Annotated in this window: 47 protein-coding genes and 1 tRNA gene (2 of these 48 only partly in view); 28 read left to right on the top strand and 20 right to left on the bottom strand. The window is 56.2% G+C overall.

The genetic code is table 11. The features are described from left to right. Positions 1–91, bottom strand: partial view of a DUF3592 domain-containing protein gene (locus H6F59_RS15345; protein ID WP_190701660.1) — the 5' end (the start) only. It extends 599 nt beyond the left edge of the window; the window shows 91 of its 690 coding nt (coding positions 1–91); the start codon lies at positions 89–91; its stop codon lies beyond the left edge, outside the window. 276 nt (positions 92–367) lie between these two features. Here H6F59_RS15345 and H6F59_RS27665 point away from each other — a divergent pair, with 276 nt between their 5' ends. The 3 genes from H6F59_RS27665 (at position 368) to H6F59_RS15330 (ending at position 3,563) form a co-directional block, all read left to right on the top strand. Further along, positions 368–514 (top strand): DUF2283 domain-containing protein, encoded by a 147-nt coding sequence (locus H6F59_RS27665; RefSeq protein WP_190702157.1) that lies wholly within the window; start codon positions 368–370, stop codon positions 512–514. A 282-nt stretch (positions 515–796) separates the two neighbouring features. Beyond that, complete coding sequence (locus H6F59_RS15335; RefSeq protein ID WP_190701656.1) at positions 797–2,005, top strand: 4-hydroxy-3-methylbut-2-enyl diphosphate reductase; 1,209 nt, start codon at positions 797–799, stop codon at positions 2,003–2,005. Positions 2,006–2,258: 253 nt separating this feature from the next. Beyond that, positions 2,259–3,563, top strand: coding sequence for an ATP-dependent RecD-like DNA helicase (locus tag H6F59_RS15330; RefSeq protein ID WP_190701653.1), 1,305 nt, complete (start codon positions 2,259–2,261; stop codon positions 3,561–3,563). A 91-nt stretch (positions 3,564–3,654) separates the two neighbouring features. On the opposite strand, the gene H6F59_RS15325 is transcribed toward H6F59_RS15330, so the two are convergent. Beyond that, positions 3,655–4,242: a DUF192 domain-containing protein gene (locus tag H6F59_RS15325; protein ID WP_242021488.1), complete on the bottom strand. Its 588-nt coding sequence runs from the start codon at positions 4,240–4,242 to the stop codon at positions 3,655–3,657. Between the two features lie 127 nt (positions 4,243–4,369). Continuing rightward, complete coding sequence (nblR, locus tag H6F59_RS15320) at positions 4,370–5,065, bottom strand: response regulator transcription factor NblR (protein ID WP_190701650.1); 696 nt, start codon at positions 5,063–5,065, stop codon at positions 4,370–4,372. A gap of 321 nt (positions 5,066–5,386) precedes the next feature. Between nblR and ctpC the strand changes: the two genes are divergently transcribed. Further along, complete coding sequence (gene ctpC, locus H6F59_RS15315; protein ID WP_190701647.1) at positions 5,387–6,685, top strand: carboxyl-terminal processing protease CtpC; 1,299 nt, start codon at positions 5,387–5,389, stop codon at positions 6,683–6,685. Positions 6,686–6,726: 41 nt separating this feature from the next. Here the strand turns inward: ctpC and H6F59_RS15310 are convergent, their stop codons facing one another. Next, positions 6,727–6,969: a lipopolysaccharide assembly protein LapA domain-containing protein gene (locus tag H6F59_RS15310; RefSeq protein WP_190514644.1), complete on the bottom strand. Its 243-nt coding sequence runs from the start codon at positions 6,967–6,969 to the stop codon at positions 6,727–6,729. A 91-nt stretch (positions 6,970–7,060) separates the two neighbouring features. Between H6F59_RS15310 and rplI the strand changes: the two genes are divergently transcribed. From rplI to H6F59_RS15295, 3 genes are all read left to right on the top strand, one after another. After that, positions 7,061–7,519: a 50S ribosomal protein L9 gene (gene rplI, locus H6F59_RS15305; protein WP_190514645.1), complete on the top strand. Its 459-nt coding sequence runs from the start codon at positions 7,061–7,063 to the stop codon at positions 7,517–7,519. A 258-nt stretch (positions 7,520–7,777) separates the two neighbouring features. Continuing rightward, positions 7,778–9,721: a DNA primase gene (gene dnaG, locus H6F59_RS15300; RefSeq protein WP_190701644.1), complete on the top strand. Its 1,944-nt coding sequence runs from the start codon at positions 7,778–7,780 to the stop codon at positions 9,719–9,721. Between the two features lie 413 nt (positions 9,722–10,134). Beyond that, complete coding sequence (locus tag H6F59_RS15295; RefSeq protein ID WP_190701633.1) at positions 10,135–11,364, top strand: FAD-dependent oxidoreductase; 1,230 nt, start codon at positions 10,135–10,137, stop codon at positions 11,362–11,364. A gap of 120 nt (positions 11,365–11,484) precedes the next feature. On the opposite strand, the gene H6F59_RS15290 is transcribed toward H6F59_RS15295, so the two are convergent. From H6F59_RS15290 to H6F59_RS15280, 3 genes are all read right to left on the bottom strand, one after another. Then, the gene (locus H6F59_RS15290) at positions 11,485–12,309 is read right to left on the bottom strand and encodes a hypothetical protein (protein WP_190701630.1); all 825 of its coding nucleotides are present in this window, start codon (positions 12,307–12,309) and stop codon (positions 11,485–11,487) included. A 392-nt stretch (positions 12,310–12,701) separates the two neighbouring features. Beyond that, positions 12,702–12,848 carry a hypothetical protein gene (locus tag H6F59_RS15285; RefSeq protein WP_190701627.1) on the bottom strand — a complete coding sequence of 49 codons (147 nt, stop codon included), beginning with the start codon at positions 12,846–12,848 and terminating at the stop codon, positions 12,702–12,704. Positions 12,849–12,977: 129 nt separating this feature from the next. Then, positions 12,978–13,964 (bottom strand): GntR family transcriptional regulator, encoded by a 987-nt coding sequence (locus H6F59_RS15280; RefSeq protein ID WP_073610127.1) that lies wholly within the window; start codon positions 13,962–13,964, stop codon positions 12,978–12,980. Positions 13,965–14,223: 259 nt separating this feature from the next. On the opposite strand from H6F59_RS15280, the gene H6F59_RS15275 reads away from it, so the two are divergent. The 5 genes from H6F59_RS15275 (at position 14,224) to H6F59_RS15255 (ending at position 21,172) form a co-directional block, all read left to right on the top strand. Further along, entirely contained in the window at positions 14,224–14,979 is a 756-nt protein-coding gene (locus H6F59_RS15275) for a dienelactone hydrolase family protein (RefSeq protein ID WP_190701624.1), read from the top strand. Positions 14,980–15,697: 718 nt separating this feature from the next. Continuing rightward, a complete protein-coding gene (locus tag H6F59_RS15270; protein ID WP_190514651.1) occupies positions 15,698–16,933 on the top strand; it encodes an S-layer homology domain-containing protein in 1,236 nt (411 codons plus the stop codon). 263 nt (positions 16,934–17,196) lie between these two features. Next, the gene (locus tag H6F59_RS15265; protein ID WP_190701621.1) at positions 17,197–18,564 is read left to right on the top strand and encodes a ribulose bisphosphate carboxylase small subunit; all 1,368 of its coding nucleotides are present in this window, start codon (positions 17,197–17,199) and stop codon (positions 18,562–18,564) included. A 126-nt stretch (positions 18,565–18,690) separates the two neighbouring features. Next, entirely contained in the window at positions 18,691–20,148 is a 1,458-nt protein-coding gene (locus H6F59_RS15260) for an ATPase domain-containing protein (RefSeq protein WP_190701618.1), read from the top strand. Beyond that, positions 20,138–21,172, top strand: a complete 1,035-nt coding sequence (locus tag H6F59_RS15255) for a diguanylate cyclase (RefSeq protein WP_190701615.1) — start codon at positions 20,138–20,140, stop codon at positions 21,170–21,172. The genes H6F59_RS15260 and H6F59_RS15255 overlap by 11 nt, the downstream gene beginning before the upstream one ends. Here the strand turns inward: H6F59_RS15255 and uraH are convergent. After that, a complete protein-coding gene (uraH, locus tag H6F59_RS15250; protein ID WP_190514655.1) occupies positions 21,169–21,528 on the bottom strand; it encodes a hydroxyisourate hydrolase in 360 nt (119 codons plus the stop codon). The two genes, H6F59_RS15255 and uraH, sit on opposite strands and share 4 nt — an antisense overlap. Before the next feature lie 251 nt (positions 21,529–21,779). Between uraH and H6F59_RS15245 the strand changes: the two genes are divergently transcribed. The 3 genes from H6F59_RS15245 (at position 21,780) to H6F59_RS15235 (ending at position 26,917) form a co-directional block, all read left to right on the top strand. Beyond that, on the top strand, positions 21,780–22,331 hold the full coding sequence (locus tag H6F59_RS15245) for a Rieske 2Fe-2S domain-containing protein (protein ID WP_190701612.1): 552 nt from the start codon (positions 21,780–21,782) through the stop codon (positions 22,329–22,331). A 262-nt stretch (positions 22,332–22,593) separates the two neighbouring features. Continuing rightward, positions 22,594–26,370, top strand: coding sequence for a methionine synthase (gene metH, locus H6F59_RS15240; RefSeq protein WP_190701609.1), 3,777 nt, complete (start codon positions 22,594–22,596; stop codon positions 26,368–26,370). Between the two features lie 85 nt (positions 26,371–26,455). Next, complete coding sequence (locus H6F59_RS15235; RefSeq protein WP_190701606.1) at positions 26,456–26,917, top strand: DUF29 domain-containing protein; 462 nt, start codon at positions 26,456–26,458, stop codon at positions 26,915–26,917. A gap of 11 nt (positions 26,918–26,928) precedes the next feature. Here H6F59_RS15235 and H6F59_RS15230 read toward each other — a convergent pair whose 3' ends face one another. Then, entirely contained in the window at positions 26,929–27,072 is a 144-nt protein-coding gene (locus tag H6F59_RS15230; protein ID WP_190701603.1) for a hypothetical protein, read from the bottom strand. A 591-nt stretch (positions 27,073–27,663) separates the two neighbouring features. On the opposite strand from H6F59_RS15230, the gene H6F59_RS15225 reads away from it, so the two are divergent. Then, entirely contained in the window at positions 27,664–29,895 is a 2,232-nt protein-coding gene (locus H6F59_RS15225; protein WP_190701599.1) for a calcium-binding protein, read from the top strand. 135 nt (positions 29,896–30,030) lie between these two features. Here H6F59_RS15225 and ttcA read toward each other — a convergent pair whose 3' ends face one another. Then, the gene (ttcA, locus tag H6F59_RS15220; RefSeq protein ID WP_190701595.1) at positions 30,031–30,957 is read right to left on the bottom strand and encodes a tRNA 2-thiocytidine(32) synthetase TtcA; all 927 of its coding nucleotides are present in this window, start codon (positions 30,955–30,957) and stop codon (positions 30,031–30,033) included. 270 nt (positions 30,958–31,227) lie between these two features. Here ttcA and H6F59_RS15215 point away from each other — a divergent pair, with 270 nt between their 5' ends. Beyond that, complete coding sequence (locus H6F59_RS15215; protein WP_242021487.1) at positions 31,228–31,767, top strand: hypothetical protein; 540 nt, start codon at positions 31,228–31,230, stop codon at positions 31,765–31,767. 526 nt (positions 31,768–32,293) lie between these two features. After that, the gene (locus H6F59_RS15210; RefSeq protein ID WP_190701593.1) at positions 32,294–35,530 is read left to right on the top strand and encodes an endonuclease/exonuclease/phosphatase family protein; all 3,237 of its coding nucleotides are present in this window, start codon (positions 32,294–32,296) and stop codon (positions 35,528–35,530) included. A 56-nt stretch (positions 35,531–35,586) separates the two neighbouring features. On the opposite strand, the gene H6F59_RS15205 is transcribed toward H6F59_RS15210, so the two are convergent. Then, positions 35,587–36,699: a metallophosphoesterase gene (locus H6F59_RS15205; RefSeq protein WP_190701590.1), complete on the bottom strand. Its 1,113-nt coding sequence runs from the start codon at positions 36,697–36,699 to the stop codon at positions 35,587–35,589. A gap of 191 nt (positions 36,700–36,890) precedes the next feature. Between H6F59_RS15205 and trmB the strand changes: the two genes are divergently transcribed. From trmB to H6F59_RS15190, 3 genes are all read left to right on the top strand, one after another. Beyond that, a complete protein-coding gene (gene trmB, locus H6F59_RS15200; RefSeq protein ID WP_313887222.1) occupies positions 36,891–37,526 on the top strand; it encodes a tRNA (guanosine(46)-N7)-methyltransferase TrmB in 636 nt (211 codons plus the stop codon). Between the two features lie 39 nt (positions 37,527–37,565). Further along, positions 37,566–37,639: transfer RNA gene (locus tag H6F59_RS15195), tRNA-Arg, on the top strand. Positions 37,640–38,017: 378 nt separating this feature from the next. Continuing rightward, on the top strand, positions 38,018–39,103 hold the full coding sequence (locus H6F59_RS15190; RefSeq protein WP_190701587.1) for a DUF4034 domain-containing protein: 1,086 nt from the start codon (positions 38,018–38,020) through the stop codon (positions 39,101–39,103). 71 nt (positions 39,104–39,174) lie between these two features. Here the strand turns inward: H6F59_RS15190 and H6F59_RS15185 are convergent, their stop codons facing one another. Next, on the bottom strand, positions 39,175–39,405 hold the full coding sequence (locus H6F59_RS15185; protein WP_190701584.1) for a helix-turn-helix transcriptional regulator: 231 nt from the start codon (positions 39,403–39,405) through the stop codon (positions 39,175–39,177). A gap of 136 nt (positions 39,406–39,541) precedes the next feature. On the opposite strand from H6F59_RS15185, the gene H6F59_RS15180 reads away from it, so the two are divergent. Together H6F59_RS15180 and H6F59_RS15175 are read left to right on the top strand one after the other, a co-directional pair. Continuing rightward, positions 39,542–39,820, top strand: coding sequence for a hypothetical protein (locus tag H6F59_RS15180; RefSeq protein WP_242021486.1), 279 nt, complete (start codon positions 39,542–39,544; stop codon positions 39,818–39,820). A 207-nt stretch (positions 39,821–40,027) separates the two neighbouring features. Then, positions 40,028–40,432, top strand: a complete 405-nt coding sequence (locus H6F59_RS15175) for a hypothetical protein (protein WP_190701581.1) — start codon at positions 40,028–40,030, stop codon at positions 40,430–40,432. 78 nt (positions 40,433–40,510) lie between these two features. On the opposite strand, the gene H6F59_RS15170 is transcribed toward H6F59_RS15175, so the two are convergent. Further along, positions 40,511–41,284 (bottom strand): ABC transporter permease, encoded by a 774-nt coding sequence (locus H6F59_RS15170; RefSeq protein ID WP_190514668.1) that lies wholly within the window; start codon positions 41,282–41,284, stop codon positions 40,511–40,513. Then, complete coding sequence (locus H6F59_RS15165; protein WP_313887221.1) at positions 41,281–42,264, bottom strand: ABC transporter ATP-binding protein; 984 nt, start codon at positions 42,262–42,264, stop codon at positions 41,281–41,283. The genes H6F59_RS15170 and H6F59_RS15165 overlap by 4 nt, the downstream gene beginning before the upstream one ends. A 278-nt stretch (positions 42,265–42,542) precedes the next feature. On the opposite strand from H6F59_RS15165, the gene H6F59_RS15160 reads away from it, so the two are divergent. Continuing rightward, the gene (locus H6F59_RS15160; RefSeq protein WP_190701577.1) at positions 42,543–43,205 is read left to right on the top strand and encodes a hypothetical protein; all 663 of its coding nucleotides are present in this window, start codon (positions 42,543–42,545) and stop codon (positions 43,203–43,205) included. Between the two features lie 18 nt (positions 43,206–43,223). Here the strand turns inward: H6F59_RS15160 and H6F59_RS27660 are convergent, their stop codons facing one another. Further along, complete coding sequence (locus H6F59_RS27660) at positions 43,224–43,313, bottom strand: hypothetical protein (protein WP_348251285.1); 90 nt, start codon at positions 43,311–43,313, stop codon at positions 43,224–43,226. Positions 43,314–43,603: 290 nt separating this feature from the next. On the opposite strand from H6F59_RS27660, the gene H6F59_RS15150 reads away from it, so the two are divergent. Continuing rightward, positions 43,604–44,272 carry a hypothetical protein gene (locus H6F59_RS15150; protein ID WP_190701573.1) on the top strand — a complete coding sequence of 223 codons (669 nt, stop codon included), beginning with the start codon at positions 43,604–43,606 and terminating at the stop codon, positions 44,270–44,272. Continuing rightward, positions 44,269–44,904, top strand: coding sequence for a hypothetical protein (locus H6F59_RS15145; RefSeq protein WP_190701569.1), 636 nt, complete (start codon positions 44,269–44,271; stop codon positions 44,902–44,904). The genes H6F59_RS15150 and H6F59_RS15145 overlap by 4 nt, the downstream gene beginning before the upstream one ends. A 269-nt stretch (positions 44,905–45,173) precedes the next feature. On the opposite strand, the gene recA is transcribed toward H6F59_RS15145, so the two are convergent. After that, the gene (gene recA / locus H6F59_RS15140) at positions 45,174–46,256 is read right to left on the bottom strand and encodes a recombinase RecA (RefSeq protein ID WP_190514672.1); all 1,083 of its coding nucleotides are present in this window, start codon (positions 46,254–46,256) and stop codon (positions 45,174–45,176) included. A gap of 172 nt (positions 46,257–46,428) precedes the next feature. Between recA and H6F59_RS15135 the strand changes: the two genes are divergently transcribed. Further along, positions 46,429–46,659, top strand: coding sequence for a hypothetical protein (locus H6F59_RS15135; protein WP_190514673.1), 231 nt, complete (start codon positions 46,429–46,431; stop codon positions 46,657–46,659). Positions 46,660–46,893: 234 nt separating this feature from the next. Beyond that, positions 46,894–47,274 (top strand): DUF2834 domain-containing protein, encoded by a 381-nt coding sequence (locus H6F59_RS15130; RefSeq protein ID WP_190701565.1) that lies wholly within the window; start codon positions 46,894–46,896, stop codon positions 47,272–47,274. A 6-nt stretch (positions 47,275–47,280) separates the two neighbouring features. On the opposite strand, the gene H6F59_RS15125 is transcribed toward H6F59_RS15130, so the two are convergent. The 4 genes from H6F59_RS15125 to H6F59_RS15110 form a co-directional block, all read right to left on the bottom strand. Further along, positions 47,281–48,057: an SDR family oxidoreductase gene (locus H6F59_RS15125; protein ID WP_190701561.1), complete on the bottom strand. Its 777-nt coding sequence runs from the start codon at positions 48,055–48,057 to the stop codon at positions 47,281–47,283. Between the two features lie 84 nt (positions 48,058–48,141). Then, the gene (locus tag H6F59_RS15120; RefSeq protein WP_190701557.1) at positions 48,142–53,946 is read right to left on the bottom strand and encodes a CHAT domain-containing protein; all 5,805 of its coding nucleotides are present in this window, start codon (positions 53,944–53,946) and stop codon (positions 48,142–48,144) included. A gap of 44 nt (positions 53,947–53,990) precedes the next feature. After that, entirely contained in the window at positions 53,991–55,010 is a 1,020-nt protein-coding gene (locus tag H6F59_RS15115; RefSeq protein ID WP_190701553.1) for a lipopolysaccharide assembly protein LapB, read from the bottom strand. A gap of 95 nt (positions 55,011–55,105) precedes the next feature. Then, on the bottom strand, positions 55,106–57,671 hold the 3' portion of the coding sequence (locus tag H6F59_RS15110) for a CHASE2 domain-containing protein (RefSeq protein ID WP_190701549.1). It continues 644 nt past the right edge of the window; 2,566 of the gene's 3,210 nt are visible here — the last part of the coding sequence; the start codon falls outside the window, past its right edge; the stop codon is at positions 55,106–55,108.

The raw sequence follows: 57,671 nt of genomic DNA, 5'->3' as shown, positions 1-57,671 counted from the left end.
TGAGGAAGGTGTTGGTATTTGTGTATGTGAAGAATGTGGCCGCCAACATGCCAATTCCGGTTAAAAGAAAAGGGTATCCTATTGCTTTCATTGTTTCGGCTCACTGCGGGTGATTTAGTGCTTTGGCTGGCAACCTGTGCTGGTTTTGGGAAGGCTGCTGTACTAAGTAGTAAGTGAATTTAGCATTCCCAAAGGGTGTCATTTATCACTAACGAGAGTGCTCCCTTTTCGGCCAAAAGGTAACAGTTGCCGCGATCGCTCCTCCTACAGAGGCGATCGCCCTATAGCCTTATAGACGTTGGAGAGATTGCTGAGACGATCGCAATACTCGTGTTTACCGTCGGCAACTTAGGGGAGAAGAAACTCACTGCACCTGACCTACTCCCCCGATGCCGACACTCTATATATTCACCTGGTCGATCGCCCCATTGCCGAATCAGAAAGGCTGAACGAGAACATAATTATTGACCTAGACAACGAGGGCCGCCCGGTGGGCATTACAGTCAGACCGTAAGCACCCCTGACGTGAGCCTGCCAAGGGAACTACTCCCAATATCGGCAGCGAACTGGCCAACGTTATGGGTAAAGATTAAAATTCACTGGGGCGATCGCACCCCAAGCCTCCACCCATGACCCTCTATCCCAAACAATAATGCTGCTAACTTGAAGGGTTTATGCGGCGATGCACCTGGTGTGCATCCGGCGATGCACTTGGTTTGCATCCGGCAATACCCCTAGTTTGCATCTCCACACAACCCGCTATCCTAGAGAATGTGCTGCACCCGGTGAAGACTCAATGGATACCAAGGCCTTTAAGCGCTCTCTCAACCACTCCGATAAGTACTTTCGCCAGGGGTTTGGCCACGGGGAAGAAGTCGCCGGGCAAATGCAGACCGAGTACAACAGCGGGCTAATTCAGGAAATTCGCGATCGCCAGTACACCCTCACTCGCGGCAACGTCACCATCAAGCTGGCCCAGTCCTTTGGCTTTTGTTGGGGAGTCGAGCGGGCAGTGGCCATGGCCTACGAAACCCGTCAGCACTTCCCCACCGAGCGCATCTGGATCACCAACGAAATCATCCACAACCCCAGCGTCAACCAGCGCCTCAAAGACATGGCGGTAGAGTTCATTGAAGTAGTAGATGGCGAGAAAGACTTCTCTATTGTGGGCCAAGGCGACGTGGTGATTCTCCCTGCCTTTGGGGCCAGCGTGCAGGAAATGCAGTTGCTCAACGACAAGGGCTGCACCATCGTTGACACCACCTGCCCCTGGGTCTCTAAGGTGTGGAACACGGTCGAAAAGCATAAGAAAAGAGACCACACCTCGATCATCCACGGCAAGTACAACCACGAAGAAACTGTGGCTACCAGCTCCTTTGCGGGCAAGTACCTGGTGGTGCTGAATCTAGATCAGGCCAACTACGTGGCCGACTACATTCTCAACGGTGGCGACAAAGCCGAGTTTATGGCCAAGTTTGGCAATGCCTGCTCCCCTGGGTTTGACCCCGATGCCGACCTCGATCGCATCGGCGTTGCTAACCAAACCACCATGCTCAAAGGCGAAACCGAGCAAATCGGCAAACTCTTCGAGCACACTATATTGAAGAAATTTGGCCCCCAGGCCCTCAACGACCACTTCCTCAGCTTCAACACCATCTGCGATGCGACCCAAGAGCGCCAAGATGCCATGTTTGAGCTGGTAGATGAAAAGCTGGATCTGATGGTGGTGATCGGCGGTTACAACTCGTCAAACACCACCCACCTGCAAGAGATTGCAATCGATCGCAGCATTCCCTCGTACCACATAGACAGCGCCAGCCGCATTGGCCCCGGCAACCGCATCGAGCACAAGCCGCTCCACGGTGACCTAACGGTGACGGAAAATTGGCTGCCCGATGGCCCCATTACTGTGGGTGTCACCTCTGGCGCTTCGACCCCCGATCGCTCGGTTGAAGAAACCATTGCGCATATCTTTGCTATCAAGGCTGACATGGCGGTGGTTTAGGAAAACTTAGTAGATTACAACGTCCCTGCAGCCCTCTCCCCCAGCCCCTCTCCCAGGGAGGAGAGGGGAGCCAGAGCCGAATTTTGAGACAACGCCTACGACTTAGTAATGCAGGTCGCCCAGGGCCAAATCGATAAACCTGCGTTGGCCAGCGTTGTAGCGGCTGTTATCCAAAGCTTGCCCTAGGATGAAGTCTCCCCTGTCTGAGACCGTGAATCAGGCTAACCTGGGATAGAACATCTGTTCCCTGCCCATGGCTATATCCCCATCCAAATCTGCTAAAGCTGACCTGGCGCTCACCGCCGAGCAAGAGGCCGCTCTGGATGCTCTGGACGCCTTTGTGCAGGGCACCGAAAAGCTGTATTTGCTAACTGGCTACGCAGGCACGGGCAAAACAACGCTGCTTCAGGTGTTTGTGAACGGGCTGCGCGATCGCGGCGACGAGCGCCCCATTGTGCTCAGCGCCTTTAGCAACAAAGCCACCAAAGTGCTGGCGGCGATGGCGGCCCAGTGGCGGCTCGATATTGACGCTATGACCTGCTGCAAGCTGCTGGGCTTGCGCCCGGTAATCGACGAAGAGAACGGCAAGCAGGTGTTTGCGATCGATCGCCAGCAGGCCAGCCAGATCGATCGCTACCGCCTAGTGATCATCGACGAATGCTCGATGATCAACCAGGAGCTATGGGATCTGTTGGTGAATGCCGTGTCGAACCTGTACCGGGGCACTCAGATTTTATTCGTGGGCGATTCGGCTCAGCTGCCGCCGGTCAACGAGCCTGAGTCGGCCTGCTTTCGCCAGATCATTCACAAGTCACAGCTTACCGAGGTGGTGCGCTATGGCGGCGCGATCGGCGTGATCGCTGAAGACATTCGCCGCAACTTGGAGCGCGATGCCCTGCCCCACTTCGCCAACGACACCAACGCCGACAACACCGAAGGCTGCTTTGTGCTGCCTCGCCAAGCCTGGCACGACCTGCTGATTCGCGCCTTTACCAGCCCCGCCTACCAGAAAAATCCCGACCAAGTGCGCGCCCTGGCCTACACTAACCGTCGGGTGGCCCAGCTCAACCACACCATTCGCGCCGCCATCTACGGCCCCAACGCTAAGCGATTTGTGCCCGGCGATCGCCTAATCGCCGTTAATCCCTGTTTAGAAAAAGAGGCGGTCGTGCTGCCCACCTCCGCCGAGTGCGAGGTGCTCAACATTGCCCGAGGTCGCGAGGGCGAGTGGCCCCTGTGGATGCTCGAAGTCGAGACCGAAACCGGCGACTACAAGACCCTGCAGGTATTGCACGAGTCGGGCCAGGCCGAGTTCAAAACCAGGCTCGACTTTCTCGCCAAAGAAAAGCGCTGGATGGAATTTTGGGATTTGCAGCAGCGCTTCCACGCCGTTGACTACGCCTATAGCCTCACCATTCACAAAAGCCAGGGCTCAACCTTTCAGGATGTGTTTGTGGATGTGCCATCAATGACCGCTAACCGCAATGCGATCGAGCGCAACCAGCTCTGCTATGTCGCCTTCACTCGCGCTGCCAAACGGCTGTTTTTGTATCAATAATCTTCCTGCCGTAGAGATGCTTCAGCAGTGCGTTATGGCCAAGCACAGGTGATGTGTGGTCACCCAATCCGGCCTGCGGCCTAACAGCACCCTACTCCCCCACTTCTTTGATCACAACCTCATCCCCTGCTGCCAGGCCCAGCTCAGCGGCGCGCCCGGCCCGCAGCTCAATCACGTGATCCACTAGCTGATTGCCGGGGCCATAGGTGGGGCAAGGATCAGCGGTGCAGGGAGGTGCCTCCGCCAGACCTACGATCTGCCCCTGGTAGACAAACACCATGTCCAGCGCCACTGGCACATTCTTCATCCAAAAACTCACTGGGCGAGGCCGACCCATGGGAAACAGCATGCCGCGATCGCTGGGCAGCGCATCGCGATACATCAGCCCCAGGGCCTGCTGCTGTGGTGTGGTCGCCACTTCTAGAAAGATCTCTTCACCGCCCAGGGTCGTAACCGCTGTGACGGCAAGCTGTTGGCCGCGAGGATCAGCCATAGGGGTTTCGGCGGCAGTCGGCGTTGATGGGGTGTTGTCGGTCGTAGACGGTGGCTCAGCTGTGGAGGGGGTTGGCCCGCACCCGGCCCCCAACACCAACGCGCTAAGCACCAGGCTCAAGGCCATGCCCTGCCGCAGCCATAGATAAAGCCGTTGGGAAGCCAAACCAGCAAAACGATAGGACATGGAAAAAACCAGGAAATGCAACTGTGGGCACCCAACCAGGGCGCTAACATTCTAGTCGTTCACCCGGTGAATATTGGCCCCCACCCATCCACCCATCTACCTGTCCACCCATCCACTCACCAACCGACTAACTCTCCCGCAGCACATACCCCACACCCCGCACAGTCTGAATCAGGCGCTTGTCGTCTTCGCCGTCAATTTTAAGCCTCAGGTAGCGTACATAGACCTCAATCACGTTCGACTCACCCACAAAATCGTAGCCCCAAACATTCTCAAGAATTTGCTCGCGGGGCAGCACCTCGCGCGGGTGTTCCATCATATATCTGAGCAGCTCAAATTCTTTCATTGTTAGCTCAATGACGCGATCGCCCCGCAGCGCCTGGCGATTGTCTAAATCCAGCGTCAGATCGCCAAAGCGCAGGTGCTCGACCTCCCCTGGGGCTGACTGCAAATAGAGCTGCACAATTTTTAAGAAGGCGTCGGCGCGGTAGGGTTTGAGAAAGTAGTCGTCAGCGCCGCATTCGAGGCAGGCCACCCGGTCTTCGAGGCTGTCTTTAGCCATCAGCAGCACAATCGGCGACTTGATGCCCTGGCTGCGCAGGGTTTGGCACAGCGCCAGCCCCGACTCGCCCCCCAGCAGGCGATCGACCACAACTAGCGCCGGGTGGCTTTCAGTCGCTAGGGCAAGGCCTGCCTTAGCACTGCTGGCCACTACGGGATGATAGCCGGACTCTTGGAGGTCAAACTCCATCTGGCGGATTTGGCCCTCGTTGGTGCCCACCAGCAAAATGTGGGTGCCCTGATCGGCGACAGATGTGCCCATAGGATTTAAACGTCTCAACGCCTGGGGCTTGGATCAGCGATTCATCGAGTTAGCGTTTCACAGACAACGCCTGCAAAGGATCGCGATCGATTATAGCGCGGCACTCTGGGCGGCACGGTAGTTAGAGAAACGACCGCTGCTGCCGCTAGAGCGATCGCTGCTAGAAAACAGTATTGAACCCCTTTTTTCCTCAGTTGCCCCCTCTAAGTGCCCATTGTTACCGTTAGTAACGGGGGCAAAAACCCTCACCAAATCTTCCCCTTGCTTCTCAATTGTGTGTGTTAGATTGGGCGTAATTTGCTGCTAGAACCTATATCACACATGACATTTGCAAAGCGCGGACTGATCCTAGGTGCCACGGCCGTTGCTGTGGCGGCGGTAACTGTAACCGGCGCTGGGATTCACCTGTCCCAAAGCAAAGCTTTCTTTGAAGAAAGCCCAAAGGAACTAATTGATCAAGTTTGGCAGCTGATTGACCGCAATTTCGTCGATGCCACCTTTAACCAGGTCGATTGGGATGCGGTGCGGACAGACTACCTAGGGCGGAACTACGCCGACCAGGAAGAGGCCTATGGCGCCATCCGCGAGATGCTAGAAAAGCTGGAGGATCCCTACACCCGCTTCATGGATCCTGAAGAGTTTCGCAGCATGCAGATTGACACCTCCGGCGAACTCACCGGGGTCGGTATTCAAATCTCTCAGGATGAAGAAAGCAAAGAAATAGTCGTCGTGGCTCCCATCGAAGACACCCCGGCTTTCGATGCAGGCATTCGCCCCCAAGATGTGATTTTGGCCATTGATGGCGAATCCACTGAGGGCATGGAGCTCAACGATGCAGTGAGCAAAATTCGTGGCACCGTTGGCTCTGAGGTTACCCTCACCCTGCGCCGGGGCGAAGAACAACTGGAATTCTCCATGGTGCGTGCGCGCATCGAAATTCACCCAGTGCGCTACAACGTGCAGGCCGGCCCTGAGGGACAGGTAGGCTACATTCGCCTCAACCAGTTCAGCGCTAATGCCGCCGAAGAAATGGGTGCTGCCATCGAAGATCTCGAAGGCCAGGGGGTGACCGGCTACGTGCTCGACCTGCGCTCGAACCCTGGTGGATTGCTGTATTCCAGCATTGACATTGCCCGTATGTGGATCGACAGCGGCATTATTGTGTCGACGGTGAATCGCCAGGGGGTGGTGGACGAAGAAACCGCCAACAGCCGCGCCTTGACCGATAAGCCCCTCGTAGTGCTGGTTGACGGTGGCTCGGCCAGCGCCAGCGAAATTTTGTCAGGGGCCCTGAGAGATAACGAGCGGGCCGTTTTAGTGGGCACTCGCACCTTCGGCAAGGGTCTGGTGCAGTCGGTGCGCAGCCTGGGCGATGGCTCTGGGGTGGCTATTACGGTGGCCAAATACCTTACCCCCGACGGCACCGATATTAATAAGTCTGGCATTGAGCCCGACATTTCGATCGAGCTAACTGAAGAGCAGCAGGAAGAACTTTCAACCAATCGCGAGGCTATTGGCACTGAGGCCGACCCTCAATATGCGGCGGCATTAGAAGCGTTAAGCACCGAAATTAAGGAAGCCCGCGCTGGCGACAGCGTCACGACGGCACCGGGCAATTAGCCAAACAACGGGTTGACAACTCAACTGAGCGAAGGTCTGGGCTACGGCTCAGACCTTTTTTGACGGCGAGGTGCTCGCAGGGGATTTCCTCCTAGCACCAGCAGCACCAGGGCGGCGGCCACCATACCGGCGGCGACACAAAAGGCTAGCAGCACCCCAAAGGGAATCGCGATCGATTGCAGGGTCAGCAATTGAATGGAGACAGGGGTGGCGTTTTGCACGGCGATGATGGCGATCGCGATCACCCAGACCGCGGGTACCAGGGCAAACACAAGTCTAATCATGGGCCAGGGTAGGTTGTGGGGCGACGGGGAAGGGTTGCCAAGAGACAACGCCTTTGGGTAGTATAGTCAACTGGGCTATACGAGAAAAATCATGGCAAAACGGGTACAGGTAGTTCTCACAGAAGATGTTCGCAAGCTGGGCTACAACGGCGACTTGGTAGATGTGGCCCCTGGCTATGCACGTAATTATCTTATCCCCAACGGGAAAGCGGTGCGCACTACCCCCGGCGTGCTAAAGCAGGTAGAGCGTCGGCGCGAGGCGCAAAAGCAGCGGCTGCTAGAGATCAAGCAGGAGGCCGAAGCCACCAAGACGGCGTTAACCACCATCGGCATGTTCACCATTCAAAAGCCTGTGGGTGAAAACGAAGCCATTTTTGGTACCGTCACCTCTGCCGATGTGGCCGACGTGATCAAGTCGCTAGCGGACAAAGAAGTCGATCGCCGCGATATTTCGCTCCCCGACATCAACAAGTTGGGCGAATACCAGGCTGAAGTGAAGCTACACCCCGAAGTGACTGCTGTTGTCAACCTGCGGGTTGTTGCCGAATAAACTGGGCTGATCTCCTGCTTGGGTAAACCACGGGACATACAGTATTGACATTAAAATTGCCGTTGGGGACGCTTAAACGCCTCCAGCGGCAATTTTTTGTCAGTAGGGTAGCTACCGGCTGGCCTAGTTTCTTGCCATAAATTAGGAGCACTACCAAGCAAAGGGTCGATGGCTGATTTCTGAGCACCATGGGCTACAATCAAGCCACGCCCCAACATGTAGTGGTCTTCCTCCCGGCCACCGCGCAGCCTCAACACTATGGATACCCCTCGCCTCCACCCCGACACTATCGAAGCGGTGCGCGATCGCGCCGATATTGTCGATGTGGTCTCCCAGCATGTGGTGCTGAAAAAGCAGGGTAAAGATTTTGTTGGCCTCTGTCCCTTCCACGAGGACAAGTCGCCCAGCTTTAGCGTCAGCCCCGGCAAGCAGTTTTACTACTGCTTTTCCTGCGGGGCCGGGGGCAACGCCTTTAAGTTTTTAATGGAGCTGAACAAGCGCTCCTTTGCTGACGTGGTGCTCGATCTAGCCCAGCGCTACCAGGTGCCGGTCACTACCCTAGAACCCGCAAAGCGCCAAGAGCTTCAGCGGCAGCTCACCCTACGGGAGCAGCTCTACGAAATTTTGGCCCTGACGGCTAAATTTTATGAGCACGCCCTTCAGCAGATCGACGGGGCAACGGCCCTGGCCTACCTCTACGAGCGGGGCCTCAACGACGCTACCATTCAACAGTTTCAGCTGGGGTTTGCCCCGGGGGGCTGGCAGACCCTCTATGGCTACCTGGTTGAGCAAAAGCACTACCCCGTCGAGCTAGTGGAAAAGGCGGGGCTGATTGTGCCCCGCCAAAAAGGGGATGGCTACTACGATCGCTTCCGCGATCGCCTGATGATTCCCATTCGCGATGGGCAGAGCCGAGTGATTGGCTTTGGCGGCCGCGCCCTGGGCGACGAAAAACCTAAATATCTCAACTCGCCCGACACCGAGCTGTTCGACAAGGGCAAGACTCTGTATGGGCTAGATTTGGCCCGGGCGGCGATCGCCAAAGACGACTGCGCCATCGTGGTCGAAGGCTATTTCGACGTCATTGCTCTCCACGCTGCCGGGTTAGAAAACTCTGTCGCTGCCTTGGGCACGGCCTTGAACGCCGCCCAGGTGCGCCAACTGCTGCGTTACACCGAATCCAAGCAGATTTTGCTCAACTTCGACGCCGATGCTGCTGGAGTCAAGGCAGCCCAGCGGGCGATCGGCGAGGTCGAAGACATGGCCTACCGGGGCGACGTGCAACTGCGGGTGCTCAACATTCCCGACGGCAAAGACCCAGACGAGTTTTTGCGGCACCACAGCGCCGCCGCCTACCGAGATTTGATTGAGGCCGCCCCCCTCTGGATTGACTGGCAGATCAATAACCTGATTGGTGGCAAAGATTTGCGCCAGGCCGACCAGTTTCAGCAGACCAGCCAGGCGGTGGTCAAACTGCTCAGTGATATCGCCAACGCCGATACCCGCACCCACTACGTGCGCTACTGTGCCGAAATCTTTAGCAACGGCGACAGCCGCCTAGTGCCTCTGCTGGCCGAAAACCTCGTTACCCAAGTACGCCGCCAGCGTCGGACGACCTCGTCGGAAGCGCCCACCCGATCTGCCCCTGCCACCACTCCCAGCGCTAGTTCTCTAGAACAGGCCGAGGCCGCCCTGTTGCGTATTTTTCTCCACGATGCTGCTCACCGCGACGAAATTCGTCAGGTGCTCGAAGACCGCGACCTGCAATTTAGCTACTCTCACCACCGGGCCCTGTGGCGGCAGATGCAGCGGCTACTCACCGAATCTGACGATCCCAGAGTTGATTTGGTCAACCTATTGCGTAACCAACTCGCTGATACTGGCCTGGCTACCACGCCCCTGCAAGCCCTACTGCACCTCAGCGAAAAGACCAAACGCGACGTGATCCGCGCCTCCCTAATCGTTCGCGCCGCCGCCGCCTGCATGGAAAAGAACCTTTGCGAAAAGCGCTACCGCCACTTCCTTGCCCTGTGGGAAAAGACTGACTGCACCACCGCCCCCGAGCAGTTCGCCGAGTACCAGCGCCAAATCTACGCCGAAAAACGCCGTATCGAAGCCCTAGAGAAAGATCGCCAGGTCAGCTTCGAAGATCTAGCGACCATGCCTTGGGTCGGCGAACAATACGATTCTCTTGATCGATAGCCCCAAGTTAACAGTTGGCATTGCCCACCCTACAATGTTTCAATCCAAGTGATGTGGAACAACGGGGTTTGTGTTTCCCCCAAGCTCACTGGCAGAACAGAGGTTTAAACCGATGATTGATCAATCCTTTCCGTGAGGTCAAGGACGACGGAACGTCCTTGTCGATGAGGGTCTGGGGCCAGCGAAATGGCCCCGGTGGCAGATTTGGCTTGGATCCCAGTTGTGCGCTGCCACCGTCTGCGCGATCGCTGATAATCAACTCTATGACTACACTCCTAGAATGGTGCACTGCTTTGCGAGTGCACCCTACGATTTTCCTTATGGGTAGCTGATTAAGCACAGGAAGAGGGGCACGAAGCCCCGCAACCGAACGCTATTCTGAACAAAAGCTCACCCAAAATTCTCACCAAACCATGCCTAGAGTTGCGATCGTTGGCGCTGGCCCTACCGGAGCCACCCTGGCTTTAATGCTGGCCCAACGCGGCATCCCCGTTACCCTAATCGAAGCCGCCCGAGACTTTCAGCGCCAGTTTCGCGGCGAGGGGCTAATGCCCAGCGGTCTCGGTGCCCTCACCCAAATGGGGCTAGACTCACTGCTGAAGACAGTTCCCCATCGCCCCCTCAGCGCCTGGGAATTTTGGCTCAACGATCGCCGCCTGTTCCGTGCCGACGAGCCCTTGGGGTCATCCCGCCCCTGCACCCTAGTTTCCCAACCGCCGCTGCTAGAAGCTTTAGTGCAAGCCGCTCAGCGCGAGTCCAACTTTGAGTGGATAGCCGGAACCGCCGTGAAGGATCTGCTCTGGCAGACCGTTGGCGAAGCCTCCCAAAGCGAAAATCGTGTCACTGGCATCCAGCTTGCCGATGGCCGCACCATCGTTGCTGACCTGGTGATTGGAGCCGATGGTCGCGCCTCCGCAATTCGCCAAAGAGCTGGGCTAACTTTAGAAACCCAACCCAAAAGTATTGACGTGCTCTGGTTTAAGCTACCAGCGCCACCGGGCTATGCCGCCGACAATCGCTTTTGCACCGTGGTTAAAAAGGGACGAGTCTTTAGCCTTTTCCACGGAGCGGAGGAGGGCAAAATGCACCTCGCCTGGGCGATCGCCCCCGATGAACCCACCGAGCAAAAAGACTGGGCCAAGACCTTCGCTGCCCTGGTACCACCAGAGTTCGTGGAACACTTCCAATCGGCGGGAGAAAGTATCTCATCCCCCATGCGGCTCTCAGTTCTGGTCGGTCGCTGTTCACGCTGGCACTGCCCCGGCCTGCTGCTGCTGGGCGATGCCGCCCACCCCATGTCGCCCGTGCGCGCCCAAGGTATTAACCTGGCTTTGCGGGATGCGATCGCAGCCGCCAACCACCTGATCCCGGTGCTCAAAACTACCGACGCAGCAGCCCCAGACCTTACCGCTCTCGATCGCGCTTTGGCCTCCATTCAGGCCGAACGCGAGCCTGAGATCATTCAGGCCCAAAAGCTCCAAGCTCACGAAGCCGGTAGGGGAGAACTACTGCGCCGCTTTGGAATTCTACGCCAGGGGCTTAGCACCTTCTCCCCTATCCTTGGCCTCTTGGTTAAACAAGTTTGGACCCAGCAACAGCGGCCGCTGCGCGAGGGGATGACGACAGTACGGCTGCAATCTTAGGTAGGACCTATCGCCCCACCTAGGATTGGAGTGGGAGTCGCTGCGATCGCACCAGCGGCTTGCAAAAGCCCGCTGCTATTTACCAAAGAACAGGTGAACAGCAGCGTCACAATGGCAATGCTATTCGGGAATAGCTGAAGGGTAGATTTGGGTCGCAATCAGAACTGGCTTTTCGCTGTAATCTGCCTCTAGCTGCTGCAACACTTCAGCATCCCAGGTCAGATCATAGTCGCGCTCCAGTTCACTGACGACGAAGGGGCGCAGCACACCAGTAACCGCAACCTGTTCATTGTCAGTGATGGTAGGCGGTACTGCCTCAGATGCCGAACCTGCCTTAGGTTGGGCATAGACAACCAGTAGGCTGTCTGCCCCTAACAGCTGGTCTTCCTGAAGGGTGAATGTGTCTTCACTTTGGATCTCTTCCACGTCACCGGTTACGGCTAAGGTCTCGCCATAATATTGCTCAGGATTTTCCGAGATTTCACCGGGCTCTGGTGCCAGCGCAATTGACTGAGCAATGATGACCGGCTGATCCTCGTACTCTTCGTAGAGGTTTTGGTCAAGGGTTAGATCAAACTCTTGATTGACCTCTGAAATTAAGAAGTTACGAACTTCACCGGTTACCTGTACCTCAACATCGCCCTCTGGCAGTAGCAGGGGTTCGCCCGAAGCATTGATGACTAGAATAGGCTCGCTGCCAAAGAACTGTTCATCGTTGACGGTGAAAGAGTTGTCGCCTACTTTCTCAACCGGTGCGCTCCGAATGGTGACGATTTGGCCGATGTAGCCTTCGGTATTTTCAGCAACTTCCTCAGTTTGCACATTCGTCGAACCATCGGAAGTTTCTTGCTCAGGTGCGGTTTCGGCACAGGCAGCCATCAGTCCGGCAATTAGGCCGAGAGTGAGCGTGCTTTGAAAAAATTTCTGCTTAGTTGACCGAGCCATAATCTTATACTCCAAACTCAACACAACTGTTGCTGAAAAGCTGATTTTTAAAGTGCTTTACTAGTGATTCCAGCCTTGCTGTTCAAGAACAAGGTTTTTTGTAGTGCACTGAATATCCAACTGCTACTTGTTTGTCGCTAATGTCGTTAATCAATTTTCTACTCAACACTTGTTATATGTGTTTGTGTGGTTGTGAGTCATCTGTCTAAATGCTAGTAACTACGTCTGTCTACAGATAGAAAAAGAAATAGCCTAATTGAATGTTTGAATTATTAATTTCTGTAAATATTTTTGTGTTTGTTTAAAAAGGGAAATTTAGCGAGTGGTTTTGGCGGGCGATCGAAGCCGCTGCAAAGCCATTAGGGCTATGCGGTACTGCTTTTCTGTGGTTTCTAGGTCTTATTGGTGATTAAGGTTTTCTGGCACAGTGGCCAGAAGACCTCAAAGTGCTGTTGCGGAATGTAGCACTGCTTTAAGAGGCGGATAAACGAGGCAATGGCGGCGATCGCCCTCAGCACCCACAGCGATATGCTCAGCACGGATGGCTTGGCAGTAAGTATTACCGCCAGGCTAAAAAAGGCTCAGCGAAGTCGCCATTGCAGGCGGGTGCACCACACCAGCACTTTCAAGTTTCAGGTTGGGGATGGCCCGGACTCTGCAGCGATCGCTTAATCGAGCCCCAGCTCGCGCTTGAGCAAGTTGATCGACTTTTCGCCGATGTAGTTGTCACAGACGATTAGCTTGGGCGGGCGAATCAAGTCTTCGCGGGCTTCGGCGATCGCCTCTTTGACCGTGGGCAAACTTGCCTCGTCAAACACCACAATGGTCTGGGCACTGTGGATCACGGCATTGAGCTTGTAGGGGTCATCGGTTTGGGCCGACATCAGCAAAATTTCGTCGCCTCGCAGGCTGTAGCTAATCACCTCTGCCGCCCGCAAAATGCCGGTGCTGACGCTGACCATGCCCAGGCAGGTGCCCTTGGGCAAATCCTTCAGCAGGCCCAGCTCTTTTTTATAGTCGTAGATATCGACGGGGATGACCCGCACCGACTTGGGAGCCGCGATCGCCTCGGCTTCGCTAATGAAGTAGCGGCTGGTCACCACCGTGCCTGAGCGGGTTTGGGCCAAAATCGTGTCGAGTTCTTCGAGGGGCACCAGCTGCACTGGAATGTGCAGCGCGCTCTCTAGCTCGCGCACCATCAGCTGCCCGGCCCCAATGTCTTGACCAGGAGCGGTGACCAGCACCCGCGCGCTACAGCGCAGCCGCCAGTCGATCTCCGCCAAGAACAATTCTCGCGCCTGGTTGAGTGAGCAGCCCTGGCGCAGCAGCTCGTCTAGCCCGGTCTCAACCACATCGCGCGCCTGGGGAAACTCAGCCCACAGCACGGTCTGGGGACGAGCGCTGTCGGTGCTGTTTTGCTCGCGCACGTAGATGCCAGAGCCGGGCATGGCTTCCACCACGCCGGCGTCTTCGAGCTGGCGGTAGACCTTGCTGATGGTGTTGCGGTGCAGGCCCGTCTGCATGGCTAGCTGCCGGGTGCTGGGCAGCCGATAGCCAGGTGGATACTGCCGGGATGCGATCGCAAACCAAATCTGGTCGTAGAGCTGGGTCGACGCCGGAATCTCGCTATCGGGCTGAATGTGAAACTGCACCACCAAACCACCTCCAGGCTTTTGCCAGACAAACCATCATGCCCATTTTGAGATCAAACCAGTAGGTCAGACCAACATGAGGGCCACTGAGAACTAAATACACCGCCCGTACTGACAATTTAGGACGATTCTTAAAAAGTGGCTGGGTTTTGTTAGCTGGCCCCCGCCTGCCGCAATGTTTTTTGACAATTGTAGACCTCCCCACCAACGCTCAGGCCAGCGTTAAAGTAAGAGTAATCAGTATAGACAACGACAACTCGCCATGCCGTCCCTAGTGCGTACCGAGACAATCGCTATCCCCAGCGGCGACACCGAGATTTTGGCTTACTTGGCCGAGCCCTCCGGCCCGGGCCGGTTTGGTGCCGTCGTCGTGATTCAAGAGGTGTATGGAGTCAACAGCCACATTCGTGAGGTGGCCGAACGGCTGGCGAGGGCGGGCTACGTAGCGATCACCCCCCACATCTATCACCGCCAGGCCCCCAGCTTTGAGGTGGGCTACACCCAGGAAGAACTGGAGCTGGGCCGCAGCTACAAGCAAGGCACAACGGCCAAAGAACTGATCATGGATGTGCAGGGGGCGATCGCCTACCTCTACAGCAAAGCCAACGTCATCCCCGAGGGCGTCGGCTGCATCGGCTTTTGTTTTGGCGGTCATGTCGCTTACTTGGCTGCGACTTTACCCGAAGTTAAAGCCACCGCATTCTTCTATGGAGCGGGTATTGCTACCATGACCCCCGGCGGCGGTGACCCCACCCTTAGCCGCACCCCCGAGATCAAGGGCACCCTCTATGGCTTCTTCGGTGAAAAAGACCCCTTGATTGCGGCTGACGAGGTAGACCAAATCGAAGCGGCCTTAAAGGACTACGGCGTGCCCCACCAAATCTTTCGCTACCCCGGGGCCGAGCACGGCTTTTTCTGCGATCAGCGCCATAGCTACCACCCCGAAGCCGCCAGCGATGCCTGGGAGCAGGTGCTCCAGCTATTCAAGGCCACTCTGCCCATAGCACTACAAGTCTAGCTAGGTAAGGGCAGTTGCCTGGCTTCTAAATGGTTCTAGGCTGCGTCCTCGCTCAGAGGGCGTCTACAACGTCCTGTTTTGGTAGCAAGAGGCTGAGAGCTGGCTCGAACGAGGATGTTGAGCCCCAACGCCCTCTAAAGGTCGGGAGCAGTAGGTGACGAGGGCTAAGAAACTGGGATACACCCGTGACGAGGGTCACGACAGACCCTTCTGCAAACAGCCTCTGGCTGAAGCCTCTCCGAACAAAGTTTCAGGCCTAAATATTGTCAATTAAACAGCTGGAACTTTTTGGCAGAGCTATGGGTCAATTACCGATCGCTTGCCCAAAGCCAAGCAATTGTTCAGTACTTCTAAAAAGCTTTCTAATGTGACAGTTGAAATAGCGGAAAGACTATTCGTCACATTGGCAAAAGCAGCTTTAGATTAAGGAAAGCGAGACACAGTTATCTGTTCGCCCTTAAAACAAGAGTCGCCAAGGCTATGCAGTCATCCTATTGCTATGTAGAAACTTACTTTGGCTGACTTCTCTACTTATTAAAAGGCAAAAAGCAGTTCTTAAAACCAGATAGACAGCGTGAAAAAGACAGGCGAATGCTCTGTTTACCACGAAATGGGGTGCGCAAAAGCATCTTGAGTCGAATCTGCTGAGATGAATTTGCCAAGGCGAATTTGATAAGGCCGTGTCCGTCCGTTGTTTGACTTTGGAGTTTTTTCAAAAATGTCTAATTCTTTTCGTCTAAAGTCTGGAACCGCTCTGATGTTAGCCCTAGGGTTGACCGTAGGTGCCTTTACTCCAGTGATCACGGCTGCTCCGGTAGTTGCCCAAACCCAAACTCAAACTCAATTTAGCGATGTGTCCGCCAACCACTGGGCGCGTCAGTTCATTACTAGTTTGGCGGGCAGAGGCGTGATCGCTGGTTTCCCAGACGGTACCTTCCGTCCCGATGAGCCGGTGACCCGCGCTCAGTATGCCGCTATGGTGCGTCAGGCGTTTAGCCAGTCCTCTGTGCGGACTGCGACCACCTTTGTGGACGTGCCGGCCGACTATTGGGCCGCTGCGGCGATTCGTGAGGCCGATATGATGGGCTTTTTGTCGGGCTACCCCGGCAATATCTTCCAGCCCGATCAGAACATCCCCCGGGCCCAGGTGCTAGTCTCTTTGGCTAACGGATTGAACTACACCGCCAGCAGCCAGAATAGCGTTAGCGTCTATCAGGATGCCTCCTCGATTCCTGAGTATGCGGTGGCCAGCCTAGCTGCTGCTACAGAGCGGCGGTTGGTGGTGAACTACCCCAATGTGCAGGTCTTAAGGCCTAACCAAACGGCAACTCGGGCCGATGTGGCGGCCTTTATTTACCAGGCCCTGGCTAGCCAAAATCAGGTGGCCACGGTCAACTCCCCCTACATTGTGGGGCAGCAAGTGGCGGCTCAATCCAGCCTACCGGCAGGCACAGTTCTGACTACGAACTATGCAGAGAGCAACAAAATTGTCGTGCTCCCCGATGAGACCGCTGATCTGACCCTGACGGTGGCCCAGGCGATCACCGACAGCACCGGTCGCGTTCTGGTGCCAGCGGGCAGTCAGGTAGTGGGAGAACTGCGTCCTAGCGGCAACGGCTCACAGTTTGTGGCGCAGGAACTGGTGCTGCCCGGCGGTCAACGATTGGCAATTAACGCCACCTCGCAGACCGTGACCACGACGGAAACTGTTCGCCGAGGAGCTACCCTCGGCGAGACCCTGGCTGGAGCGGTGCTGGGTTCAGGTGCGGCGGCGGCGATCTCTCGCACCACTGGCGACCAAAGTGTCGGTACCCTAGAGGTCTTGGCCGGAACCGCCACTGGAGCCACCCTGGCCCGGCTCTTTGGCCGCGACCGGGTCGAGGTGATTGCCATCAACCCCAGCCAAGATCTCACCCTGACCCTCAACCAACCCCTGGTGCTGTCGGCTCGGTAATTGGCTCGGTCAGGTCACCTAACCCAGTGGCTGCACTGTAGTTAGCAAACCCCTCAGCCTCCCATGGGAGGCTGAGGGGTTTGTCTTGGCAAGCTACTCTATAGCGATCGCTTATTGCAGCCTTCAGCCTTTTGAACCATTCACTGCACCAAGCTACGGGATAATGTAAACACGGATACTGCTGAGTTTTCTGCAAAGTGTAGGGCGATCGCTTTACACCTCTGTCAGATACCTATCCCTGCTACCTCACCGTGTTTAACCTCATGTCCTACTATCTCTCCCCCCGCTTTCTCGAAAAGCTGGCGGTGCATATCACCAAAAACTACCTCAAGCTGCCGCAGGTCAAAATTCCTCTGCTGCTGGGGGTGCACGGCCGCAAGGGCGAGGGCAAAACCTTTCAGTGTGAGCTGGTGTATGAGCGCATGGGCGTCGAAGTGGTACACATCTCTGGCGGTGAGCTAGAGAGCCCCGATGCGGGCGACCCGGCCCGGCTGATTCGCCTGCGCTACCGCGAAGCCGCCGAGCTGGTGCGGGTGCGGGGCAAAATGGCGGTGCTGATGATCAACGACATCGACGCTGGGGCGGGCCGCTTCGACGCCCTCACCCAGTACACCGTCAACACCCAGCTGGTGAACAACACCCTGATGAACATTGCTGACAACCCCACCAATGTTCAGCTGCCGGGCAGCTATGACGAAAATGAGATTCAGCGGGTGCCGATCATTATGACCGGCAACGACCTCTCGACCCTCTACGCGCCGCTGATTCGCGACGGCCGCATGGACAAGTTTTACTGGCAGCCCGATCGAGACGATCGCATCGGCATTGTCGGCGGCATCTTTGAGCCCGACGGCCTCTCCTCCCAAGACATTACCCTGCTGGTTGATACCTTTCCCACCCAGGCGATCGACTTCTTTGGAGCCGTGCGCGCCCAGATCTACAACGAGCAGATCCGCGACTTTATCTATTCAGTGGGGCTTGAAAATGTCTCCCGCAGCGTAGTCAACACCACCACGCCGCCCACCTTCCGCCGGCCCGACTTTAGCATCTCGCATTTGCTCGAGGTGGGCGATCGCCTGGTGCGTGAGCAGCGCCGGGTCGACGACATGCGCCTCGCCAACGAATACAACCGCGTTTTGCAGTCGGGTGGTGCGTCCTCAGCCCCTAACGGCAGCTTTTATCGCGCCTACGACCCCAACGACAACCCTGCCGCTGAGGGCACTACCGGGGGCAATGCCGCCAAAGCATCTGGCAACGGCAACGGTGATGCCCCTCAATGCCCCATGCCCGATGCGTCCCAGTCCACCCACTCCTCCACGCCCCCACCCATCCACCCTCCCACCCATCCACCCTCCCACTCATCCACCCTCCCCCCCGAAGTGCGCGATCAGGTCAACAACATTCTCTCCCAGGGCTATCGCCTGGCCCTAGAGCATGTCGATCAGCGGCGGTTTCAAACCAACGCCTGGCAGAGCGGTCCAACTATCTCTGCTCAGAATGCTGCTACGGCTAGCGCCGAGGTGGAACGCTGCCTGGGCGACTATGCCCAAGACTACGTGCGGCTGATCGGCATCGACCCCAAAACCAAACAGCGGGTCATGGAGCAGATTATTCAGCGGCCCAAACGTTAACGGTTTTTCTCAATGACAACGCCAGAGGCCAGTTTGGTGGCAGGATGAGAGGCCAGGCGACTCTCTAATGGTGCTAGCGGAGAATTGCTGCGCGTTGGCGTTAATTTTGAGAGCAATTTGGCGAAGATGTCAAAATATGAACGACTTTCCTCGGGAATTGAAGGGCTAGATGAAGTTTTAGAGGGGGGCTTTCCGGTAGGACAGGCCTATCTGGCCAGAGGTGGGCCGGGCTGTGGCAAAACTACCCTGGGGTGGCATTTTCTCACCACCAACCTAGATGATGGCACCCCGCGCCTCTTCATCAGCCTCGGGGAATCGATGGAACAACTGCGGCGCAACGGTGCGGCATCAGGCTTTCCGGTAGATGCGGTGCATGTTTTAGATTTGAGCCCCAACGCCGACTTTTTTGTGCAAAACCAGGGCTACGACATTTTTGCGGCCGCCCAGGTCGAACAGGGCCCGCTGACGGAGCGAATTGTCGAGCAAGTCAGCGCGCTCAAGCCCCAGCGGGTATTCATCGACTCGATGACCCAGCTGCGCTACCTGGCGACCGATGCCTATCAATTTCGCCAGCAGGTGGTGGGGTTTTTGCGCTTTTTGCTTCACCAGGGAGCCACGGTGCTGTTTACCTCTGAGGGCAGCCAGGAGGCCCCCGATGAGGATTTGCAGTTCATTAGCGATGGCATTCTCACCCTGCAAATGCAGGAGGAGGGCCGCCATATTCAGGTGTCTAAACTGCGGGGCGGCACGTTTCGCAAGGGGCTGCACTCGATGCGAATCTGCGATCGCGGCCTGGTGGTCTTTCCCCAGCTGGTACCTAATGAAGATCCGGTGGCCACGGCTGCACCGCGCCTCTGCCCAGCCGGCATTCCTGAAATTGATGAGCTGCTCAGCGGCGGCATTGAAACCGGCACGGTAACGATTATTTCTGGCCCCAGCGGCGTGGGCAAAACTACCCTAGGGCTGCAATTTATTAAAGAGGCAGCGGGGCGGGGCGATCGCTCGGTCGTCTACCTGTTTGAGGAGGCGGTTGATACTCTGCTCAACCGCTGTGAAGGCATCAATATTCCGGTGCGGGCGATGGTCAATCGGGGCACCTTGGCGATCTTTAAGGTTGACCCGCTGCTGTATTCTCCCGATGAGTTTGCCCACCAGGTGCGCCTCGAAGTTGAAAAGGCTGGCACCCAGCTGATCATGATCGACAGCGTGCTGGGCTATAAGCTGTCGTTCAAAGAAGACGACCTGATTCGCAATATTCACAGCCTTTGCCAGTATCTCAAAGGGCGCGGGGTGACCACTATCCTCACCAATGAAATTGAGTCAATTACCGGCGACTTTAAAGCGACGGAGCTGGGCGTGTCCTACCTGGCCGACAACATTATTTTTCTGCGCTATCTAGAAATGCGCGGCCAAATGCGGCGGGCGATCGGCGTTTTAAAGAAGCGCCTCAGCGATTTTGAAAAGACTTTACGGGAGTTTGAAATTTCTCGCTACGGCATCAAGGTAGGTCGTCCGCTGACCCAGCTGCGGGGCATCTTGAGCGGAGTTCCTGAATTCATTAAGTCCAACGAAAATGAGCCCTGATGTTCCACCACCCTGCGCTGATCCACTCCCAGATTCCGATCATCAATGGCAGCATCGCGTGCTGCTGGGGGTAGACCATCAGCAAAATCGCCAGCTGTTGTCAGCGTTCTTGAGTCGGTTTTATAGCCTGCAAGAGGTGCCGGCGATGGCGCTCAGGTGGGGCCAAGCCTATGACCTGTGCATTTTTGATACCGCGTTTTTGGGGCGCTATAGCGAGCACATTGCCCAGCAGCGGAAGGAGGCCAGCCCGGTGTTTTTGCCCTTTTTGCTGCTGCTCAAGCGCCAGCACCTGCCCTTGATGACGCCGTCCCAGCGCCAGCAGGTGGACGATGTGATTACGATGCCGGTCGACCAGACTGAGCTGCTGCTGCGGGTGGAGTCGCTGCTGCGCGCCCGGCAGCAGGCGTTAAAGCTTAGTACCCTGTTGACCCAAGAGCGGTTGCTTGAGCAGCAGCTAGCGGCCGACAACCAGATCCTCCAGCAGCTCGCCGTTCAGGATAGTCTGACCGGCATTCCCAACCGGCGCGCCTTTGACGACAAGCTGGCCTACGAGTGGAAGCTCGGCCGCCGCGAGCAAACTCCGCTGGCAGTAGTGCTTTGCGATGTCGATTACTTTAAGCCCTACAACGACACCTACGGCCATATTTCAGGGGATCAGTGTCTGCGGGCGATCGCAGCCGTGCTCGACACCGTAATTCGCCGGCCAGCTGATTTGGCTGCCCGCTACGGCGGCGAAGAGTTTGCTCTGATTTTGCCAAAAACTGATTTAGAGGGAGCGCAGCACCTTTTGAGCCGCCTGCGCAGCACCCTGCGAGCCCGCGCCATTGCCCACCCCAAATCGCCAGTTGGTCCCTATGTCAGTTTGAGTTTTGGCGTAGCGGCAACAGTGCCCGATCACCAGTGGCAGCCTGAAGATGTGCTGCGGGCTGCTGATGCGGCCCTCTACCAGGCCAAAGCCGAAGGCCGCGATCGCATCGTTGTGGCCGCTACCCCCACCGCGACGTCTCCGCTACGGCCGACCTAGCTGCCCCGATAGGTGCTGTAGGACCAGGGCGACACCAGCAGCGGCACGTGAAAGTTGCTGGTGGGGTCGGCGATCGTAAACCGCACTGGGATTTGGTCTAAAAACGGGGGCTCAGAAAGAGCCGCACTCGTTTTGGCAAAATAGGCCGCCACGTCAAAGGTGATTTCGTAGGTGCCTTTATGCAGTTCGTCGCCCTCTAGCAGCGGCTCATCGGTGCGGCCATCGCTGTTAGTCTCAACGGTTTTTAGCGCCGTTTTGATGTCGGCTTCATTGTTAATGGCCCAGACTGTGAGCCGCAGCGAGGCGGCGGGCTTACCCAGGGCTGTGTCAAGAACGTGGGTGGAGAGTCTGCCCATTGTGGTGATGAATCATGCCAGATAACTACAGACAAAGCATATAGTAAGAAACCCTTGGATGGGGGTGCAACCCGAATTATTCGACAGGCTGTGCTCAGACAACATCACTCTGACTTTGCTGGCCGTCTCTTCTGGCCGCGCCCAAGCTTGCCCGTCCTTGGCTGAGAGCAGGATTGTTCGTTAGCCTGACCCTAGTGATATAGATCGGCTCTCAGAATTTTTACAGCTATTCAACAGGCGATTTAGACAATATGGCCCATTCCTCAAATTCCCAGTCCCAGGCTAAGTACCCTAGTCGACGGAGTCTGCTCAGGTACATGGCCGGGGGCAGTCTAGGGGCGATCGCCATGGTTTTCTCACGGCCCCAACCAGCGGCGGGCCAAGATTTAGAAGAACTGTGCTCAACGTTTCCCCAAAATTCTCAATGCCTCGACTATTTGCCGGGGGTGCAGGCGCTTGATGCAGCGGGGAATGCGATCGCCGTCGATTCCTTCTTGCTCACCACTACGCCGGGCATCCCCCAACCGGTGCAAGGATTGCCCAATGTCACCTATCTAGTGATTCAGGAGGGGCCGGCGATCGCCTCCTACGGCCTGCGCCCCATCTGCCCCCACCGAGGCTGCGCCGTCATCTGGCAGGCCGACCAAAACCGCTTTGCCTGCCCCTGCCACGGCTCTAAGTTTGATGCTGAGGGACGGGTGCTGCGGGGGCCGGCCCGTAAACCGCTGCCCCTGGTCACTGTGGTCGAGCGGCAAAACCAAATTCGCTTGGTCGAGCGAGCACCCTCAGTCGATCCGCGCTAGGGAAACCGCGATCAAGATCCCCTACTGAGTTGCACCGGATTTTATTGGGCTACACCCGGTTTGTAGGGGCATTGCACTGCAATGCCCCTACGAGATCTCTGTTTTGAAGCGGGGTTTCTCAAGGCGGATTTCGTATTAGAACCTATCCAAAAACGTGCTTGGCCTTTGAACCTGTCGCCCTGGGAAGCTAATTTTTGGATGCGCTCTTAGGGGGCAATGGTTGATAATAGGTGATCTCTGTCGCAACCCCGTTCTAAGCCCCATGTCTAGCGCCTTTCTCGATCGCCTCCACAGCCCCGATCGCCCCGTCATGGTCTTCGATGGCGCGATGGGTACTAACCTTCAAGTGCAAAACCTGACGGCGGAAGACTTTGGTGGCCCCGAGTACGAAGGCTGCAATGAATATCTGGTATTCACCAATCCCAAAGCTGTAGAAACCGTGCACCGTGGGTTTCTTGAAGCCGGGGCCGACGTGATTGAAACCGACACCTTCGGCGGTACTGCGATCGTGCTGGCCGAATATGACTTGGCCGATCGCGCCTACGAACTCAACAAAACCGCCGCCGCCTTGGCCCGCCGCGTCGCCGACGAATACTCCACTCCTGACAAACCTCGCTTCGTCGCCGGGTCCATGGGGCCAGGGACAAAACTACCCACCCTAGGCCATATCGACTTCGACACCCTCAAAGATTCCTACGTCGATCAGGCGAAGGGGCTGATCGACGGTGGTGTAGACCTGATGCTGGTCGAAACCTGCCAGGACGTACTGCAAATCAAAGCCGCCCTCAACGGCATTGAAGAAGCTTTCACCGCAACAGGAAAGCGCCTGCCCCTAATGGTCTCCGTCACCATGGAGCAGCAGGGTACTATGCTCGTCGGCACCGAGATGGCCGCTGCCCTAACCATTCTCGAACCCTACCCCATCGACATTCTGGGCCTCAACTGCGCCACCGGCCCCGACCTGATGAAAGACCACGTGCGCCACCTGGCCGAGCAGTCGCCCTTTGTGATCTCCTGCATCCCCAACGCCGGTTTGCCCGAAAACGTGGGCGGCAATGCTGTCTACCGCCTCACCCCGATGGAACTGCGCATGTCGCTGATGCACTTCATCGAGGATCTCGGCGTGCAGGTGATCGGCGGCTGCTGCGGCACCCGACCCGAGCACATTGCGCAATTGGCAGAGTTGGCTAAGGATCTGCGGCCGAAGCCGAGACCCGTTAGGGTAGGCGAGTGGGCGAGTGGGCGTGTAGGCGAGTCACCCGATACAGAACACCTACCCATCCACCCATCCACCCATCCACCCTCCCACCCCTCCCCCCGCCCCGCCCTCAACTACATCCCCGCCGCCGCCTCGATCTACAGCCCCCAGCCCTACGAGCAAGACAACTCGTTTTTGATCGTGGGGGAACGGCTCAACGCTAGCGGCTCGAAAAAGTGCCGCGAGATGCTGAATGCGGAGGATTGGGATGGGCTGGTGGCGTTGGCGAGAGAACAGGTCAAAGAGGGCGCCCACGTCCTCGACGTGAACGTAGACTACGTGGGCCGCGACGGCGAACGCGACATGCACGAGTTGGTGTCGCGCCTGGTCACCAACGTCACTCTGCCGCTGATGCTCGACTCCACCGAGTGGCAAAAGATGGAGGCGGGCCTGAAAGTGGCCGGGGGCAAGTGCATTCTTAACTCGACGAACTACGAGGATGGTGACGAGCGCTTCTTCAAAGTGCTGGAGCTGGCAAAGAGATACGGTGCAGGCATTGTCGTCGGCACCATCGACGAAGACGGCATGGCCCGCAGTGCCGAGAAGAAGTTCCAAATTGCCCAGCGTGCCTATCGTGACGCCTTGGAATACGGCCTGCCCGCCCACGAGATTTTCTTCGACACCCTGGCGTTGCCGATTTCGACCGGCATTGAAGAAGACCGGGTGAACGGGCGCGAAACCCTCGAATCGATTCGGCTGATTCGCAAAAACCTGCCCGGCAGCCACATCATGCTGGGGGTGTCGAACGTTTCCTTTGGCCTCAGCCCGGTAGCCCGCGTCACCCTCAACTCGGTGTTTCTCCACGAGGCGATGCAAGTGGGACTGGATGGGGCGATCGTTAGCGCCGCCAAGATTTTGCCTCTGGCTAAAATCGACCCCGACCACCAAAAAGTCTGCCGCGACCTGATCTACGATCGCCGCGAATTTGACGGCGACATTGTCTCCTATGACCCGTTAACCAAGCTCACCACCCTATTTGAGGGCAAGAGCCTGAAGAAAAAGGAGGCGATCGCCAAAGACTTGCCCATCGACGAGCAGCTCAAGCAGCACATCATCGATGGTGAGCGCATTGGCCTTGACGATGCCCTGGCCAAGGCGCTCGAAACCTATCCACCGCTTGAAATCATCAACACCTTTTTGCTCGACGGCATGAAGGTGGTAGGTGAACTGTTTGGCTCCGGCCAAATGCAACTGCCCTTTGTGCTGCAATCGGCTCAGACTATGAAAGCCGCCGTGGCATATCTCGAACCCTACATGGAAAAAGCCGACAGCGACGGCTCCGGCAAGGGCACCTTCATCATCGCCACGGTCAAGGGCGATGTCCACGACATCGGCAAAAACCTGGTCGATATCATTCTGTCGAACAATGGCTACAAGGTGGTCAACCTGGGCATCAAACAGCCCGTGGACGCGATCATCCAGGCCTATCGCGAGCACCACGCCGACTGCATCGCCATGAGCGGTCTGCTGGTCAAATCCACCGCCTTTATGAAAGACAACCTGGAGACCTTCAACCAAGAGGGCATTACCGTCCCCGTCATCCTCGGCGGCGCGGCGCTGACCCCCAAGTTCGTTCACGAAGATTGCCAGAACACTTACAAGGGCAAGGTCGTCTACGGCAAAGATGCCTTCTCTGACCTGCACTTTATGGACAAACTCATGCCCGCGAAGGCGGCGGGAAACTGGGATGACCTGAGTGGGTTTTTGGATGAAGTTGAGGCGGTGGGGAGTGATGGAGTGACGGAGTTGGAGAGTGATGGAGTGACGGAGTTGGAGAGTGATGGAGTGACGGAGTTGGAGAGTGATGGAGTGACGGAGTTGAAGAGTGATGGAGTGACCTCATCACCCGATTACTCCATTACCCCATCACTCGATCACCCAATTACCCCATCACCCCAAGACATCACCCGCTCCGAAGCCGTAGACCCCACCATTCCCCGCCCCACGCCTCCCTTCTGGGGCACCCGCGTGCTCACCCCGGCAGAGATTTCGCTGGAGGACGTCTTTAGCTACCTCGATCTCCAGGCGCTGTTTGTGGGTCAGTGGCAATTCCGCAAACCCCAAGAGCAATCTCGTGAGGAGTACGATGCGTTCTTGCAGGAGACGGTACATCCCATTCTGGATACCTGGAAGCAGCGGATTTTGGCAGAGGGCTTACTCCATCCCCAACTGGTCTACGGCTATTTCCCCTGTCTGGCAGAGGGGAATAGTTTGCATATCTACGATCCGTCTGTTGTAGCAGATGGGCAGATAGATTCTCCCATCCACCCAGATCCCATCGCCACCTTCACCTTCCCCCGGCAAAAGTCGCTGCGACGGCTGTGCATTGCCGACTTCTTCTTGCCTAAGGAACTGGCGAAGCCCGGCCAGTTCGACGTATTCCCTATGCAGGCGGTGACGGTGGGTGAAGTGGCTACGGAGTTCGCCCAGAGCCTCTTCAAGGATGACCGATACACCGACTACCTGTACTACTACGGGCTGTCGGTGCAAACCGCCGAGGCTCTAGCGGAGTGGTGCCACGCTCGCATTCGTCAAGAACTGGGCTATGGGGAGCTGGAGCCTGGCACCTTGCGGGAGGTGCTTCAGCAGCGCTACCAGGGGTCGCGCTATAGCTTTGGCTACCCGGCCTGCCCAAATATGGATGACCAGCCGGTGCAGATAGAGCTGCTCAAGGCTGAGCAGATTGGCTTGACCATCGATGAAAGTGAACAGCTACATCCTGAGCAGTCGACCACGGCGATCGTGGCTTATCACCCGGCGGCGAAGTACTTTAGTGCTTAGAGATGGCCATTAACTGTCTTGCTTTCTCCGCATCGTCCTCTGCGCTCTCTTACAATGGCAGTGCAGGTTTATTACAACTGTCGCTATGTCGCCTCAAACCGCTGCCCTAGCTGCGCTAGCCAATCTCTATGAGCAAGACTATGCTCTGTGGCTCGACACTACGGGCCAGCTGCTCAAAGCGGGTAGACTTGCGGAGGTAGATATTGCCAACTTACTCAAAGAACTAAACGACATGGGGCGTAGCGAAAAACAGGCCTTGACCAGCAACCTGATTGTGGTGCTGATGCATTTGCTCAAGTACGCTTACCAGCCTGGACAGCGTTCTAACAACTGGCGGTTTACCCTTAAAGAGCATCGTCGCCGGTTACAGGAAGCCCTAGGCACTAGCCCTAGCCTGACGGATTATTTTGAGCAGATATTTGCCGACTGCTACCAGGAGGCTCGCGACCTAACCGCCACTGAAACTGGGGTTGGCCTAGAGAATTTCCCCATCGAGAGCCCGTTCACCCATGAGCAGGTGCTCGATCGCGCGTTTCTGCCTAGGTAGGCTAGGGTCAATTAGCGCTCTCCCGCCCCAGCACCCATGGGTAGCGGCAGCCCATCGGCAAAGAGCGCCATTGCCGGGTCAACCTCTGCCTCTAAATCGGTGCCGATCGCATTCCCAACTTCGTTGTCGGTTGGAGCAATCTGCGCTGACTCCAACCCCCCAAAGTCGAACAGGGCCGGGTCGGCTAGCTGTGAGGGATCTACGTTTTGCAGGCTGCGAAACAGGGTCTCGGTGCGACCGGACCACTATTTTTTCCAGGTTTGCAGCATGGTTTTGAGCTGCGATCGCTCACCAGGGTGAGTTGAGCTTGGGCAGTTGGTAGTAGCAGGTCAGGAGATGGTTGGTTTATAGCGCAGGTTAGACGATGCCGCTTGCCGATACAGAAAACATAGTGCTACCCCTACGAAAATCCGCTAAGGCCGTAATATGCTTTACATTCCAACCGTATAAATACTTAGATGCCTGCAAGGCAAATGTTTGAAATTTACCGAATATTACTGAGTTTCGGGAGTTTAATAAATTTTTGGCTTTTAGACTTTTAAGCGCTAGCCCTATAAAGACGCGCTCGGCTACTGTGAAACCGTGGGTGAAGGAAATTATTTTTTGCTAAAGCTATCAGTCTCTAGCAGACAGATTTAGGTTCATCAAAGCGACAAAAATAATCTTTTTGATGGGCATCTAATCAATGCTGGAAATAGATACATTCGAGCAGCGACTCTACCAAATTTTCAGAAGGACTGAAACCTATGCCCAACTTTACCGGAAATGCACTTGATAACAGTTTAGTCGGTTCAGCGTTAGGTGATGTTCTCAAGGGTCTGGCAGGTAACGACATTTTAGATGCCTTAGCGGGTAACGACGTCCTAGATGGTGGCTTAGGAATTGATACCATGTATGGTGGCAGCGGCAATGACACCTATACTGTCGACAATGTAGGCGATATTGTTTCTGAAGATAAAAATTTGGACGGCGATGATGGTGGTATTGATACCGTTAAAGCCGCGGTTAGCTTTGTCCTGGGCAATTATTTGGAGAACCTAGTATTAACAGGATCTGCCAACATTAGTGGTACTGGTAATAGCTTAAACAATGCCCTTACAGGAAATAACAGTAACAACGTCCTCAAGGGTTTAGAGGGTAACGACATCCTCAAAGGCTTAGGTGGTGACGACACCCTATATGGCGATGAGGGAAATGACAGCCTTGATGGTGGCTTAGGAATCGACACCATGTATGGTGGCAGTGGCAATGATACCTACACTGTTGATAATGCAGGCGACATTGTTTCTGAAGATGGGGGTTTGGATGGCGATGATGGCGGTATTGATACCGTTAAAACCTCAGTTAGCTTTGCACTGAGCGATCATCTAGAAAACCTAGTATTAACAGGATTTGCCAATATTGATGGTAATGGCAATAGCTTAAACAATATCCTCACAGGAAATACTGGTAATAACTACCTGCAGGGTTTAGAGGGTGATGACGTCCTTAAAGGCTTAGACGGCAACGACACCCTCATTGGCGGTGAGGGAAATGACAGCCTTGATGGTGGTGGCGACAATGACTATCTCTTTGGTGGAGAAGGCAACAATACCCTGAAGGGTGGTTCAGAGAATGACACTCTAGATATTAACTATTCAACTGGAGCTAACCTTCTAGACGGTGGCACTGGTAATGATTATTTCTACGCTTACTATTCCAGCGGTAACAATACCCTAAAGGGCGGCTCAGAGAGTGACAATCTTGATGTTAACTATTCAACTGGGGCTAACTTTCTAGATGGTGGCACTGGTACCGATACTCTCTACGCTGGTTATTCCAGCGGTAACAATACCCTGAAGGGCGGCTTAGAGAGTGACAATCTCCACGCTAGCTACTCTAGCGGCAACAATATTTTGAATGGGGACGGTGGCAATGACACGTTCTTTCTGAACCAGGTGACGGGCAGCAATACCCTCAATGGTGGCAGTGGTGACGATTATTTCAATCTTTCCACGACGGGGGGGCTCGCTTCGCTAATTACTCAAACGGTAGTGGGGAGTACCCATGGTGCCAATGGCGATACCTTATCGCTCGACACCCAGTCTGCCAGCAGTGGCCTAACTTTTAAAATGGGGGCTACTAGTACTAGTAGTACCGCTTTAGTAGACAATTACAAAATTGTTTTCAGCGGTATTGAAAACCTGCAGCTCACAGGAACAAGCTACGACGATACGATTACCACTGGGGCGGGCAACGATAACTTTAAGTCCTACGGTGGTACAGATATCTTTAATAGCGGTGCTGGCAATGACGATGTATATGCTTACGGCGGCTCGTTAACTTTCAATAGCGGCGCTGGCAATGACTCCGCAACTTTATACAGTGGGTCCTTGATTTTCAATGGCGAAGCAGGTAATGACTCCGCGACTTTGTCCAATGGTGGCTCCTTGACCTTCAGCGGAGGTGACGGTAACGATTCTGTATATGTTTCTAGCTACAACAACAGCTCCCTTACCTTTACGGGTGGAGTAGGTGCAGATTCGGTTTACATCAATGACTACTACTCCTACTACTACGGATACACCACCACGGCTAGCTTCGATGGCGAGGCAGACAACGATACCTTCTATGGAGGCAATGGCAATGACCTAATTGTTGGCGGTGCTGGTGAGGACTATCTCTTGGGTGGGAGTGGTAGCGACACCTTTGGCTACAACAACTTCACCGAAGGGGGTGATTACCTATATGACTTTGCAAGTGGAACCGATAAAATTCAAATCAACGGCAGTGTATTTGGGGGCGGCCTGAGTGCTGGCTTGCTGGATGTCAGTCAGTTTGTCGTTGGGTCGTCGGCCACCACAACTAGCCAGCGATTTGTCTTTGACGACACCGTGGGGGCACTCTACTTTGACCAAGATGGCAGTGGCGCTGGTTTTGCCCAGGTGCAGCTAGCTAGGCTGGGTTCAGTTGCCCATACAGACATTGCGGTTGTCTAGATTGGCAATGGCTTAGACAGGGCAATGCTAGGCTTGCCGAGCTAGCCTAGCTAACTGCCGTGCGAACCGTCCTGCTAATGACGGCTCGTTAATTGGGGCGAACTATCTACCCAGATGGTTTGCCCCATTTATGGCTCAATAGGTACCTTGTAGCCATGCTGGAGCTGGCGGTGACCCCTCGGTAAATAGCGCTGTAGCTGGGTTAAACTCTGCCTCTAAATTGCTGCTGTCCTCATCCATGTCATCCCCATCCTTAAAAACCACGCGAGCCGACTCTAAGCCGCCAAAGTTGAACAGGGCGGGATCGGCGAGCTGTGAGGGGGCAACGTTTTGCAGGCTGCGAAACAGGGTCTCGGTGCGCCCGGGCCACTGCTTTTCCCAGGTTTGCAGCATTTCCTTGATTTGGGCACGCTGCAAGTTGGCCTGCGATCCACACAGCGTGCAGGGAATGATCGGAAACTCGCGGTAGCGGGCGTAGCGAGCGATGTCGGCCTCGGGGCAGTAGGCCAGGGGGCGAATGACGATGTGGCGGCGATCGTCGGTGAGCAGTTTGGGGGGCATGGCCTTGAGCCTGCCGCCGTGGAACATATTGAGAAACAGAGTCTCGATCATGTCGTCGCGGTGGTGGCCCAAAGCAATTCTGGTAGCCCCTTCCTCGGCGGCGACCCGATAGAGAATGCCCCGGCGCAGGCGCGAGCACAGGCTGCACATGGTTTTGCCTTCTGGAATCACACGCTTGACGGTGCTATAGGTATCTTGCTCGACGATGCGGTAGGGCACACCGATCGCCTCAAAATACTCCGGCAGCACCTGTGCCGGGAACCCTGGCTGCTTTTGATCGAGATTCACCGCCAGAATATCGAAGTGGATGGGGGCGCTGCGCTGGAGGTGACGGAGGATATCCAATAGCGTGTGGGAGTCTTTGCCGCCTGAGATGCAGACCATGATGCGATCGCCCTCGCCAATCATGCCGTAGTCGGCGATCGCCTGGCCAACGCGCGATCGCAAAAATCCCTGGAGCTTTTTGAAACTGTTGGAGGTGGGCTGCTTGGGAGCGGCCATAGCTGTGTCCTTCTGGCTGGCTGTCTGAGGCATGTGCCAGAACCTATCTTAAGCTTCCGTATTGCCCTTGAGCAGCAAAATCAGCTTCATCAGAGAGATAGGGGCGGCGGTCATTCGATATGGCCCTAATGGTGTTGGGGTTATTCAAAAAGTGCCCGAACCTGGAAAGGTGCGTCACGCTGCGCGATGACGGCACCCTTTGGTGCTTGTAACGACGATAACGGTTTGACCCTTGTTTGCGCCGCTCCATCCTCTCCAAGGGGTAGCCTTATGGATAGCTCTCCCCAAAAGACTGAGATGACGCTGCAAGACCTCTTCACCTTATTTGTCGCCTACAGACACGCTGTGCTGCTCGTGCTGTTCTTTGCGCCGTGGTTAGCCTTGGGGCTTTGCATCCTCATTCCGGGGCGACAGGAGGAACCGTTTATTCTCAACTTTAATCTTGGCATGGCCAGCCTCAGCTTGGTTTCGGCTGTTGGCTACCTGATGTTTGCCACCCAAAACGGCGGTTGGGCCAGAGTCGTTAAAGAAGCCGATATTTTGTTGATGCTGGCCCCTTGCTACTACGTTGGCGTATCCCTCTGGGTGACAAGGCAGCGTTTGCCACTAGAGCAAGTTCCGGCGTACCGGGCCATTCAGGGGCTAGCCCTCCTGAGTGTTGGCTACCTGGGCCTGGCCTGGTTTCTCAGCAAAATCCGCTTCCTAGTGTTCTCTTATGTGCCGTTCCAGGTGTTGGTGCTGCTGCTGCTGGGGCTAGTGGGGGTCATATACTTCGGCTATCTGCGTCTGACCGGCAAAGACCTTGAGTGATCATTGTCTGGTGAAGTGACCAGTAGTAGAGTTGGCCGTGTTTACCCTCAGGGGCATAGAATCTTACGGCGATCGCGCTGATTAGCCCCTCGTATCACATCGCCACAGACACCTGTACAAGATTTTCCTTTACGAAAATTTCATTCAATAGCCCCTGCTTAGGGCGGTTCTATAAAGGTCATAGAAAGCCGGACGGATTTAAATCACTGTTAAACCTCCCTTTACCGATCCGGCGGCGGTGCTCTGATACTGTCTTGTGTGAAAACACTGACATTTCAGGGCGACAGCGATCGCTATAGCTAATCAGCTGTGAAATGCAGAGCAAACCACAGAATCAACAAAAAAAGCTGGGCTCAATTTCTTTCTGCCGTTCCCTTGACCCACCAGACTGCATCTAAACCAGCTCTAAGCCATCCACCTGCAAATAGCTCTTTGTAATAGCGCTGCTGCGCGGCCCGGCTCCACATTCTGTGGGGCTCGGTTTGACGCGGCCATCGTGAACCCTTACTCATTTGGTGACGTTCTAATGGCAACTTCGGTTTTTATCAACGAGTTTCACTACGACAACACGAGCACCGATATTGGTGAATTTATTGAGATCGCTGGCCCAGCCGGTACCGATCTAACCGGCTGGCGCATCGTGCGCTACAACGGCACCAATGGTTTGGTCTACACCACCCCCGCCGCCAACGAGACGCTCAGCGGTCTGATTCCCGATCAGGGCAATGGCTTTGGCACCGTGGTAATTAATTACCCCAGCAACGGTCTACAAAACGGTGTTCCCGACGGCTTTGCCCTGGTCAATAACCTGAACCAGGTTGTGCAGTTCATCAGCTACGAGGGCTTTTTTACCGCCGTTGATGGCCCGGCGGCAGGCCTTGTCAGCACTAACATTGGCATTTCTCAGCCTGATACAGAAGCGGTTGGTGCTTCTCTACAGCTTACCGGCACCGGCACCACCTACGAAGACTTCGCCTGGGCACGCACCGCTACTAACACCAGTGGCGCAGCCAATGCTGGCCAAATCTTTAGTGGGGTAAGCGACCCAGCAGAACCGCTGATCAATGAGTTTGTGTTTGACCACACAGGCACCGATATTAACGAATTTGCGGAAATTTTCGGCACGGCCAGCACCAACTATTCGCGCTACACCTTGCTGCAAATCGAGGGCGACAGCGGCAGCACCTTGGGCCGCATTACCACTGCCCAGACCATAGGCAGTACTGACGCCAACGGCTACTGGACGACGGGCTTTTTGAACAACATTTATCAGAACGGCACCCAAACCCTGCTGCTGGTCAAAGGCTTTACCGGCAGCGTCAATCAGGTCATCGACACCAACGGTGATGGCGTGGTGGATGTTACCCCTTGGGCCAGCGTGGTGGATGGCGTGGCAGTGACCGATGGTGGGGCGAGCGATCGCACCTACACCCCGGTAGTGCTCGCCCCCAGCTACGACGGCAGCACCCAGCGGGTAGGCGGGGCCTCGCGCATTCCCAACGGTACGGACACCGATACCGCCGCTGGCTGGGTGCGCAACGACTTTGATCTGGCAGGCATTCCTGGCTTTGCGGGTACGCCTGTGGAGGGTGAAGCGCTGAATACCCCCGGTGCCGCCAACGCCGTAGTCGAGGCTCCGCCCCCGCCTGTGGATCTCACCGCTATCTACGACATTCAGGGGGCGGGGCACAGCTCTGCTCTGGTTGGGCAGCAGGTGGTAACCACGGGGATTGTCACTGCGATTGACAGTAACGGCTTCTATCTACAAGACGCTGTGGGCGACGGCAACATTGCCACTGCCGATGCCATTTTTGTGTTTACCGGCAGCGCCCCTACCGTAGCAGTGGGCGATGGGCTACAGGTTGCTGGCATGGTGTCGGAGTTTATCCCTGGTGGGGCCTCGACCCGTAACCTGTCAACGACCCAGCTCGGCGGCAGCCTAACCATCACCACCCTGAGCACCGGCAATGTCCTGCCTGCGGCGGTGCTCCTTGGCCAGGGCGGCCGCGTGCCCCCCACCGAAAATATTGACGACGACGCCTTTGGCAGCTTTGACCCCGTTACTGACGGCATCGACTTCTTCGAGTCGTTAGAGGGCATGCGCGTCACCGCTCAAGATTTGCTGGTGGTCAACGGCACCAACGGCTTTGGCGAAATCTTTGGGGTGGTTGACGGCGGTGCAGGGGCTACGGGACTGAGTACTCGCGGCACCCTCAATCTCAGCCCTGACGACTTTAACCCGGAGCGGGTGCAGATTCAGCTCGACAGCGGCGTGTTCAACTTTGCTTTCCCCGAGGTCAACGTAGGCGACAATCTGGGGAATGTCACTGGTGTAGTCAACTACGACTTCGGCAACTTCCAAATTGTCGCTACCGAGGACTTTACGGGCAATGTGCAGTCGGCGGGGCTGCAGCGGGAGGTCAGCACCTTAACCAAGGGCGACGACCAGCTCACGGTGGCTAGCTACAACGTGCTCAACCTTGACCCCAACGATGGCGACGGCGACACCGACGTTGCCAGTGGGCAGTTTGCGGCGATCGCCCAGCAGATCGTCAGCAACCTCAACGCCCCCGATGTCATTGCCCTCCAAGAGGTGCAGGATAATTCTGGCAGCACCAACGATGGGGTAACGGCAGCGAATGTGACATTGCAAACGCTAGTGGATGCGATCGCCGCTGCCGGGGGGCCTACCTATGCCTTTATCGACAACACCTTTATCACCAACAACGCCAGCGGCGGTGAGCCCGGAGCCAATATTCGCACTGCCTACCTATACGACCCCAGCCGGGTTGACCTGGTTGAAGGTTCGGTGGCTACCATTGGCAGCCAGGGCAGCGGCGAAGCCTTTGCTGGCGCCCGCCTACCCCTAATCGCCACCTTTAACTTCAACGGCGAAGCAGTCACCCTGGTAAACAATCACTTTTCGTCAAAGGGCGGCAGTGCTCCTATTTTTGGCACCGCACAACCCTTTGAAGCCCGCCAAGAAGACCCCACGGTCAATGGCTCAGTAGACCAGCGGCAGGCACAATCGCAAGTGGTGCAGGATTACGTCAACAGCTTGCTGGGCAGCGACCCCACCGCTAACGTGGTGGTGCTGGGCGACCTCAACGAGTTTGAGTTTGTCTCCCCCGTGGCAGGGCTGGAGAGTGCCGGACTCACCAATCTGACCAATACCCTGCCGGAGAACGAGCGCTACTCCTATATCTTCCAAGGTAGCTCCCAGGCGATCGACCATATTCTGGTCAGCGACAGCCTGGCGGCCACGGCGGAGTATGATGCAGTGCATGTCAACACCGAGTTAGCCGAATCTCTCCAGGCCAGCGACCACGACCCGGTGCTGGCCCGGTTGACGATCAAGGCTCCCAATGTGATCACTGGAACGGCTCAGAGCGATGTGCTGGTGGGTACCGACAGAAACGATACCATTCTGGCCAGCGGCGGCCCCGACCTAATTACCACTGGCGGTGGGCGTGACCAGATTGTCTATACCAGCACTGGGCAGACCGGTGTCACCATCACCGACTTTGAGGTCGGCGCTGACAAGCTGGTATTCACCGACCTGCTGGCGGACATTGGCTACACCGGCAGCAATCCCCTCGCCGATGGTTTGGTGCAGATTCGCAGCCTGGGCAACAGCGATCGCATTCAGCTCTCCCTTCATCTAGACCGCGTTGGCGGTGGCCGCACCCAGTTCACCGACTTCATTACCTTTCAAGGGGTAGATGCAGCGGCGCTAAACAACGCCGAGAACTTCGTGTTCTAGGGTTAGCTTGCTTTAGCCTCAGCTCCCTGGCTTTTCCGAGAAGCCAGGGATTTCTTTTATTTAGCGGGCCATACCAGGGTGGCGGTGTTGTCGATCGCCTGGGGGTTGCCGTCGCTATCGACTGAGTTGAAGTGAGCTAGCCGCTGCTGCACGTCGGGCGGCAGGTGTGAGAAGTCGAGCTGGGTATCGCCGTCGGCCACCGCTGCCCAAAAATGCCGCAGCTTGGGGGCGATCGCCTCAGCTTGAGCCTGCTCTAGCCCAACTGGCGGGCTGACGAGAAATTTGGTCATAAACCACCCAGCGCGATCGCACATCCACTGGTGCGACATGGCTTGCAAGTCATCCCAGGGTTCAACGGCGGTGAGGCGGCGCGATCGCACGTCCATGCGCAGCTCGCCATCGCCATGCTCAATCTCCACAATGCGGTAGGGGTGGGGGTAGCTGACCAGTGAGCCGGTCAGCACCTCGCACAGGTCGCCCCGGCGAGCTATGTCTTGCACATGCAGGTGGCCCGTGAACATCAACCGCACCCTCGCCGCCTCTAGCCGCTGGATGATCTCCTCGGCATTGCTGACCATGTAGCGCTGGCCCAGGGGGCTGTTAGACTGCCCCGGCAGGTGCTCCAACACATTGTGGTGCAGCATGACCAGGATTAGGTCGTCAGCGTATCCCGCCAGGGTGGCCTCTAGCCAGTCCAGCTGGGCTTGGTCCACATAGCCCACCCGAATCTGCTCGCCGTTGTGCTCAAAGGCATTGGAGTTGAGCGTCACCAGCCGCACGCCAGGGAGAATTTCCTTCTGGTAGTGCAGGGTTTTGCCGTCGCTGTAGCCAAAGTCTTGGTACAGGCGAGGAAAGTCGTGAAGGCCAATGGCGCGATCGCTGGCGTCGCGGGCAATTACATCGTGGTTCCCCGGCACCACGTAGGCCGGAAAGGGCAGTTGCTTGAGGCGATCGATCAGCCACTGGTGGTTTACCCATTCGCCGTGCTGGGTGAGGTCGCCCGGCAGCAGCAAGAAATCGAGATCCAGCGTTTCTAGGTGGTCAAAAATTTGCTCAATGCCCGGAATGCTGACTTCGACTAAATGAAAGCGGTGGGGGCCATTGTAAATTGTCTCGGGTCGGGCGATGTGAGGGTCGCTGACGATCGCGAAGCGAAAACGCTGTCCCATGGAGCTAAACAAACTTACTGATCAGAATTCCTTACCAGCCTAGCCCCTTGCCGCTAGATTCGGTAGATAAGCTAACTTGGCATCCCGAGAATTAACCGCTGCCCGATTGGGCCTCCCCGCTGCTCAACCTGGTTTATTTGCCAAACCAAAGTGGCATGATAGAAGGCTGTGGTTTGCTAGAGGTCAATGCCGTGGCTGTTGTTCGGGTGCGTCAGCACGTTAACCCCCTGAGCGGAAAATATCAGGCTCCGGTCGAAGTCCCTGCTTGGGAGACGGTGTTTGCTAACGCTCAGCAACCGCTGCACATCGACATTGGCTGCGGCAAGGGCGTGTTTCTGCTGCAAATGGCTCAGCTTCAGCCCGAGTGGAATTTTTTGGGTCTCGAAATTCGTAAGCCTGTGGTCGAATCGGCCCAAAAGCGGCAGCAAGAAACGGGGCTGACCAATCTGCACTTTATGTACTGCAACGTCAACATTTCCCTGCGGGGTCTGCTAGAAAGCTGGGGCGACCAGAATCCTTTGCAGCAGGTGTCTATCCAGTTTCCTGACCCGTGGTTTAAGAAGCGCCACCAAAAGCGGCGCGTGCTGCAACCCGATTTGGTGAGCACCATAGCGGAATTTCTGCCGTCTGGTGGGCGACTGGTGGTGCAGTCGGATGTGGAAGAGGTGGCGGTGGATATGTGCGATCGCATCGCCGAAAATCCTCACTTTCTCCGCCAGGGCGAAGACTGGCTGCCCCAAAGCCCATTCCCGGCTCAGACCGATCGCGAGCGGGTCACCCTAGAGCAGGGGCTGCCCGTCCACCGCGCGATCTTTACTCGCGCTTAGCCTTGCCCCTAGGCCAGAGTGTAGAATGGCCAAAGACCTGGGGTTGTAGCTCAGCAGGATAGAGCGGCCGCCTCCTAAGCGGCAGGTCGTGGGTTCGAATCCCGCCAACCCTGTTTTTATTCTGACTCCCGAGCAGAATTTTTGTTCGTAATGCAACGTTTCGGCGGAATGTGGTGAAGCTGTATGACCAGCACTGCGCGTTTTTCAAAGTGCGCGTGGTGGCTGGTGGGCACTGCCCACCAGCCGTTTGCTTATTTAGCTTTTCGCCTGAGCAGATTGAACAAAAATCTCGTTCATAAGGAGATCGATGCTAGAAGTGTCGCAATTTCTAGCTCACCTCCTCACTGCCGACCTTGTCAGCCTACCTTTATGCTCTCCTCATGCAATTTTTGTTCTTTTACTTTGGAAGCGGCCATCTATGTTGTGATAATTCGCATCATGTTACGCTATTTATCTAACTAGGATTTCCTTGATAAATAGTCTCTTGCGCTATGCTTAAAATAAGAAAAGCTACTTCTTTGACATTATTATTTCTTCTTTCGGGATGCCATATTCTCCCATTAACCATTACGCTATCTACCACCAAAACTTCTATTTCCTCAGACATACCTGCCTCGACCATGCCTTGTGTTCAGGCTCAGAGTTCTGAACAATCGGAATTATTGACCAGGGAAAGTATTTACTCACAAGCAGAAACTGCTTTGTCGTCTAGTGACTTTGAAAAATTAGAAAGTTATTATAGTCTATACAGACAAAGAACAAGTCGAACACCGAACGGTCGATGGAAACTCCAGCTTTTCTATGACGGACTTTTTCCCGCTGATTACAATCATGAGAAAGATTGGACAAGCTTTGAAGCAAAGTTGTTGCAATGGATCAAAAAATACCCCAAATCGCCTGCTGCACATATTGCATATAGCTCATTTCTCATAAACCGCGCTTGGTATTTTAGAGGAGAAGGATATGCTAATGAGGTTCCTCCAGAAGCATGGGAACCTTTTTATGAAAATGTTGAATTGGCTAGAGTAAGCCTAGAAGAGAGTAAGGAGTTTGCTAGTAGCGATCCCGAGTGGTATGTCCGAATGCTAACTATAGCTAGATTGCAAGGCTGGAGCCAACTAGAGGTCAATAAGCTTCTAAAGGACGCTGTATCCAAAGAACCCTACTATCAGGAAACTTACCAAACGGCCTTCGAGTATTTGTTGCCTAAGTGGAGTGGCAGTTTTAGCGAGGCTGCTGACTTTGCGGATGATGCAGCCACTATAACCAGTAAGTGCGAAGGAAGAGGGATGTATGCTCGTATTTACTGGAGAGCAATTAACTTGCATCCCGAGTTTGAGGAGAACCCGTTCGGTTCAAAAATAAGTTGGGAGAAAATGAAGGCGGGTTTTGAGGACATTATCGCTCTTTATCCAGATGCGTGGAACATAAATAACTACGCTAGATTTGCTTGCTTAGCCGAAGACAAGGAAACAACAAGAACATTGCTTGCCCGGATAGGCGATAAACCTATATTAGAGGCTTGGCCAGAGCAAACCACTTTTTCTGATTGCCAAACATGGGCTTCTGAACCATGAATTTCTGTATAAATCACTTAAGAAGTTTTTTATACAGAAGCAAGTAGCAAGTAGGGCTAATAGTGCCCACCCTACAAGATTTCGTTGAGGAGGTAGTGTTCGACGAAGGCTTTTGCGGCTTCAGAATTGAGGGTTTTTAGCGCTCTAACCATCTCCACCACTGTCTCAGCTGTTGGGTCACGCTTCTCATTGACCCAGCGGTAGACGTTGTTGCGTTCCACATCCATAGCCACCGCCAATGCAAACTGGCTGATGCTGTAGTCCTCCAAAACCTGCTTGAGCGCTTTGCCTGCTTTTCCCATGCGTTCATAGTTTCAGAGTTTTACCCATCCAGACACATCCTAATGGTTGACAGTCAACCTTTAGGCAGGATAAGCTGCTTCGAAACGTCCTAATGGTTGACAAAAGCTATGGAATCTAACCCCACCGCTCGCTACAGTGCTCGCATCCTCAACCCTGAATCCTCTGAGCCAGTCCACCTCGAACTCACCCTCAAGCTCCACAGCTAACCCCCACCCCGATCGCGAATCTGTCAAAATTCTCGTCATCGGCAGCAAGCGCTCTGTGAGTTCCATCGTCGTTGCCCTCCACCAGCTCGGCTTTGCCGAAATCTTCGAGTGGACAGACTTTCTCAGTGCCCCCAACAGCGATCGCCCCCTGCAATTTCAACCCCACGAAGTGATGAAAGCTTTGGTGAAATACATGCCAAGGGAATAACTCATTTTTGTGGGCCAGGGGTTGTTCGCACCACCTGTCCTGCTCTCCGCCCAGAATCGCTATAGTTAGTTGGGGTGCTGCGGCAGTTTTGCCTGCTGTTCTACCGGGTTCTCTAGAGGTCGCCTACCCTAGCCCCTGCTCCAGGGATGTAGTCGTAATTTAGGGAAACCGTATGAGCTGTCGTCCTATCCTTGAGTAGATTTTGCGATGCGATATTGGTTAGTTTTAGCCCTCACCCTGAGTGTGGTGAGCCTCTCCCCAACCAGCACCCCTGCCCAATCCCCCGCTGCCCCCGCCAGTCCCCAGCCCCAGAGCGAAGTAGACCAACTCTTCCTGACGCGAGGCAGAAACATAGCCCGCGCTGCCGCCGAGACCGTCAATGGGGGGTTAGGAAACTACATGGCCGAGCCCGCAATGCATGGCCCCACGGCAAAGGCCCCTGTGGTGGTCAACGAGGATGGTTCCCTACGGTTTACCTTCAAGGGCTTTCGCCCCGAAGATAGAGATATCAACGGCAACCCCACCTTCTCCTTTGAAACGGAGGTGCTGGTAAACCCTGACCGGACCTTTCAAGTCGTCTATAACGGCCCCATTCGCCCAGTCGCTCCTTAGCCACTTTGTAGGGGCATTGCATGCAATGCCCCTACGGCATATAGGGAATGAACCAGGGTTATCCGATTGAGATTTGGTCTAGTACCCGCTCAGCGACCCCCGCTGCTTGGCAGTGGCCTCGGCCCAGCGGAACACCAGCAGCCCCAGGGCAAAATAGACGATCCCGTTGAGCAGGGCCAGACCATAGGTAAACCAGTCTAGACCAAGGCTTCGGGCCATGAGGTCGCGCAGCAGGCCGGTGCTGGGCAGCATGGGCAACAGAAACCGCAGATACTGCATCAGACCCGTCGATTCTTCCAGCGGGGCCGCCAGCAGAAACAGCAGCAGGAACTGAAAGATTCCCAAAACTTGCTGCACCCGCTTAAACACCAGCGCCGCCGCTCCCATCAAAAAAGACAGGCCATAACCGGCCAGCAGCAGCGAAGTCAGCGGCAGCAGCAAGATGGGAGGGAATGCCAAGCGACTGCCAGAAAGCCCCATCAAGAGCAGCAACACCACGATCAGAATGACCAACCGCAGGGCCAGGCTGGCAAAGGCTCTGGCCAAAAACACTCGCGGTGCCCCATAGGGAGAGAGAAAAACCTGCTCTAGGGTGCCGGTTTCGGCTTCGATCTGTAGATTGATGGCAATGTCATTGTTGACAGAAATAATCAGAGTCCACATGGCATAGCCGAGGACCACCGAATCAAGGCGATCGCCAAAGGCAAACCCAGGCCCGGCAATGTACTGGGCACTGGTAAACAGACCATAGAAGACAGCCAGGATGATGACGATTCCTGAGATCACCTCCGTGGGGTAGCGGATGAACTGAATCCAGGTGCGCTTGAGTTCGGCGTGCAGCAGATCGATCATGGAGAATCATCCGGTTGGTCTTTGACCAGTTTGAGAAATACCTGGGTGAGGTCGGCGCGATCGCGCTGCACCGAAACTAGCGGCAGAGGGCTCAGCGCCCCCAGCAGCCCGTAGAGATTTTCCGGGGTGCCAGCGTAGATAATTTGCCTTCCCTGCACCGTTGCCCCTAGCTGGGTCACGGTGTGGATCTGTTGGGGGGAAAGCTCGCCTTCCACCTCCAGGTGATAGGTGGAGCTAGAAAATTCTCGCAGTAAGGCTTCGGTAGACTGCTCGGCAATGATGCGCCCCCGACGAATGATCGCCACTCGGTCAGAGAGTTCTTCGGCCACGTCGAGCTGGTGGGTGGTCAACAGCACGGCGCGGCCTTCCTGGGCAATCTGGCGCACCAGGGCTTTGACCATTTCGCTGGCCTCCACGTCTAACCCCAGGGTGGGTTCATCTAGCAGCAGCAGCTTGGGATTATGGATCAGGGCGACGGCGATCGCCACCTTTTGCTGCATCCCGCGCGAGAGCTTTTGCACCGGGGTCTGGCGCTTTTCCTCTAGCCCAAAGCGGGCAAGCAGTTCTAGTCCCCGACGATGGGCCACCTTACGAGGCACCTGCCGCAGGACGCCGAAATATTCCAGATTTTCTTCCGGCGTCAGGCGCCAGTACAAATTTCGGTTGCCCTCCAGCACAGCACCAATGTGGCGCAGCGCCCGGGGCTGGCGGTGGGGGTCTTCTCCGACCACGGTAACCTGCCCCTGGGTAGGACGAATTAAGCCAGCAATCATCTTGATAGTGGTAGTCTTGCCGGCACCGTTGGGTCCTAAAAAGGCTAGCACCTCTCCCTGGTGCAGGGCTAAAGAGACCTGCTTCACCGCTTCAAACCGCTGTTTGCCCCGTCCATATACCTTGGAGAGATCACGGGTGTCTAGCACGATGGGGTCTGGTGAGGAATGTTCAGCCCAACCATCGGTTGGACGATGAGCAAGTTGCACGAAAGGATTAAGCTCCCAGCGACAGGTAGGTCTTTACTTATCTTAAAGTTTTTTGCCGATTGGTCGGCGTGGTCTGGGTGCAATTGACTCAGCTGAGATTAACGTCCTGGCCATCCTGCACTAAGGAAATTTTGCACTATGGCATTGTGTATGGGTGCAGAAGTCCTTCAGCATCAATACCTGCCCGTCGTTTGGTTTCGATCATCAATCTATCTTTGGTGGGTGTTTTTGCCCTCCATTGGCCTCAACAATCAAACAGAAGAAACGAGGCCAAACTCATGATTCGAACGTTGACGCTCTGGCTGATCTGGCTCGGCTTTATTGTTTATGTGCTGTTTTTTGCACCCCCTTTGCCAGCCGATGCGTTTCAACCGATCCAAGCGCTCCTGGCCGGGCAGATTCCATCGATCAACCCCGTGCTTCTGTCGATGTTTAGCCTAGTCGGCATTTGGCTGCTGATCTATAGCAGTCTAATTTTTCCAGACGGCAGAATGCAGTCGCTCCCAGCCTGGCTGTTTATGCTGGGGTCGGTCGCCACTGGTGTGATTGCTCTAATTCCCTACCTGGCCCTGCGTCAACCAAATCAGGAGTTTAGCGGCGACCAAGACCTTGGGCTGGCGATTTTCGATTCGCGCGCAACGGGGGTAATTTTGACCATCAGCGCGATCGCCCTGGTGCTTTTTGCTGGTTTGTGGGGCGACTGGGCTGGCTTTGTTCAAGCGTTTTTGACCAATCGCTTTGTCCACGGCATGAGCATTGCCTTTGTTTTGTTCTGTGTGCTGTTTCCCTATCCAACGCTATTGCAAGATGACATGGCGCGACGGGGGCTGACGCCAAACTCTCAGCTGTTTTGGCTAATAGCCTGGGTGCCCCTATTTGGCCCTCTTGCTTATCTTTGCCTGCGTCCTTCGCTACTGGCCTTTCGCTTTCGCAATTCGTGAGATGGGCTGAGGATAGCTCTATTGGTTTGGCACAGTTACCCCACAGGCCAAGCGATCGCCGCGATCGCCTGCCGGATCGGTGAGGTAGTCATCGGGCCATGAGTGAATGACAACGGCACTGCCGGCGCTGTCTGCGATCGGCGCGTTTCAGTTCTGGTAACCATTCTTAGCAGTATTCAAACACCGGAGATCATAGGAACAGGCACAGCAAAACTCTGTCACATCGTGCGAAATGGCGCTGTGTCCCGGAAGTACCGTGATGGTATGGCTCTCGCCCGTTTCAGACGTGTCGTCTCAGGTCAGAAGGCAATAATCACCAGTTGCCTTGGCTCCTGTGCCTTGCCCCGCCCGTACCAAGCAGCGGCGGCGAGCTAGAACTGCTCTCAACTCCAAACACCATGAGCCTCTCGCTTCGACGTCCAGCCTTAGCTGGAATAGTTTTAGTCTCAAATGTCTTAATCGCCTGCACTGAGGTGCCGCCGATGGCACCCCAGCCCAACCCACCACCAGAAACCGGGGCAGTGGTCACCGAACCGATCGCTCCTGCAACCGGCTGGGCCGATATTTTAGGGCCGGTTTCGGCTCCTGAAAACTGGCAGGTTGAGCCCTGTGTAAATGAGGTGCTGCTGTGTGTGGAAGCCAATGGCGATTTGATTGGCTCTGTAGAACGGTTTAGCCTTTCCCTCGACGACGCCAATCTCCAAGGCGGTGCCCCAGTCACAGAAGAGTCTCGACGGCAGTTTTTACAGGCCTGGGTGGCCGATCACTACGTGGCCCTTGAGAGCGATCGCAAAACTGGTAACCCGACTCTCACCTTTACCAGCGAACCGCCGCAAGACATTGCCATTGGTTCGCTGCCAGGGCTGCGCTACGGCTACACCATTACCCACCCCAACGGGGCATTGTTTGACCGGGGGATAGGCTATGTGACTACCGATGGCAACCTCGTCCATGTGTTTGTCACTGGGGTGATTAGCGGCGACCCCAGCGGGTCTTTTTCGGACGAAGCGGCGGTGGAAGCGTTTGAGCCCCACCTAGACACTATTATTCAAGGGCTGCGACTATGAACGTCTCTAATCGAGCGATCGACTCTAGGCCACGGGCGGCTATATTTTTGACGGCCTGGGTGTTGGCCAACCTGGTGGGCGGCTTTTTTGCCGGCTTTTTAGAAAACAATGGCCTGCAATTTATGGCCACCTTGATTCTGACTGGAGCCATTGTGGGGTCGTTGCAGTGGTTTGTGTTGAGGCCTATGGGCGGCTTTCGCTGGTGGCCCCTAGCCAGCGCCCTAGGCTGGATCGTTAGCACCTTTCTGCAATCGCTGATGCAGGGCATTTATACCCCAGTGGCCGATGCCCTCTGGCGCATCTTTGGTCTGTGGGAGGAGGGGCTGTGGGTAGTGGTAGTAGTCGTGCCGCTGATGATTTGGGGCATGGCGATCGCCCAAATGCTGATCTTGAGCCACCGCGCCGGGCGAAGTGTCTTAGCCCAGGGGAATCGCCAAATATGGGGCTGGCTTGTAGTTAGCCTGCTCGGTGGCGCGGTGAGCGGCGGCGTTAGTGCAGCGCTGTGTGCAGCGCTTTGCCAGAGCCTGCCGCCGACGTTACTGGGTTTGGTACATGGTTCAGGCTGGGCTGCTTACGGCTTGATAACAGGGCTTTGGCTAGTAGGGCCTTATTCCCCCTTAGAGCAGGTCTGAAAGGTTCGAAGTGTTTTAGCTTGGGTTTGTCGTGCTGCTGCAACACCTGGGTGAGAGATTGAATGGCTGCAACAGCTTGCAGTTGGCCTAGCGATCGCCAGGCGTGAATAGGAGCCCAAAGCGCTTCCTCAAGGTCCAAACCGGCGTCTGCATGGATTCCGCAAAAAAAGAAGCCCAGACCCTCAATACTGAGAGCCTGGGCTTTTCGACCAAGCCGGTAAAGTCTGAGCTAAGGCAGGCCAGAGTGTTGCCTGGACACGATGCCGAGTTTACTCGTCCTCGTCCAGGTAGGTTTCGTCTTCGACCTCGATCTCCACGTCGGCTATATCTGCGATCGCGCCGCCGATTTCGAGCTTCTCTCTCACCTGGGCTTCGACCTTGGCGGCAAACTCAGCATCCTCTTGCAGGCGCTGAATCGTGTTCTCACGCCCTTGGCCAATGTTGTCGCCTTCGTAGCTGTACCAAGCTCCTTTGCGAACGATCACGCCGTGCTGCTCGGCTAGGTCAACTAGGCAGCCCATAGTCGAGATGCCCTGGCCAAAGAGAATGTCAAATTCGCCAATGCGGAAGGGTGGGGCTACCTTGTTTTTGGCGACCTTGACCTTGGCGCGAATGCCGTATTCTTCAGTGCCCTTCTTCAGGGTTTGAATACGACGAATATCGAGGCGCACCGAGGCGTAGAACTTGAGGGCATTGCCCCCGGTGGTGACTTCGGGGTTGCCGTAGGAGATGCCGATCTTCTGCCGCAGCTGGTTCAAGAAGATGACTGTGCATTGCGACTTGCCGATGCTGCCGGTGATCTTCCGCAGAGCCTGGCTCATCAATCGGGCCTGAAGGCCCACGTGGGCATCGCCCATTTCGCCTTCAATCTCAGCTCGGGGTACCAAGGCAGCTACGGAGTCAACCACTACGACGTCAATGGCGGACGATCGCACCAGCTGATCCACTACCTCAAGCCCCATTTCACCCGTATCGGGCTGGGATACCAGCAGTTCTTCGACGTTGACACCCAGAGCAGCGGCATAGATCGGGTCGAGGGCATGCTCAGCGTCGACAAAAGCCGCGACTCCACCCATTTTCTGCACTTCGGCCAGCACATGCAGGGCCACGGTAGTTTTGCCTGAGCTCTCAGGGCCATAAATTTCAATGACGCGTCCCTTGGGCAGGCCGCCGCCTAGGGCTAGGTCGAGGGTTAGTGCGCCAGTGGGAATTGTTTCAACCTTCATGCGGGCAGCATCGCCTAGGCGCATGATGGAGCCTTTGCCAAAGTTGCGCTCAATCTGGCCCAGCACCAGCGTGAGGGCTTTTTCCTTTTCGGTTTGCTCTTTGCTTCCGCCTTTCTTTGCCGCCATAGTCGCCTCAATGCTTTAGGACAAGACGCCTGAACCCCGGAACAGTTGTCTTCAGATAACTAGTATAGTACAATTGACCTAGATCGCAATAGGTAGTTACTTAGTTCGTCCAATAATGCTGAACTCGGTCTTCCTGTAGTTAAGCCTCCCAAACCGATGGAGGAGGTTAGTTATGGCACCTGAACAACTCAACACTCTAATTGCCCTAGCTGACTGGCTTGTGGCTGTGACTTATCAGCATTCGACGGGCTTCTGCTGCTGGGTAATAACGCCTGAGCTATCGAGCCTCACCGATGGCGAAACCTATGCCACCAGCAGTGCGGCTCTGTCTGCTGGGCGAACTCTAGTGCAATATTCCACTGGGCCACAGATCGATTTTAGCCGCTGCCGCCTTTCAGAGTAGCGATCACACACATAGCCTACGTCTAATACAAAATCCGCTTTGAGAAACCCCGATTCCAAACAGGGATCTCATAGGGGCATTGCACTGCAATGCCCCTACAAAATGGCTGTAACCATACAGGATTCGGTTTAAGACCCCATGGCCTGACTCCGGCAGTTGATAGAATTCGCCCAACAGCCCTGTTAAAGCTATCGCTTGGGGCAATGAATAGGCCAAGCTTACTGAGTCTTACCCATGTCCGGAACTCTCATTCGTCAAGCTATTTATGCCGCACTGACCCTGATCGGCTTTATCTGGACGAACTACTACCTGGTCCAGTTCACCATTGCCACTAAGGGTGAGTTTACCGCCACCAACCTGATAAATTTTGACCTGTCTGCCTTTATCGAGCAGGTTTGGGCTAACCCGGCCTCTAGCTTTGTCGCTGTAGATCTCACCATTGCGCTGTTGCTGGTAATCACGTTTATCTGGTCAGAGGGGCGGCGGCTGAAACTCAGGCTCTGGAGCATTTACATTGTCCTGATGTTTGCGATCTCCTTTGCCTTTGGCTTTGCTTTATTTATGTTTGTGCGTGAGCGCAAGCTGGCCGAAACTGCGTCTAACCTCACAGCTTGAGTCTTGCTACAGGCCTGGGGTGGCTTGGGCAAAGAGAGCGTCAAAATCTGTGGTAACTACAGCTCTGGGCGTGCCCTCTGGTTTAGAGATCACGTCAAAGGCTTTATTGCGGGCGGTGGGCGCTAGCAACGCTTGCACCACCACCTCTGCCACATCAGCGCGGGGAATGGAGGTGGAAATGCCGTCAGGAGGATTGGCTAGCAGCTGGTCATCTTTGCCGACAATCAGCTCTCGCTGGCCGCCCGGCTGATCTTGCAGCCCCCCCGCCCGAATGATGGTGTAGTCGAGGCCAGAGTCGATCAAATAGGCTTCTGCCTTGCGCTTCCAGATCAGAATGTTGCCGTTGGCCATGCGGTTGAGGGGGTGTTGCTCATTGGTGCCACCCATGGAACCGACTAGAACGATGTGCTTTACTCCGGCGGCTTTAGCAGCCTCGATCTGGTTTATCTGGCCGTGGTAGTCAACCTGCTCGGGCGTTCCCCCCTCGGGATAGGTAAACTCGGGCCGCTGTCCCGGCTCTGGCGGAGCTTTCATTTGGGGGATAGCGCTGGTGAGAATCACTAGGGCATCGCAATCGGCCAGCGCGGTTCGGAGGCGATCGCGATCGCTCACATCCCCCAGCTCAAACCCCTCCGTTGTGCCAAACAGTTCTTGCACCTTCGCCTCAGAGCGGGCAAACCCTTTGACCACAAACTGCTCTGGCCGCTGCTGAAGTTTTTGAACAGCGATCGCTCCCGTGCGCCCTGTGGCACCAGTCACTAATACGTGGAGGGGATTGGTCATAGAGGTTGCTGGTGGATGATTTCGTAGAAGATTATGCCGTCCGATCGTTACCCTGACGTTTACCTATTGTTTATCAAGGGTTGTCTACCACGGGCTGCCTACCATGGTAAAGGCTGCCCAGTAGAAAGGATGACTCAGGTCTTGTCGGCCGTCTATCACCAGGTCGGGGGGCAGGGCCAAAGACCCACTAGGCCAGATCAGCTGGCCATTTTCGGTATAAACCTGGCCGCGCACCATTGCCAGCTGGGCCTCGCGCAGGGCTTCTGCCTTAATCGCCTCTTGGTCAAGGGATTGATAAAACGTGATCATCAGTCCAGCGGTGGCTTCGTCGTTCACTTTCCACAGACTGGCCAAGGCCGATTTAGCTCCGGCCAGCAGAGCAAACCCGGCAAAGCCCAGTTCGGCATCGGCATTGCCTATGGCGGTTTGGCAGGCGCTGAGAGTAACTAGCTCCACCTGGGGGTCAAACCAGCCCAGCTCGGGCACCTGGTTAAGGCGCAGGCGGCTATCGAAGAACTGTAGGTAAGAATTATTGGGAGCGCCGCGCAGAAACTGAGCATGGGTGGCCATGTGAATAATTTGGGCTTGGCGGCGATCGCGCTGAAGATTGCTCACCGTAAAGCGGGTTTCGGCCACCTTAGTACTAGGCCAGAGAGACTGCAGAGTCTGCATTTCCACCTCGGCGGCCAGCAGCGGCGGCTGGTTGATAAACTGCGACGCCCCCGACACCAGCAGCGTTGAGTTTTGCCGATTGAGGTCAACGTAGGTAGGGTCGATCAGCCCCAGGCTGGGAATCAGGCCCAGGCTGTAGTCTTCAATTAAAAACCGCTCCCCATTGTGGAGGGCCGCCAGAGGCAGGGTGCGCAGACCCGCATCCATGACAAACCCGATATTGGTCACTCCAACCGCTTTCAGCTCCGCTTCGATGGGGGCGATTAGCCAACCGTAGAGCTGCTGGGCCGCCGTTAAGTAAGCGGTGTTGTTGGTCAAGCTGGGGTTGGTCAACTGCCGTCGCAGCTGCTCCTGGGTTTTGAGCACTTCCTCGGCAGTGGTGTTGAGCACCCTGACCTGGCTGGGTTCACCCTCAGCGGTTATCAACAGCAGCTCAACGCCTCCCTCCCCCGGTTTAGCGTCGCGGTTCAGCCGCACGTACATAAACGCAGGCATTTCCCCCGTCTGGGCCGCAATGTCGCGCAGGGTGGCCCTTGCCTGCTGAAGGTTGACCGATCGCGGCGATTTAATCAGATCGCCGAAGTAGCCCGCAAAATCGCCACTGGCCGAGTCTTCGGCCTCGCTGAGCTGCTCTTGTCCCAGTACGTCTCCGGCACTGGTTAAGAATACTGGGGCATTCTCTTCGATAGTCTCCAGGTCGCGCTGGGGATCGGGGACGGGATCAATTTCATCAGGCGGGGGCTCGATCTCAACCGGAATGTCGCCAAAGGAAATGAACTGTATTTGACCGGGCAGACCGCGGCCAAAAATGCGGCTGCCCAGAATGGGGTTAGCCACATCGGGCAGCAGGGTGACATCGCCCGTGGTGATTGCCGCCAGGGTGCCGTTAAAGCTGGGATCGCCCAGGATAAAGGTAGAAGCCCCATAGCCCAGCAGAATTTCACCTCCCTGGCTGCCCCCCACAGTGGAGAGGCTGGCGGTCACCGCGTTTTGGTCGGTAAAACTGCCCACAACCCGGAAAGTACTGGGGGTAAGGGCGGTAATCGTGCCGCCGCTGGTGGTGCCCTGGGCGTTAATGCTATTAACCTGAATGGAATCGCCCGCCTGCAAGCGCACAGCGCCACCATTGCTGCCGCTGCTATCGAGGTTGCCGCTAGTGATCGCTCCGCCAGCTTGGAGAGCGATGGGGCCGCCGAAGGTGACGATATTGGCGGTAGTCAGGCTGCCACCACTGGTTAGGCTAATGCCTGCCAAACTGTCGGTAGCGAGAATACTGCTATCGGCAGCGAACAGGCTACTGTCGGTAGCGAACAGGCCCATGGGCGACGTACTGCTCCCGGGCTGTAGGTTGGTTGTGGCGGCGAGGTTACCGCCCGCCGTTACCTGCAACCCGCCCGAAAACACCAGCTCGTTGAGCTGGAGGCTGTTGCGATCGCGCAGGGTAACATTCTGGCCGCTGGTGACGGTCACAGCATTAAAATCGTTGCTGCCGTCGAGGGTAATATTGCCAGGGGCATCTAGGCTAGTACTGCCCCCCACCGTCACCTGGCCACCGGTTTGAGCAACATCGCCTGCGCTGGCAGATACGATCAAATCGCCGGGAGTGGTCACGTTGGCATTAATCGTTACGCTGCCCTGACTCGTCACGAACAGCGTGTCGCCGCTGACGGCCAGATCTAGGGGTACACTCACCAGTTCAACTACGTCCTGCGCCCCGCCCCCAGCGGCGATCGCTTCAACGTTAGTAAAGTTAATATCCTGAAGAAAACTAGAATTCAGGGTGTAGCCGCCGTTGCTGCTATTCACCACAAAGTAGTCATTGGCACCGGTGCCCGCTAGTGTGTCAGAGCCTGCACCGCCGTCGAAGGCGCTGATGTTCGAGAAGGTAATATTTCCAACCTGGGCGGTGCCATCACCAATGACGGTAAAGGTGTCGTCGCCGTCGCCGCCCAGCACAGTGTTAGCCACACCGCTGCCACCTCTGATCTCGGTGGGGTTGAGCAGGCGCAGAGTTGCCCCAAAGCCCCCAACCTCCAGGCTGCTGTCTGGAGCAGTAGTAAAGGCTGTATCTTGGCCTGGCCCAGTTAGTACACCGCCTACAATGGTGAGGGGGCTGCTGAGGGTAAAGGACTCTAGGGTAATGGGGCCAGTATTGCCCACCTGCCCAATGGTGCGATTGCTAAAGCCGTTGCCTATCTGGTTAATCTCATTCTGGTTCAAGAATGTTGTTCTAATGGGGTCACCTGTGCCGCCCAGAGTAATGGGAAAGGAAGGCGTCAGAAGCTGAATTTGTAGACTGCCGCTGCCGCTAATCAGTCCTTCCAACCAGAGGTCATTAGCGTTTAGAGTAACATTCCCCGTCCCAGCTGCAACCGTAACGCCGCTAGAGATAGTAATGCCAGTATTGAGTCCGGTGCCGGTGATGGTGATATCTCCACCTCCAGAGTCAACGCTATTCGTCAGAAAGCTCAGGTTAACTCCGTCACCGCCACCAAAACTACTACCCGTCAAGACAATATCCCCACCGCCAGAAGTGATGGGCGCAAAGCTGATAATTCCTTCAGCCGCCGTGGTGGTGGTGCCCGTGAGGGAAATGTTTCCTCCCTGGCTATTGATGGCGCCCTGGCTGTCGATAAAAATGGCACGACCAGTGCTAAAAATGGTAAACCCGGTGCTGGCCCCGGTGATGGTGATATCTCCTCCGCCTGTGGTGATGGGTTGACCCACTGTCACACTGCCTTCACTATTGCCAATGCGATCGCCCTCAATGACGATCGACCTGCCCACTGTATTGATCTCGCCAATATCTACCCCTGACCCCGCCAATAGGTTTAGGCTGGCATCATCAACGCCATTGAGCATAGTACCTGTAGTATCAATGCTGCCCAGGGTTTGCAGGGTAGTCGGGTCGCTAAAGGTAACATCGCCAGCGAGGTTGATGTCCCCGGCGTTGTCTGGTCGTCCAATGGTGATGCTGCTAAAGCCGTTGGCGAAGGCAGCCAGGTCTGTAGCTGTAAGATCTAACGTTCCAGCGCCACTATCGGCAGCGCCACCGACTGCAATAGCTTGGCTCAGGTCAGCCGTTTGAATCAGCAATTGGCCTGGGGCTCGTATAGTACCGACTCCACCCAAGAAATCTATTTCATCGGCCTCAAGGTTGATGCTGAGGCCAGACACCCCTGGCCCTGAGGAGATCGCACCGGTAGTCAGGTTACCACCTACCCCAGTAGAGGCATTGACTTGAGTGCCAGCAGAGAGATCGCCGGTGGTAATAGTGCCACCAATCCCAGCGTCTAAGTTGATTGATGTACCAGCGGTGGCATTGCCAATATCGACGTTAATGCCTCCGCCACCAGTAGTTCCCACTCCAATGTTGCCAGTGGTTGCCGATAGATTGCCTATAATTAGGCTGCCGGTCGGTTTGCCTAGAAGAATTGAATTAGTGGCAGATATGTCACCGAAGTTAAAGGGTGTCGCCCCATTGGAGATAGCGAACACTGAGCCCGCAACAATATTGCCCGCCGAGATCCCCCCGCTGTTGGTCGCTGTAAGGTCAACATTCCCTGCCGTGCCCCCCGCCGAAGTGGTATTGACCGCCCCAGTGGTAATGTTCACCGCTGTAATGGTTACATCCCTGCCGTCTGCCCCAGCAGTTCCTTGGGCATTGATAGCTTGGGTCTGATCCATCGTGAAATCGCCTACTCCGTCAATATTGGTATCAGCGGTAAAGGTGATCGAGCCACCGGGCACAAAGTTTAGCGACAGGCCATTGTCGATGGTGATGTTGTCGGTGGCTTCTAAAATGATGTTGCCTGTCTGGTTTTGTAGGAGGGTGGCGTTGATCGTCACGTCCCCGGGTAAATCTGTCGCCAGAATATCGGGCAGACCGCCAGGATCTTCAACTCCAGGGCTGCTGACGGCGGCACTAATGGTGATGTTGGTGGGGTCGAGCAGCAGGGTGCCCCACTCACCCTGGGCGGTGCTGACATCCACCGTGCCTTTAAAGGCCAGAGTGTCGCGCCCAGACACTTCCACAAGGCCGCCATCGCCCGCCGCTGCCCCGCCGTGTGCGGTAATGGTGCCGTCGAACTGGGTGCCCTGGTCGGCCCAAACAATCACCTCGCCGCCGTCGCCGGTTGCTAAGGCATCGGCCGTGAGGGTGGAAGTGGCATCGACGTAGGTGCGATCGCTGGTCGGAGTCGTGCCACTCCCCTGGTAGTCGCCCCCTACCAGCACCGTGCCGCCGCCCTGGGTACCCGAAGCATCGATAGTGGCGGCGGTGACGGCGATGCGATCGCCCAAAACCTGCACTTCACCGCCCGTTTCCCCCGCCACGTCTAATGTTCCCGATACCAGGGCCGTGCCGGGAGACGTGGGCAACGTCGTCGCTGAGCCCGTTAGGCTAACGGTGCCGTCGGGGTTGGTGATAATGCCTGTGGCTACCTCCGGCCCACCCGCCCGCAGCAGCGAGGGAATATCCAGCGGCGAAAAGGGCAGGGGCGCGGTGGGTAGCGCCTCTTCTGGCAGGGTAGCCAGCTCCAGGCTGAGAATAGCCCCTTCCGGGCGAATGCTGACCCGGTTTTCCCCCGGTACGGCCAAAACAATGATTTGCCCACCAGGGGCGGTGAGGGTGCCCAGGTTAATCACAGAGCCGCTGGCTAGGGTGATCACCTCCCCTGGGTTCACCGCCAGGTTGCTCAGGTTAATCAGGGCACCGGGCTCGTTGCCAAAGGCAAAGGCCGTGGGGTTGCCAGTGAGGGCGGCATAGTTGGTGTCGCCCATGGCCTGCAGCCAGTTTTCCTCAAACCCTACGCCGCTGGCGGTAGTGGCGGCAAACGAGCCATCCAGATTCAGCGCTGAATTGGGGCCAAACAAAATACCCGCCGGGTTGAGCAGGTAGAGGTTGGCGCTACTGCCGCTGACCTGTAGCAGGCCATTAATTACCGAGGCATTGCCCCCCACTACTCGGCCCAAAATGTTTTGCACCGTGGGGTCGGCCAAAAAGTTGGCTACCTCGGTGGCGGTGAGGCCAAACTGCTCAAAACTGTGGAACAGGTTAGCTCCATCCCCCGACAGAGTGCCGCCGGTAATTTGGTAGGTGGAGCCGTCGGGCATGACCAGGGTGCCGGTGCCATCGGCGGCAGGGATGATCGACTGGGCCCAGGCGGGGACGGTGAGCGTGGCCCAGAGCAGGGCGGGAAGAAGCAGAGAGCGCATGGGGGCGGTGGTAGATGGGTGGATGAGTGGAGGGGTGGGTAGCCCTATTGGATGGGGGCGGTACAAAGGTCGGGGGTGTCGGTGGGGGCAATATTGAGCTGCTGGGCTTTTTCGAGCAGCTCAATGCGGCGTTTGAGCTGGTTGGCCCTGGTGCTGTTGTTGGCCAGGGCATAGCTCAGCTGGGCCTGCCGCAGCTGGGGCAGTGCAGCAGCCAAATTGTTTTGCACTACCTCCAGTTCCCCCAGCCCCTCCAAGGCGATTGCCTGCCAAAGGTTGTCGTCACCAGCCAGCTCTAGAGCCAGGGTGTATTGCTCGGCGGCCAGGCTGTTGAGCCCGGCAAAGCTGTAGAGGTCGCCCAGGGCTAGTGCCAGGGTGGCAGTCGGGACCAGGGCAGCCTGGGCCGCCAGGCTATCGATGGCGGCATTGAGCATTTGGTAGGCCAGGTAGATCTGGGCAGTGGCCAGGGCCTGCTCTTCGGGAGAGAGAGTCAAGTCGTTAAGGCTGGCCAGATCGGCCTCAAGGCGCGATCGCGTCTCAGGAAACAGCACCGCAAACCCGGCGATTGCGCAGCCCGCGTCTGAATCGGAAGACACTCCCTGGTCGGTAATTACCTCCACGGAGTAGAACAGCTCTGGGGCCAGGGGCGGATCGCCCTCGTAGAGCACGGATGACTCAGGGGTGGTGGTCTCCCACACCACCCGCTCCCGCCCGCCGTTGGCGTCTTGCCACTGCCAGAGCCGTACGGTGTAGCGCTCGGCTCCTGCTACCGGATTCCATCGAATGGTGAACTGATCGCTGGTTTGAAAGGTGTTGCGAGGGGTAATGATGTAGGGCACCGTGGCATCAAACCCACCGACTAGGCGACCCGAACGCACGCCGCCGCCCTGCTGACGGTTAGAGGCCCGCCCCCCTCGGTTTTCTCGCCCGCCCACCAAAAAGTCAAACACCCCGGCTTGGGCAAGCTCTGGGGTCGGCAGCACCAGCAGCGCCATCCCCAGCAGCCCAGCCAGGAGGAGCCGGGGTCTGAGGGCAGATTTAGCAGGATGGTTCAGGAAGAAAGTCATTGCTTTAAATCAGGAGTAACGTTTCAGGAGGAAGGGAAGCTTTGAATGTTGAGTTTCGAGTTGAAGGCCCGAATTCAAAACCCAACATTTTCTCACTACGGATTACGAACTCGACGGCTCAAATATTCCACCAGCCCTGCCGTACCAAACCCCGCCACCAGAGCCGGGATCAGCGGTAGCCAGCCACCGGCTAAGACCAGGACTGCGTAGCTAAGGCTTACCAGCAGCGTCATGGACGCCGCTGCGCCCATGATGAGTACCCAGGGTCGTGCGATCTGACGGGCTACTAGACCTCCGATCAAGGCCCACAAGCCAATCCACGGAGTTTCGGCCCAGACGGGCCACCACCAGATCAGGGCGCGATTCTCCAGAGCCGCATTCACTAGCTGGCTAATCATCTGCCCGTGGACCACTACTCCCGGCAGTTCACCTTGGGGCGTATTGTACGAGTCGGCATTGCGATCGGTGAGGTCTCTATAGCCGATCAGCACAATTCGCCCGGTCACCAGAGCGGGGTCAACTTGCCCCATCATCACCGCTTGGAACGTTACCTGGGGGGCAAACCGGTTGGGGTCGCCAGCGTAGGTGCGATAGTTCACCATCGTCTGGTAGCCGTTGAAGGTGTCGGGCCGAAGGGGAGTATAGCCCCCAGCCTGGCTGGTCAGAATGCCACCGGCCCACAGCTGAGGCACCCGCACTGGGCCCAAGGTCATGTCTTGAATGCCCCCATTGGGCAGGAAGGGATCGGTAAAGGGAACGCCCTGCCCCTCTAGGTACTGGCGAACCAGGCGTAGGCTAAAGGCCTCAGCGGTATCACAGGTGGGGGGGTCGGCCTGATGTTTCAGGTAGTGGCGGCGGACGAAATTGTTTGCATCGATCGCAAAATCGTTGAACCCAACCTGGCGGCTGGGCAGTTCCGGGGGCTGATCCACCCCGGTGTCCTCGTAGGTGGCTTTGCAAATGCCAAAAAGGGTGTCGCTCTGGCGCAGTTGGGCCGCCAGGGCAGGGTCAGCAGCAAAATCGCGGTAGAAATCCAGACCAATCGCCGCTGGGTTGAAGGCCGAGAGGGTGGCCAGCACCTCCGCTAGCGCCCGATCGGGAATGGTGCCCAACCCCGGCGGGTAGCGACCCTGCTTCACCTGCTCGCGCAGCCAGTCGCCGCTGGCTTCGTCCACAGTCACAATCAGCAAGTGCGAATCCTGAGGTTCGCTGGGGCGGCGGCGCATTAGGGCATCGTAGGTGGCGAGTTCCAGCGGCTGTAGGGCTCCGACCAGCCGCAGGGCCGCTACTACCAGAGTGACAGCTAGGCTCACTAGACCCACAGAGCGCAGCTTCACCTTCCGGAACGGGAGCTGGCGGCTGGCAACCAGGTAATCGAGCTGCGCCTGATTTGGTACCGGCACTTTCCCGGCGGCCTGGGCCAGCCAGTCATTGGCCTGGTCAAGGGCTCGCCCCCGCAGCAGCAGGCTGGGTTCGCGCCCAGCATTGTCCCACTCCAGAGCCCGCACCAGCAGTCGAGTGTGCCGATCCACATGGACGGCGTCGCTCTCTAGAATGCGGTACAGCTCGCCAAAATTAGAGGAGTAGTCGCCGTCGTGGGCTTGAAAATTGACCCAAGGGCAATCGACTAGGGTGGGGGGCAAGTTACCCCGAGCCACTGACCCATCCGATACCGCAACGATCCGTTTTTGCAGAGTCTTGGCGTAGCCCAAATCGGCCAGGCAACTCGGATTTTTTAGGCAGTGGGCAGACACGACCACCAGACAGTTCTGGGCATTTTCTAGTGCTTCGTTGACCATAGCCAGCTCATTGCTGGTGTCTACCCGGATGGATTGGTCAAACCAGGTGCTTTTGCTTTGCAGTTGCAGGGTGGCGTTGAGGCGGCGGGCAAAGTCTAAATCGGCGGGGTCGGCAATCAAGAAAACGTCAAGGGTCTGGGTGGCAGGCTGAGTCAGGCTCTCGGAGACAAACTGGGCTTGGATCTCAACCGGGGCGTAGCGGGGTCGGGTTTGGGCCGCTTTGAGCCAGTTTTGGGCTTGGCGCAGTTCTCCGCCCCGCAGCAACACGCTGGGGTTGCGACGCTGCCGCTCCCATTTGAGAGCGGCAACCAGCAGCAGCTTGTGAATGCGCAGGTAGGCGGCATCTTGGCGCAGGGTCGCGATTAGCTGGCGACTGCCGATCTGAGCGCCTAAATACTCCTGGGCGCGGATGTCGAGCAGTTGCACATTCTGTAGCACTGCTGGCAGTACCTCCGACGCCAGGTCTTCGGTTAGCACCGGAATCACTCGCTTGCTGAGGCTGAGGGCGTAGGTGAGTTCGCTTAAACAGCGAGCTGAACTCGCCGAGTAGGCAGAGAGCAAAAACACAAAATTATCGGCCCCTTCTATACCCTGGGCAATGGCGGTTTGAATGCGATCGCCCGTCGCTAAATCCTGCTGCCAATCCCACACGGTAAACCCGGCCCGCATCAGGTAATACCGCAACCGGCTGCTGAGCTGGGTCGAAGGTGCTGGCAAGTCGGGCGTATCCTCGGGACGGGAGGACGGTTTTGCCCCATCAATCTCGGCAATCCCAGCTTCGTCGTAGCAGAGAAAGACCTGCGCCAAACGGCTATCGGCGTACTTGGTGCTGCTGGTAACAAACTCCCCGTGGAGGTTGGTG

It is taken from the genome of Nodosilinea sp. FACHB-141, assembly GCF_014696135.1.
Lineage (GTDB): Bacteria > Cyanobacteriota > Cyanobacteriia > Phormidesmidales > Phormidesmidaceae > Nodosilinea.
The sequence above is the reverse complement of the archived record's forward strand: the minus strand, read 5'-3'. Positions and strand labels throughout refer to the sequence as shown.

Coding starts and splice junctions, on each gene's coding strand:
- H6F59_RS15335 (WP_190701656.1), top strand. CDS start 797: ATGGATACCAAGGCCTTTAAGCGCTCTCTCAACCACTCCGATAAGTAC.
- H6F59_RS15330 (WP_190701653.1), top strand. CDS start 2,259: ATGGCTATATCCCCATCCAAATCTGCTAAAGCTGACCTGGCGCTCACC.
- H6F59_RS15325 (WP_242021488.1), bottom strand. CDS start 4,242: ATGTCCTATCGTTTTGCTGGTTTGGCTTCCCAACGGCTTTATCTATGG.
- nblR (WP_190701650.1), bottom strand. CDS start 5,065: ATGGGCACATCTGTCGCCGATCAGGGCACCCACATTTTGCTGGTGGGC.
- ctpC (WP_190701647.1), top strand. CDS start 5,387: ATGACATTTGCAAAGCGCGGACTGATCCTAGGTGCCACGGCCGTTGCT.
- H6F59_RS15310 (WP_190514644.1), bottom strand. CDS start 6,969: ATGATTAGACTTGTGTTTGCCCTGGTACCCGCGGTCTGGGTGATCGCG.
- rplI (WP_190514645.1), top strand. CDS start 7,061: ATGGCAAAACGGGTACAGGTAGTTCTCACAGAAGATGTTCGCAAGCTG.
- dnaG (WP_190701644.1), top strand. CDS start 7,778: ATGGATACCCCTCGCCTCCACCCCGACACTATCGAAGCGGTGCGCGAT.
- H6F59_RS15295 (WP_190701633.1), top strand. CDS start 10,135: ATGCCTAGAGTTGCGATCGTTGGCGCTGGCCCTACCGGAGCCACCCTG.
- H6F59_RS15290 (WP_190701630.1), bottom strand. CDS start 12,309: ATGGCTCGGTCAACTAAGCAGAAATTTTTTCAAAGCACGCTCACTCTC.
- H6F59_RS15275 (WP_190701624.1), top strand. CDS start 14,224: ATGCCGTCCCTAGTGCGTACCGAGACAATCGCTATCCCCAGCGGCGAC.
- H6F59_RS15270 (WP_190514651.1), top strand. CDS start 15,698: ATGTCTAATTCTTTTCGTCTAAAGTCTGGAACCGCTCTGATGTTAGCC.
- H6F59_RS15265 (WP_190701621.1), top strand. CDS start 17,197: ATGTCCTACTATCTCTCCCCCCGCTTTCTCGAAAAGCTGGCGGTGCAT.
- H6F59_RS15260 (WP_190701618.1), top strand. CDS start 18,691: ATGTCAAAATATGAACGACTTTCCTCGGGAATTGAAGGGCTAGATGAA.
- H6F59_RS15255 (WP_190701615.1), top strand. CDS start 20,138: ATGAGCCCTGATGTTCCACCACCCTGCGCTGATCCACTCCCAGATTCC.
- uraH (WP_190514655.1), bottom strand. CDS start 21,528: ATGGGCAGACTCTCCACCCACGTTCTTGACACAGCCCTGGGTAAGCCC.
- H6F59_RS15245 (WP_190701612.1), top strand. CDS start 21,780: ATGGCCCATTCCTCAAATTCCCAGTCCCAGGCTAAGTACCCTAGTCGA.
- metH (WP_190701609.1), top strand. CDS start 22,594: ATGTCTAGCGCCTTTCTCGATCGCCTCCACAGCCCCGATCGCCCCGTC.
- H6F59_RS15235 (WP_190701606.1), top strand. CDS start 26,456: ATGTCGCCTCAAACCGCTGCCCTAGCTGCGCTAGCCAATCTCTATGAG.
- H6F59_RS15225 (WP_190701599.1), top strand. CDS start 27,664: ATGCCCAACTTTACCGGAAATGCACTTGATAACAGTTTAGTCGGTTCA.
- ttcA (WP_190701595.1), bottom strand. CDS start 30,957: ATGGCCGCTCCCAAGCAGCCCACCTCCAACAGTTTCAAAAAGCTCCAG.
- H6F59_RS15215 (WP_242021487.1), top strand. CDS start 31,228: ATGGATAGCTCTCCCCAAAAGACTGAGATGACGCTGCAAGACCTCTTC.
- H6F59_RS15210 (WP_190701593.1), top strand. CDS start 32,294: ATGGCAACTTCGGTTTTTATCAACGAGTTTCACTACGACAACACGAGC.
- H6F59_RS15205 (WP_190701590.1), bottom strand. CDS start 36,699: ATGGGACAGCGTTTTCGCTTCGCGATCGTCAGCGACCCTCACATCGCC.
- H6F59_RS15190 (WP_190701587.1), top strand. CDS start 38,018: ATGCTTAAAATAAGAAAAGCTACTTCTTTGACATTATTATTTCTTCTT.
- H6F59_RS15185 (WP_190701584.1), bottom strand. CDS start 39,405: ATGGGAAAAGCAGGCAAAGCGCTCAAGCAGGTTTTGGAGGACTACAGC.
- H6F59_RS15175 (WP_190701581.1), top strand. CDS start 40,028: ATGCGATATTGGTTAGTTTTAGCCCTCACCCTGAGTGTGGTGAGCCTC.
- H6F59_RS15170 (WP_190514668.1), bottom strand. CDS start 41,284: ATGATCGATCTGCTGCACGCCGAACTCAAGCGCACCTGGATTCAGTTC.
- H6F59_RS15160 (WP_190701577.1), top strand. CDS start 42,543: ATGATTCGAACGTTGACGCTCTGGCTGATCTGGCTCGGCTTTATTGTT.
- H6F59_RS15150 (WP_190701573.1), top strand. CDS start 43,604: ATGAGCCTCTCGCTTCGACGTCCAGCCTTAGCTGGAATAGTTTTAGTC.
- H6F59_RS15145 (WP_190701569.1), top strand. CDS start 44,269: ATGAACGTCTCTAATCGAGCGATCGACTCTAGGCCACGGGCGGCTATA.
- recA (WP_190514672.1), bottom strand. CDS start 46,256: ATGGCGGCAAAGAAAGGCGGAAGCAAAGAGCAAACCGAAAAGGAAAAA.
- H6F59_RS15135 (WP_190514673.1), top strand. CDS start 46,429: ATGGCACCTGAACAACTCAACACTCTAATTGCCCTAGCTGACTGGCTT.
- H6F59_RS15130 (WP_190701565.1), top strand. CDS start 46,894: ATGTCCGGAACTCTCATTCGTCAAGCTATTTATGCCGCACTGACCCTG.
- H6F59_RS15125 (WP_190701561.1), bottom strand. CDS start 48,057: ATGACCAATCCCCTCCACGTATTAGTGACTGGTGCCACAGGGCGCACG.
- H6F59_RS15120 (WP_190701557.1), bottom strand. CDS start 53,946: ATGCGCTCTCTGCTTCTTCCCGCCCTGCTCTGGGCCACGCTCACCGTC.
- H6F59_RS15115 (WP_190701553.1), bottom strand. CDS start 55,010: ATGACTTTCTTCCTGAACCATCCTGCTAAATCTGCCCTCAGACCCCGG.